Here is a 57,044-nt window from a genome sequence, read left to right on the forward strand (position 1 = left end):
GCGCCCCTGCCGTTGACAGCATTGACGCCGAAGCGAGTTGCACGGAAGCTGTCGGGGGTGGCGGCGGGAGGCGCGACCCTTCCGGTCACTGTCTCCAACATCGGTGACCTTCCGCCGGCGGTGAATCGACCCGACGGCACCGACGCCGACGAAGCGCACATGCGGCCCTTTGAACCGGGTATGAAGAAGAGCACACTCGAGGGAATGGGTGGTCAACTGTTGCTGGTCTCCGGGCGGGACCGGGACAAGATCTTCATCCGGATCTCGGCCTATCTGCTCGGCCAGTCAAATACGAAAGACGATCTACGCAAGACGATCTCGAGTACGTTCGCCGAATTTGGCCTGGACCCGCAGATCGACTGGTAGTCGCGACTCCTTCACTGAGCGGCCGTGTTTGGTCCCGCCGCAGCTGTGACGACAGCCGGACCCGGGCAGGGCAGTGGGAGGGTGCGTCCTGCGGCCACTCGTAGATACACCGTTTTCATGACGTGCAGGTATCGCGATATGGATTCATAAGCGACCGGATTGCTGGGAAACGAGGCGGTCACCGTGGTTTCTTCATGGAACTTGTTGACCCACAGGCACACTCGTGCCGCGAGCCGGCCGTCGCTGAAAGCCTGGGTATTCGTCCGGCCAAGTTGATTCGCAATCACCGCTGACAGCGGGGGAACGCCGCCGTCGAGGAACGACAGCATGGGAAAGCCGCCTACGGCAGGAGGTTTTCGCAGCCGCGGCGACAGTTCCAGGACCCGCTCGAATGGCACGTCGGCCAGGTGTGCGCTGGAGTCGAACGCATCCTGTGCGCCGCGTGCGGTTTCCCCGAAGGACGCGGCCACCGGCACCGCGAAGGGAACGTGCCCGATGAACCAGCCGGTGGTCATGAACTCGGCGGGCGTGCGACGGGTGCCGACCGGCGTGAGGGCGTAGTACGTTCTCGAACCGGTGATCGCGAACTCGGTCAGCGCGGTGGCGGCGAATACACCGCCGCTGAACCGGGCACCTGCGGCGGTACATGCGGCTTCGAACCGCATGGTTTGATCGGCGTCCAGCAGCCGCAGCGATAGCAGCTCACCGCCGGTTGACAGCGAACTATCACCAAGCGGCAGCGGGAAGGAGGGCAGCGATCCGTCGTTCTCCTCGAAGATCTCGATCCATCGGCGGATTTCCGGGGAATTCAGCGTCAGCTTCGATGTGAAGTCGCGCTCGCGCAGGCAATAGTCGGCATAGCTGCCCGCCGGGGAAAGCGCGATGGGTCCCTCACCGTCCATCAACGCGTTGTACATCGCCTGAATCTCCGAATAGACGCTGCCGATGTACATCGGGTCGACGTGCAGATGATCAACGCAGATGCAGACGGTGAAATGATCACCGCGTTGGATGATTGCGAACCTGAAGCATTCCCAGTCCAGTGGGCCGGGTGTCGCCAGGAGGTGGTCCTGCCACTGCTTCGCCGTCATGTCGCCCCGCGGGGTCGCGACTAGTTCGATGTCGGCGGGATCGGACATGGTGTGCCGGACGATCTGCCCGCCATCGACGAACTCGAACCAGCTGTGATAGGTGTCGTGCCGGCGCAGGTGCGCGTTGAAGATGTAGGTCATCGCGCGAATGTCGCACTGGCCGGGGATATCGAAGGCGATCACCAGCAACCGCGAAATGTCGCGTCCGCCAAGCTGCTGTTCGCGGAAGCCGCGCAGATGACGGGTCTGAATGTAACTCGGCGGCACCGCACTGATCGGTGCCTGCCGCGACTTCTGCAGCGAGGCCGGTGTGGCCCGCCACAACCAGGTCGAACCCGGGGCGGGGACCCAGTCGCCGAGCTTCCCGAGGCCCAGATGGCCCACAACGACCATGATCGCTCCTCGCAGTCAGTGCGGCGACACTCCACCAGGGTATTTCGCGGCCGCGATTCGCCCGGACATTGGCGCCGGAGCGTCGTGGACCTGTGTGAGTTTGTCGCACAGCCTGTTTGCCAAATCCCGCACCGTGGTGATGTCGGTAGTGCCCAGCCGAATTCCGGTTTCGGTCTCGAGCCGGGTGCGCAGTTCCAGGTTGCCAAGGGAATCGAGGCCGTAGTCTGATAGCGACCGGTCCGGGTCGACGCTGCGCCGCAGAATGGTGCCGACCTGTTCGGACACCAGTCGTCTTAGCTGACTTGGCCATTCGTCTTGCGGCTGCTGAGCCAACTTATCGCCAAAGGCCGCAATACCATTGTCGCGCCGGCTATTCGGGCCCTCGGAGCGAAACGCCTCGCCGAACGGGGCTCGTTCGGCCAGCCGGTCCAGCCAAGGCGATCCCACGATGGGGAGGTAACCGGAATAGCAACGGGTATGCCGCAGCAGGGCATCGAACGCGTGGGCACCCTCGTCGGGCGCGATCATCGTGATATCGCAGGTGTCGGCCAGGCCTGCGCCTCGGCCTAGTTCTGCCCAAGGGCCCCATGCGATCGCGGTTGCCGGTCGACCCTGAGACCGTCGCCAGTGGGTGAAGCCGTCCAGCCAGCTGTTGGCCGCCGCGTACGCTCCCTGTCCAGGCGAACCCAACAGTGCTGCCGCGGACGAAAACGAGCAGAACCAGTCCAGGTTCGCGGCCTCGGTCGCCTGGTGAAGATTCCAGGCGCCGTGCACTTTCGGCACCCAATCCCGTTGCAGCACCTGGTCGGTGATGTTGGGCAAGGTAGCGTCCTCGACAACTGCGGCCGCGTGCAGCACGCCACGAAGCTGCAGTCCGGTGGCGGTCGCGGCGGCCACCAGCCGGTCCGCGGTGTCGGCTAGGGCAATATCGCCGCATTCCACCACCAGATCGGCGCCGGTCGCCCGGACGAGTTCGATTGTCTCCAAAGTTCTTTGATTTGGCGCCGACCGAGAATTGAGCACGATGCGCCCGGCGCCTGCGGCGGCCATGTGTTCGGCGAGGAATAGCCCGAGTCCGCCGAGGCCACCGGTGACGATGTAGGAACCGTCGGCCCGGAACGCGGCAACCTGTTCGGGCGGCAGCACCGCGGTGCTGCGGGCAGCGCGAGGGATGTCGAGCAGGAGCTTCCCGACGTGAGATGCGTTGCTCACGGCCCGAATCGCGTCGGTTGCATCGTGCAGGCGGTAGTGGGTGCAAGGCGGGCACGGCAGGACACCGGCAGCGGCGCGCTGGTACACCTCTCGCAGCAATGCCCCCACTCGCTGGGGATGAGTGACCGCCATCAACGCCAGGTCCATGGCGTGTAGCGAGAGGTTGCGGCGGAACGCGAATAGGCCCAGCTTGGAGTCGCTGTAGATGTCGCGCTTGCCTATTTCTACGAAGCGGCCACCGAAGGCGAGCACGTCGATCCCGGCCTGCTGGGCGGCGCCGGTCAGCGAGTTGAGCACGATATCGACGCCGTAACCGTTGGTGTCGCGACGGATCTGCTCCTCGAAATGAGTGTTTCGTGAGTCATAGATGTATTGAATACCCATGTCTTGGAGCAGTTTTCGGCGCTGCGGGCTGCCCGCGGTGGTGAAGATCTCCGCGCCGAAACTCGAGGCGATGGCGATGGCGGCCTGGCCGACGCCACCGGTGCCGGAATGGATCAGCACCTTATCGCCGGGCTGGATCCGGGCGAGTTCGTGCAGCCCGTACCACGCAGTGACCGCGGTGGTAGTGATCGCAGCCGCGTGGGCATCTGACAGGCTCGGTGGAAGCGGCGCGGTGAGCGCAGCGTCACACGTGACGAATGTGCCCCAGCATCCGCCCGGTGAGATGCCCCCCACCCGGTCGCCGACGCGGTAGTTCGGGACATCGCAGCCGACGGCGGTCACCACTCCGACGAAATCGAGGCCCAACTGGGTCCGCTGTCCGTCGAAAGAGGGGTATCGGCCGAATGCCGCGAGTACGTCGGCGAAATTGACGCTGGAAACGCTAACCGCGATCTCGATTTGGCCGGGACCCGGAGTCTGCCGCTTGATGCTGACCGCCTCGATGGTCGCCAAGTCACCGGGCGCCCGGATCGCTAGGCGGACACCATCGCGCCGGTGGTCAGCGGTGATGATCGTCCGCTCGTCGGGGCGCAGCGGAGCCGGGCGCAGGCGTGCGGTCAACCAGGCGTTGTCGCGCCATGCGGTCTCATCCTCAGCTGAGCCCGAAAGCAGTTGCGTCACAACGTTGTCGGCGGTCGTCATTGCGTCAATGTCGATATGGGTGGTTCGTAGGTAGGGGTGCTCGGCGCCGACCACCCGCAGCAGTCCGCGTACCCCGGCGTGCGCAAGGTTGATCTGCTCGCCGCTGCGCACGCCCTGGCCGTGCCGGGTCAACACGTACAGCCTGGGTGTCTCGCCGCTCAACTCGGGCAATTCGCGGGCGACGTGGATCAGGTTGTGGACGGTATCGGTACCTCGCGGGTCGGCACTCCCGGGGTCCCCGGCGCACACGACGACACCGCTGACTCCGGTGAGTGCGGTATGCAGGGTCGTAGGGGTCGCCGGCCAGCACATGGTGTTGACGGTCGCGCCGCGGTGCCGCAGGGCTTCGGCCAATGCGGACACCAACGTGTCGCCGGGAAAGTCGATCAACAGCCAGCTCCCCGGGTCCGCGGTGGCCTCGGGTACCTCGCGGGGCTGCCACTCGATATCCACCAGGCGGTGATTGAGCAAGCGGTCACGGTCGGCGCTATCGGAGAAGCCCGTGCCCATCACCAGGCCACGCACCACCAGCAGCGCCCTGCCGCGCTCGTCGAGCACATCGATGTCGGCCTCGAAGTTGCTGCCGCACGCGGTGACTCTGGTGTGGCAGTAGCGCGCGGCCCCCGTCGGGCCGTAGCGGCGCAGGCGGCGCACACTCAGCGGCAGTAGCATGCCGCCGTTGGCAACACCGCGGACGGCGGGATGTGCCGCGACAGATTGAAAACAGGCGTCCAGCAGGGCTGGGTGTATTGAATACCGAGACTGCTGGTTGCGCAGCGCTCTCGGCAACGCTATCTCGCCAACGACGGTGCCTACCGTTCCATCGGCGATCCAGGCGACGGTCAGGCCGGCGAAAGCGGGGCCGAACTGTATCCCTCGCTCGCGGAACCACTTTCGGATCTGCACGCCGTCGAGGTGGCGGGGATGGGCGGCCAACAGCGCGTCGGTGTCTTGAACAGGCATTGCGTCTAGGCCGGCCGGCTGCAGGACGGCCACCGCTCGCCGCACCTGGTCACCCGTCTGGACGACGAAGGTGGCAGCTCCGGATGGCGATAGTGCTGCTGTAGCTCCGACGGGCGCTTTTTCGTCCAACAGCAGCATCTCTTCGAACCGCAGGTCTCGGACCTCGGACGATTCGGCGAGCACGATATCGGCTGCGGACAATGCCATCTCGCAATACGCCGCACCCGGAAGCGCTGCTACGCCGTTGATTTGGTGATCACCCGCCCAGGGCAGTGCCGCCGTGCCGAGAGCGGACTGCCAAGCGTGCCGCTGCGGCTCTTCCATCAGTCGCACGTGGACACCCAGCAAGGGATGAGAGCCCACGCCATCGGTGTTCCGAGCGGCCTGCTCCGGGGCAAGCATCAGCTGGCGGTTGGCCCACACCGGCAGGGGTGCGTCCACCAGACGGCCAGCCGGATACAGCGCGGCGAAATCAGTGGCAGCGCCGGCGTTGTGGATCTCGGCGTGTAGTGGTGTCACCCCGTGCGGTACCGGCTGTCCGCGCCGCAGGGCGGGGATCGCAGCGACCGGCATGTCCAATGCACCGGCGGTCTGCTCGATGGCCCGGGTCAGCAACGGATGCGGGGAAAGCTCGACGAATACGCGATGCCCGTCTTCGAGCGCGGCCTTGGTCGCAGCGGAGAACCGCACCGCGTGGCGCAGATTGTCCACCCAGTAGCGGGCGTCGCACTTGGGCGCGTCGCGGGGATCGAACAGGGTCGCTGAATAGTAGGCAAGACGCGGAGTCCGTGGTGTTATCTCGCCCAACAGGCCGGCCAGCTCGTCGAGGATCGGGTCGACCTGTGGGGTATGAGATGCGACGTCCACGGCGACCTCGCTGGCCAGAATGTCGCGTTCCTTCCACGCCGCTACCAGTTGACGGACTTGCTCGGTCTTGCCGCCGATCACGGTTGATTGCGGGGACGCAATGACGGCGATCACCACGTCGGTGATGCTTCGCTGGGCCAGCTCTTCGCGGACCGCTCGAGCGGGGAGCTCGATCGCCGCCATCGCGCCGGCACCGACGAGCTGGGTGCACAAACGCGACCGGCGGCAGATGACCCGCACCCCGTCGGCGAGGGAGAGGACGCCGGCGACAACGGCAGCCGACACCTCGCCAAGGGAATGCCCGATCACCGCGGCGGGCCGCGCGCCGGAGGACTCGAGCGCGGCGGCGAGGGCGACCTGAAAGATGAACAGCGTCGGTTGAATCCGGTCGATGCTGGCGAGTGTTTGCGGGGTGCTCAAGGCTTCGGTCACCGAGAATCCGGACTCCCTGGCGATGAGCGGTTCGGCGGCGGCCACCGTGGCAGCAAACGCCGCCTCGTTGGCCAGCAGGTCGGCACCCATGGCCGGCCACTGCGAGCCTTGCCCGGAGAACACCCACACCGGTCCTCGGTCGTCGAGACCGACGGCACTTTGCAGCGGTAGTCCGCCGTCGGCGAACTCGCGTAGTCGTTCGATTAATTCGGGATTGTTGTCCGCGACGATCGCGCTGCGCACCGGTCGGTGGCCGCGCCGCCGAGCCAGGGTGTAGCCAAGATCGGCCGGGTTCACCTCGTGCCCGCCGACCCAGTCCGACAGCCGACTCGCCGTCCGCCGCAGCGCCTCGGCGGAGGTGGCCGACATGACAAACAACTTTGCCGAGCCGGTGTTCCGCTGTACCGCGACCGGGGGTGCTTGCTCGACGATGGCGTGCGCATTGGTTCCCGACATTCCGTACGACGACACCGCCGCTCGTCGCGGCGTGGCTGCATCGCCCGCGGGCCAACTCGTAATAGCTTGCGGCACAAATAATCCGGTGTCGATAGCGGCTAATTGGTCGGGCAGTCGGGTGAAGTGGGCCATCGGCGGCACCGCCGCGTGCTGCAGCGACAGGATCGCCTTGACCAGCCCGACCGCGCCCGCGGCCGCCTCGGTGTGACCGATATTGCTCTTGGCCGAGCCGAGGGCGCAGGGCCGGCCATTTGCACCGTAAACTTCTGCCAGACTGCGAAATTCGATGGGATCACCCACCGGGGTACCGGTGCCGTGCGCTTCCACCATGCCGACGGTGTCGGGGTGCACGCCGGCGGCTGCCAACGCCGCCTGATACGCCGCTACCTGCGCACCCGACGAGGGCGTCGTAATGGTGTCGGTGCGGCCGTCCTGATTCGTAGCGGTGCCCCGTACGACGGCCAGAATCCGGTCGCCGTCGCGCAGCGCATCGGGCAGGCGCTTCAACAACACCATGGCGCAGGCCTCCGACCGCACGAATCCGTCGGCGGCTGTATCGAAGGGCCGACACCGTCCGGTGGGTGACAACATGCCCTGTCCCGACGCCGATGCGTAGAGCTGCGGTTCCAGCATGACCATGCAGCCCCCGGCCAGGGCCAGGTTGCTCTCCTGATCGTGCAGGCTGCGGCAGGCCAGGTGCACCGCTACCAGGCTCGATGAACACGCGGTGTCCACCGTCAACGCCGGGCCGCGCAGGCCCAGGGCATACGACACCCGCCCGGACGCCATGCTCAGCGCGGTCCCGGTGAAGCCGTACGCATCACCCAATGCGCCCGCGGCATTCGTGACATGGGTGTAGTCGTCGTGGCACATGCCGACGAAGACACCGGTCAGCGAGTCGGCCAGCGAGGCGGGCGGGAGCCCGGCGTGCTCCACTGCCTCCCACGAAACCTCCATCAACAGGCGGTGTTGCGGATCAATCGCCGCCGCCTCCCGCTCGTTGATGCCGAAGAATTCCGGATCGAACCCCACGACGTCGGTCAGGAAGCCACCCCAGCGGGATACCGACCGGCCAGGTTGACCCGGCTCTGGGTCGTAGTAGTCGTCGGCGTTCCAGCGCTCGGCGGGTACCTCAGTGATTGGGTCAGCGCCGCGTAGCAGTGCATTCCAGAACGCCTCGGGGGAATCGATTCCGCCGGGCAGGCGGCATGCCATGCCGATGACCGCCACCGGAGTGCCATGCAACTGATCCACCGTCGACTCACCTCGTCGCTCGCTCAAGCTGCCCGTCATCCTTCCGCCAAGCGCCAGCGGATCCGGGATCAACTCGCCGGTGTTTGCCCACGGTTTTGTAGTTGAGCGATACACAGCCCGAAGGCCGGCTGACGGGAGGTAATGTGCGAAACCCCTGGAGTTCATTCGATTCGCTTGTGCGATAAGCGGGGAGGGCATGCAGCATGACCCAAGCCAATGAGCCGTCCCGGATACCCCTGTTGCCCGTCGACGAGGCCAAAGCCGCCGCCGACGAAGCCGGCGTACCGGACTACATGGCCGAATTGAGCATTTTCCAGGCGCTGCTGAACCATCCGCGACTGGCGGGCGTCTTCAACGATCTGCTCGCCTCGATGCTGTGGCATGGCGCCCTTGACCGGAGGCTGCGCGAACTGGCGATCATGCGCATCGGCTGGCTGACCGGCTGCGACTACGAGTGGACCCAGCACTGGCGGGTGGCCTCGCGCCTGGGCGTATCGGCCGAAGATCTGGTCGGCGTGCGGGACTGGCAGGCGCACAACGGGTTCGGTGCCACCGAACGGGCGGTGCTGGCCGCCACCGACGACATCGTGCGCGACGGCGCGGTGAGCGATGCGAGCTGGGCGGCGTGTGAGCGGGAATTCAGCAGTGACACAACCGTTCTCATCGAGCTGGTCACCGCGATCGGGGCATGGCGGATGGTCGCTTCAATCCTGCGGAGCCTGAAGGTTCCGTTGGAGGAGGGCGTGGCCAGCTGGCCACCGGACGGCGTTTCCCCACCGTCCTAGCGTCGCCGCCCGACGTGCGCCTTCGGCCCATGAATCGCGCAGTTCGCCTACCTCAGACCCACTCTGGATGAACCGTCAGCGTGACGGCGTAGCGTCGGCGGCATGCGAACCAGGGTGGCCGAAATGCTCGGCGTCGAATTTCCAATCTGCGCGTTCAGTCATTGCCGTGATGTGGTCGCCGCGGTGACCAATGCGGGTGGTTTCGGGATTCTCGGGGCCACCGCACACAGCCCTCGGCGCCTCGAGAGCGAGCTGACCTGGATCGAGGAGCAGACCGGCGGCAAGCCGTACGGGGTGGACCTGCTGCTGCCGCCGAAGTATGTCGGCGCCGAGGAAGGCGGCATCAACTCCCGGCAGGCGCAAGACCTGCTCCCCGAGGAACACCGCGCGTTCGTCGACGAGCTGTTGACCCGCTACGGGGTCGCCGCACAGGTCACCGATGAAGAGCCGATCCGCGGCGGCCTGAACATCTCGCCGAAGGGCTACGAACCGCTGCTGGAGGTGGCGTTCTCGCACGGCATCCGACTGATCGCCAGCGCGCTCGGGCCCCCGCCGCACGACCTGGTGGAACGGGCGCACAGCCAGGACGTGCTGGTGGCCGCGCTGGCCGGCACTACCCAGCACGCGCGCCGGCACGCGGCCGCCGGAGTGGACCTGATCGTCGCGCAGGGCACCGAGGCGGGCGGGCACACCGGCGAGGTGGCGACCATGGTGCTGGTTCCCGAGGTGGTCGACGCCGTCGCGCCCACGCCGGTGCTGGCCGCCGGCGGCATCGCCCGCGGCCGCCAGATCGCGGCGGCCCTGGCCCTGGGCGCCGAGGGCGTGTGGTGTGGATCGGTGTGGCTTACCACCGAGGAAGCCGAAACCGCCCCGGTGGTCAAGGACAAATTCCTGGCCGCCACGTCCTCGGACACGGTGCGGTCCCGGTCGATGACCGGCAAACCGGCACGCATGCTGCGCACGGCCTGGACCGACGAGTGGGAACGGCCCGACACCCCGAATCCGCTGGGCATGCCGCTGCAGACCGCGCTCGTCACCGATTCGCAGATCCGCATCAACCAGGCGGCGGCACATCCCGGCGCCAAGGCGCGCGAACTCGCCACCTACTTCGTCGGCCAGGTGGTCGGCTCGCTTGATCGGGTCCGACCCACCCGGGCGGTGGTGCTGGAGATGGTCGAGGAGTACATCGAGACAATCGGGCGGCTCGAGGGTCTGTCCGCCGAATTGTGACCTTAACCACATTGCGCATTATCACAGCGTTTGCCCAGCTCAGGGCTGCTACTGCTGGGCGGACGCTGTGGTTGTGCAGCGGGACGGCGTAAAGATCGGGAATCTGCGGGATGGCGCGTTGACCGAGTCGGGCCGGTGGTGCATTATCGGTCAGGCAAGCACCTCGTTAGGTGAGGCGGCTACACGAACATAGGCCACTGACCCCGAACGTCGAAAGACGCCCCGGGTCAGGACAGCTCCTCCCGGATTAAGGGTTGAGCCCAGGTGGCTTCCGGTTTACCGGACACGTCGGGTAGTGCCGAAGCTCTGACGAGAGGGGTGCGGATTTTCCGGCGGGAATGCCGGGATTCTGTTCTCCTTGCTGTGTTGCACAGACCGCGCGGTTGCCGCGTGGGTCGTGACCGAGAGGAGGTGAGGGACGCATGAGTTCCAGTGGTAGTCCGGGTCGATATCCGGATGTTTCGTCCCTGACCGGTCTCCGGCACGACGTCCTCGGCTGAGTCGTCACACACCCTCCATGCTCGGAACCGTTACGGGACGGGACTCTTCAAGATTCTTTTGAGGTCCACCTGTCACCGTTGGTTTTCCCGCTAGGAGGCGATCATGACCGCTGCTCTGTACGACGAAGTAGTAACCATCCCCGCCGCGCCGCAGCTGCACGTGGTGCGCGAGGTACCCGTAGCCGACGTGCCGGCGAAGGCGCCCACGAAGGGGGCGCGTCGCATCGACGAGGCGCTCGGTGCCGGAAGCGACCCCCTGGTTGACGGCGCCGCCCGGCTGCTCACCATCCCGCTGCGGCACCTGTACGCGGCGCTGTGGCGCGTCGGTGTGCTCGAGGTTCAGGCGTAAGGCCATGAATAGCGATCAACTCCGGACTCCGAGGGGCTAGCCGACCGCAGGGCGCCTGCGGCGGGCCAGCCCCTCGGGGTCCATCCATTAGACTCATCACATTGGCATCGATCCGGCCATCACCGGGGAGCCTTCGGAAGAACAGCCTCTGCGGCTCAGTAGAACCGAACGGGTAGGCCCGTGACAGCCGATCCAGAGCGGTCACGCGTCAGCGTGGCAAGCGGGGTGGTACCGCGGCGTTCGCGCACCAGCGCAGCGTCGTCCCCGTGCCTGAACTGCCGAGGCACCGGAGACAACGCGTGACGAATAACCTGGATAGCGAGGCCCACACCGCCTATCCCAAGCTGGCCAGCGGCGCACCCGACTTTCCCGCACTCGAGCTCGAGGTGCTCGACTACTGGTTCCGCGACGACACCTTCCGCGCCAGCATCGCCCGACGTGACGGGGCAGCCGAGTACGTGTTCTACGACGGGCCGCCGTTCGCCAACGGCCTGCCGCACTACGGGCACCTGCTGACCGGCTACGTCAAAGACATCGTGCCGCGGTATCGCACCATGCGCGGCGACAAAGTGGAGCGCCGATTCGGCTGGGACACACACGGTTTGCCGGCCGAACTCGAAGTCGAACGCCAACTGGGCATCACCGACAAGTCCCAGATCGACTCGATGGGCATCGCCGCTTTCAATGACGCCTGCCGCGCGTCGGTGTTGCGCTACACCGACGAGTGGCAGCAGTACGTTACCCGCCAGGCCCGCTGGGTCGATTTCGACAATGACTACAAGACCCTCGATCTCAGCTACATGGAGTCGGTGATCTGGGCGTTCAAGCAGCTGTGGGACAAGGGCCTGGCCTACGAGGGCTACCGGGTGCTGCCGTACTGCTGGCGAGACGAGACACCGTTGTCCAATCACGAGCTACGCATGGACGACGATGTCTACCAAAGCCGCCAGGACCCCGCTCTCACCGTCGGATTCAAGGTGGTGGGCGGTGACTCACAAAATGAACTGGCCGGTGCCTACTTGCTGATCTGGACGACGACGCCGTGGACCCTGCCGTCGAACCTTGCGGTAGCGGTGAACCCCGCCGTGAGCTATGTGGAAGTTCGGGCCGGGGATCGACGTTTTGTGCTCGCGGAGGCGCGCCTGGCCGCCTACGCGCGCGAGCTCGGCGAAGAGCCCGAGGTGTTGCGCGTCATCCCCGGCTCGGAGCTGCTGGGCACCCGGTATCTGCCGCCCTTCCCGTATTTCCTGGACGCGCACAACGCATTCCAAGTGTTGCCCGGCGAGTTCGTCACCACCGAGGACGGCACCGGACTGGTGCACATGGCGCCGGCCTACGGCGAGGACGACATGGCGACCACCGATCCGGTGGGCATCGTGCCGGTCACGCCCGTCGACGCCAAGGGCCGCTTCGACGCGACCGTGCCGGATTACCAGGGGCAGCACGTCTTCGACGCCAACCCGCAGATCATCCGCGATCTGAAGAATCAGAGCGGTCCGGCGGCTGCGAACGGGGCGGTGCTGCTGCGCCATGAAACCTACGAGCACCCGTACCCGCACTGCTGGCGCTGCCGGAACCCGCTGATCTACCGGGCGGTGTCGTCCTGGTTCGTGCGGGTGACCGAGTTCCGCGATCGCATGGTGGAGCTCAATCAGCAGATCACTTGGTATCCCGAGCACGTCAGGGACGGGCAGTTCGGCAAGTGGCTGCAGGGCGCCCGTGACTGGTCGATCTCGCGCAACCGGTACTGGGGCACTCCCATTCCGGTCTGGAAGTCTGACGATCCGGCGTTCCCCAGGATCGACGTGTACGGCAGCCTGGACGAGCTGGAACGCGACTTCGGCGTGCGCCCGGACAACCTGCATCGGCCCTACATCGACGAACTCACCAGGCCCAATCCCGACGACCCCACCGGCAACAGCACGATGCGCCGCATCACCGATGTGCTCGATGTGTGGTTCGACTCCGGTTCGATGCCCTATGCCCAGGTGCATTACCCGTTCGAGAACGCGGACTGGTTCGACAGTCACTACCCGGGTGACTTCATCGTCGAGTACATCGGCCAGACCCGGGGCTGGTTCTACACGCTGCATGTGCTGGCCACCGCGTTGTTCGACCGGCCGTCGTTCAAAACGTGTGTGGCACACGGGATCGTGCTGGGGTCAGATGGCCAGAAGATGAGCAAGTCGCTGCGCAACTATCCCGATGTGACCGAGGTGTTCGACCGCGACGGCTCCGACGCCATGCGGTGGTTCCTGATGGCCTCGCCGATCCTGCGCGGCGGCAACCTGATCGTCACCGAACAGGGCATCCGCGATGGCGTGCGTCAGGTGTTGCTGCCGTTCTGGAACGCCTATAGCTTCCTGGCCCTGTACGCACCAAAGGTCGGTACCTGGCGCACAGATTCCGAGCATGTGCTGGATCGCTACATCCTGGCCAAGCTGGCGGTGCTGCGCGACGACCTGACCGCTGCGCTGGATGTGTGCGACATCTCCGGAGCCTGCGAGCAGCTGCGCCTGTTCACCGAGGCATTGACGAATTGGTATGTCCGACGGTCCCGTTCGAGATTCTGGGTGGAAGATGCCGACGCCATCGACACCCTGCACACCGTGCTGGAGGTGACCGCCCGGTTGGCCGCGCCGTTGTTGCCGTTGATCACCGAATTGATCTGGCGCGGCCTGACCGGTGGCCGCTCGGTGCATTTGACGGACTGGCCGCAGGCTTCAGAGCTGCCGGTGGACGCCGCCCTGGTCACCGCGATGGACCAGGTGCGCGAGGTGTGCTCGGCGGCATCCTCGCTGCGCAAGGCCAAGAAGCTGCGGGTACGGCTGCCATTGCCGAAACTGACCGTGGCGGTGGAGGATCCGGAGCGGTTGCGGCCGTTCACCGACCTGATCGGCGACGAGCTCAACGTTAAGCAGGTCGAGCTCACCGATGCGATCGACACCTACGGTCGCTTCGAGCTGACCGTCAACGCCCGGGTCGCCGGACCGCGGTTGGGAAAGGATGTGCAGGCGGCGATCAAGGCCGTCAAGGCCGGTGAAGGCGTTGTCAACCCGGACGGCACTTTGACCGCAGGCCCGGCGGTGCTGCAACCCGAGGAATACAGCTCCCGGCTGGTGGCCGCCGACCCTGAGTTCACCGCGGCCCTGCCCGGGGGAGCGGGCCTGGTGGTACTGGACGGCACGGTGACTCCCGAGCTGGAAGCCGAGGGCTGGGCCAAGGACCGCATCCGCGAGCTGCAGGAGCTGCGTAAGTCGACCGGGTTGGAAGTGTCCGACCGGATCAGCGTGGTGGTCGCGGTGCCGTCCGAACGCGAGGAGTGGGCGCGCACCCACCAAGACCTGATCGCGGGCGAGATCCTGGCTACGTCCTTTGAATTCGGCGACCCGTCCGACGGCGTCGAGATCGGCGACGGGGTGCGGGTGGCGATCTCCCGGGTGCCCGCGTAGGGCGGTGCCGGGTCGATTACAGGTCGACGGCCGGGACGACCGGCACCGCCGCAACCAGTGAAATCGGCTGTGGGGGTGCGCCGATGGCTTCGGCGAGCCGCTGAGGTAGATGCAGCAGCAGCCCCGGCAGGATCCCGCCGGTGGGCGTGCCGCCGAGCGGTAGCGACAACAGCGGGAAGCCGGTGGCCGGACCGATATTCGCGGTTACGGTCGACAAGGGTGTGAGCAGCCCGCCGACGGGTAAACCTGCCGTCGCCGGCACACTGAGTGTCCCGACGCCACCGGCGAGCGGCAGGTCTAGCGCGGGTAGGGACAGGCCCAGCATGACCTGGCCGTTCAGGAAACCGTTGGTGACGACGGCGGGCGCGGTCAGCACGGCCACCGCGGCGCCGAACAGGTCGCCGCGTTGCATGGCGCTGCCGAAGGCCGTCGCGCTGGACATGAACGCATCGAAGGTGGTAATCGGCGAACCAATCGCGTTGATGCCCATGGCTATCGGTAGACCGAAGAAGGCCGCTCCGGTGGCCACCGGGTCGAGTTGTGCTCCGATGGAGTAGGAGAAGTCGGTCACTGTTCTAAGCAAGTTGAACGCGTTCTGCCCGATCTGGCCCGGGATGGAGAAGATGGGCATGACATCGTTGAGGACCTGGGCGGCGTCCGCGCCGGCCTGCAGGCTAGCCCCGGCATTGGCCAGCGACGTGGAGATGATCTCGCCGTAGTGGGCCTGGTTGGCGAGGAATTGCCGCAAGAACGGGAACGGGTTGGACTGCAGGCCGTTGCCGAGGCTCTGCAGGTTCGCGATCGTGTTGTTGACGAGGGCTTCATACGGCCTGGTGAACGCAGTCCAATCGGGCGCAGTGGCGCCGGGGCCGAACAGTCCGGGTAGCAGCTCGGGCAGGGCCGGGAGGCCGGGCAGGGCCGGGCCGCCGGGAAGACCGGGCAGGGTCGGAGCACCAGGCATGGCTGGCAGGGCAGGGATAGCCGGCAGACCGCCGGTGCCGCCCGGGACCAGTGCAGAGGACGCGGAATTGGCTACCACCTGCACGGCATTCGCTGACTCCGTGCCCACATATGCGCCGGCGGTGGAGCCCAGCAGGTCGACGATCCCGGCGTGAAAGGCCCGAGTCTGCGCACTGATGGTTTGGAATTCCTCGCCGAACTCTCCGAATACGCGGGCGATCGCGGCCGAGATTTCGTCCGCGGCCGCGGGAGCTATGGCCGTGGTGGAGGCGGCGATCGACTCCGATACCTCGGTTAAAGCCGACCGTATGCCTGCCAATTCTTGGGCGGCGGACTCGATCCATTCGGGAGCAACAACGAGTGACATAGCCATCTCCTTTGACCAGTGCCAATAGCCGATCGCGCGCGATCAACGTGGTAATGGCCAGGAAAACGGCTATTAAACATGCGTGTAACGCAATATTTTCGCTCGCGTAAAGAAATTGGTTCCGATATCGGATTGGCGTTTCGGAAAATGGTCCGCAACGCGCCGAATGTCCAGGCGGTCAAGGGGTTTCGAGTGTATCGCCCGCGTGCGCTCGAGCGTGCGGGCTATGGCGCTGCGCCCCTGCTTTCCTGCGCCATAAGGCCCACGGTCGGCCGGTTAGCGCACACAGCCAAATAGCATCGACACCTGTGGAGTCCCGTTGGGTGCTGCACCTGGACATGGACGCGTTCTTCGCCTCCGTCGAACAACTAACCCGGCCGACTCTGCGGGGGCGTCCGGTGCTGGTTGGCGGCTTGGGCGGGCGGGGCGTGGTGGCCGGGGCCAGTTACGAGGCGCGGGTGTTCGGCGCCCATTCGGCCATGCCGATGCATCAGGCCCGCCGGCTGGTCGGAGTCTCGGCGGTGGTGTTGCCCCCGCGCGGCGTGGTGTACGGGGTCGCGAGCCGGCGCGTCTTCGAGACGGTGCGCCACCTGGTGCCGGTCCTGGAGCAGCTGTCCTTCGACGAAGCATTCGGCGAACCCGCGCAGCTCGCCGGGGCGTCGGCGGCCGATGCCGAAGCGTTCTGCGGCGAACTGCGGCGACGGGTCCGCGAGGAGACCGGCCTGATCGCCTCGGTAGGTGCCGGCTCGGGCAAGCAGATCGCCAAGATCGCCTCCGGTCTGGCCAAACCCGACGGCATCCGGGTCGTGGACCGCGCCGAGGAACGAGCGCTGCTGGCCGGCTTACCGGTGCGGCGGCTGTGGGGGATCGGTCCGGTTGCCGAGGACAAATTGCATCGGCTCGGCATCGAGACCATCGGGCAGCTGGCGGCCCTCAGCGACGCGGAAGTGGCCAACATTCTCGGGGCCACGGTCGGGCCGGCGTTGCATCGGCTGGCCCGCGGCATCGATGACCGCCCGGTCGCCGAACGCGCCGAAGCCAAGCAGATCAGCGCCGAGTCCACCTTCGCCACCGACCTGACCACCCTCGATCAGCTGCGGGACGCGATCGAACCCATCGCCGAACACGCGCACCGCCGCCTACTGAAAGACGGCCGCGGCGCGCGGACGGTCACGGTGAAGCTGAAGAAATCCGACATGAGCACGCTTACCCGCTCGGCGACCCTGCCGTACGCGACGGTCGAAGCGGGCGCGTTGGTGGCCTTAGCTCGCAGGCTGCTGCTCGACCCCGTGCAGATCGGGCCGATTCGCCTTCTGGGCGTTGGGTTTTCGGGTCTCAGCGACGTCCGCCAGGAGTCGCTGTTTCCCGATCTGGAGCTGGCGCAGGAATCAGCCTTGCCAACGGGGTTGGAAACGGCGCCGGAATCGCATCAGGATTTCGAGACGATGCGAGCGGCGCTGCTCACCGGTCAGGACGGGGCGTCATGGCGGGTGGGCGACGACGTGGTACACCCCGAGTTCGGGCACGGGTGGGTCCAGGGGGCGGGTCATGGCGTGGTCACCGTGCGATTCGAGACCCGCAGTTCTGGCCCCGGCCAGGCCCGGACCTTCCCGGTCAAGACCCCCGATCTCGCCGCCGCCAACCCGGTCGACAGCCTGGACTGGCCCGACTACGTCGGTGATCTGCGCGAGCGGGACTCCTCAGCCCCACCGATCGAGGACGTCGGCGAGGGGTAGGCCCGCGGCCAGTGCCGCCATCAACAGGACGCGGGCCTGCGGCGGACCTAGTCGCGGCACTAGTAGCGCGCCCGCGCGGGCCAGGTCGTCGCCCGGTCCGTAACCGGCGCTCACCCGACCGCTGGGCACCCGGGTGGATACCACGACCGTCACGCCGGCGCGGGACAGGCGTCGCACCCCGTCAACGACGGCGACCCCGGCGTTGCCGGAACCCAAAGCCTCCAACACCACCGCACGGGCGCCGGCCGCCGCGAAAGCGTCCAGCGCGACCGCGTCACTGCCCAGATACGCCACGGCGATATCGACCCGTGGCGCCCCGACTGACCCCCACATCACCGACGAACGGTCGGACCTTGGCCCCCGTCAACGACACAACGCCATCGGCGGTACCGAGCAGTTGCCCGGCGAACCCACTGAGGTCCTGGGTTGCGGCTTTGCGCAATCCCAGCGGTTGCAGCACCCGGCCGGCGAAACACACCAGCACGCCCAGACCACGGGCCGCCGGGTGGGCCCCCACCGCCACCGCGGCCCGCAGGTTGGCGGGCCCGTCCGCGTCGGGCGCGTCGGCGCTGCGCATCGCACCGGTCAGCACCACGGGAACGTCACCCGAGTAGGTCAACTCCAGCCACAGGGCGCTCTCCTCCATGGTGTCGGTGCCGTGCGCGATCACGATCCCGTCCGCGCCGTCGGTGATCGCGGTGTGCACCGCGTCGCGCATCCGGTCCCAGTCCGGTGGTGTCAGTTCGGAGCTGTCGACGGCCATCAGGTCGATGACGTCGACGTCGAGCCCTTCAGTGAGGTCGGCGCCCGAGTGTGCGGGCCGGCGCACGCCGTCGGCGCCGGTGCTCGTCGAAATCGTCCCTCCGGTGGTGATCACGGTGACGCGGCCCATCAGGGGATCATCCCGCACCCCCGGCGGCTTAGTGGATGATGGTGGGGTGCCTGACGAACCAACAGGGTCCGCCGATCCGCTGACATCAGCCGGTGACGCCGTGGCAGCCCATGAGCCCGAGGCAGCCCCGCCGCCCCGGCGGCTGCGTTTGCTGTTGGCGGTTGCGGCGGTGGTGCTTTCGCTGGACATCGTGACCAAGGTGTTGGCGGTCAAACTGCTGCCCCCGGGGCAGCCGGTGTCGATCATCGGCGACACCGTGACCTGGACGCTGGTCCGCAATTCGGGGGCCGCGTTCTCGATGGCCACCGGCTACACCTGGGTGCTGACGCTGATCGCGACCGGCGTGGTGGTCGGCATCTTCTGGATGGGCCGTCGACTGGTCTCACCGTGGTGGGCGGTGGGGCTAGGGATGATCCTGGGCGGCGCGATGGGGAACCTGGTCGACCGTTTCTTCAGGGCACCCGGGCCGCTGCGGGGCCACGTAGTGGACTTTTTATCGGTCGGGTGGTGGCCGGTGTTCAACGTCGCCGACCCGTCCGTGGTGGGCGGGGCCATCCTGCTCGTCGTGCTGTCCATCTTCGGCTTCGACTTCGACACCGTGGGTCGGCGCAACACCGAGTCGAAGGAATGACCGACCGCTCTATGCCGGTCCCGGAGGGACTGGCGGGCATGCGCGTGGATGCCGGGTTGGCGCGCCTGCTGGGGCTGTCCCGCAGCGCCGCAGCCGCCATCGCCGAGAACGGCGGCGTCGAACTGGACGGTGTGACGGCAGGGAAGTCCGATCGTTTGAATTCGGGTGCCTGGCTGCAGGTTCGGTTGCCGGAGCCGCCGAAGCCGCCGGAGAACACGCCCGTCGACATCGAGGGCATGACGATCCTGTACTCCGACGACGACATCGTCGCCGTCGACAAGCCCGCGGCGGTGGCTGCGCACGCGTCGGTGGGCTGGACCGGTCCGACGGTGCTGGGCGGCCTGGCCGCCGCGGGCTACCGGATCACCACCTCCGGTGTGCATGAGCGCCAAGGCATCGTGCATCGTCTGGACGTCGGCACGTCCGGGGTGATGGTGGTGGCGATCTCCGAACGGGGCTACACGGTACTCAAGCGGGCGTTCAAGCAACGCACCGTAGACAAGCGTTACCACGCGCTGGTGCAAGGACATCCGGATCCGTCCAGCGGGACCATCGATGCTCCGATCGGCCGGCACCCCGGCCCGGAATGGAAGTTCGCGGTCAAACGGGACGGCCGGCACAGCATCACCCACTACGACACCGTGGAGGCGTTCGTCGCCGCCAGCCTGCTCGACGTGCACCTGGAGACCGGCCGGACCCACCAGATCCGGGTGCACTTCGCCGCTCTACATCACCCCTGCTGCGGTGACCTGGTCTACGGCGCGGATCCCAAACTGGCGAAAAGGCTTGGCCTGGAACGGCAATGGCTGCATGCGCGGTCGCTGGCGTTTGCCCATCCGGCCGACGGCCGCCGGATCGAGATCGAGGCCCCTTACCCGGCCGACCTGGTGCACGCGCTGGACGTGCTACGCGCCGAGGAGTGACGGTTTGCGTGCCTCGACGAGGACACGCGCGGCATGAGCGACGAACGGTCCCCTTTGTTGGATGCGTTCGTGCAGTTCGCGTAACCGCTCGCGATAGCGTTCGACGCTGAAATCGGGCACCGTCCAGATCACCTTACGCAGGAAGTGAACGACGGCGCCGACGTCGAAGAATTCCTGCCGCAGCCGCTCGGACCGCATGTCCACGATCTGCAGGCCGGCCGCTTCCGCCTGTGCCCGCTCGTGATCCGGATGACGACGTGCCCACGCTTGGGGCTGCGGACCGATGAAGTATTCGACCAACTCCGAGACGGTGGCCGGGCCGATGTGCTGGGCGAGGTAGCTGCCGCCGGGCCGCAGCACCCGCGCAATCTCGTTCCACCACACCGTGTTCGGATGCCGACTGGTCACCAGGTCGAACGCCGCGTCGGCAAACGGCAGCGGCGACTCGGCGGGCGTGGCCACCACTACCACGCCCCGCGGATGCAACCGCTTGGTCGCCAGCGCCGCGTTGGGCGACCAGGACTCCACCGCCGCCATGGTCGGCGGAAACCGCTGCGCCCCAGCCAGCACCTCGCCGCCACCTGTCTGAATGTCCAGCGCCGCAGAAACTTCCGCAAGACGGCTGCTCATCAGCCGTTGATAACCCCAGGACGGTCGTTCCTCGGTGGCGCGGCCGTCGAACCACGAGAAGTCCCATCCGTCGAGCGCGGCTGACTCGGCTTCGGCCACCAGGTCTTCGAAGCTGCGGGAGGCGTTCACCTTGTGCGGCAGACGAATTTGGTGCCGCTGAGGTCCAATGTCACCTCGCCCTGGTGTTCCCAGTATTCCGACCCCGCACGGCCGTACCGGGCGCCGCTACCTGAGGGCTGGATGAACAGGATGACGCGGTTGCCCTTCCAATCCAGCACCGCCGTCTTCGGATCGAGCTGGTTGTAGAACTGGGCGGTCAGGGTGCCGGCGTCCGGCGGGCAGTCGTAGGCGACGACCGGCGGAGCCGCGGTTGCCGGGTCCGCGATGATCAGCTCGACCAGCCGCGTCTGATAGGCCTCCACGACACAGGTTCGCATGTCGGTGCGGTCAGCGCAGCCGTCCCTGGTGGTGGCGAAGGCGGTTTGCGCGCTCGTCACCGCGGGTTGGTCAGCCCCCGGACGTGACAGGGCTTGGTGGTAGGCGCTCTGCACACGGTGATCGAGATCGCTCAATTGCGGTTCGCTACATACCATTTGCTGCGCTTTGTTCGCCGGCTTAGCGCAGTCGAACGTCCCAGCGGGGGGCGGGGGCAACGCCGTGGTGGTCGGGGGGACAGCGGAGGTCTGGCTGGGCGGGGCGTGGCCGCCGCACGCGGTGACAATGAACGCGGCGACCAGGCAGGCGGCGAACAGTTTCACACCATCGACTATCCCGCACCGCGCGCAGTTCGTCCGCACGGCGCTCAGTCTGTCGTGGTGCTGCCTTCCGCGGAAGCGATGTCGGAGGCCAGCGGCGCTACGACGCCCACTATTTCGGCGATCGTGCCCGCCGGTATCCCGGCCGCTGCCAGCGCGTCGCCGAGGTGCCCGGCGACCAGACCGAAGTGGTGCATGGTGATGCCGCGCCCCTGATGCACTTGCTTCATCGGTGCACCGGTGTAGAGATCGGGACCGCCGAGAGCGGCCGCGAAGAACTCCACCTGCCGGCCTTTGAGCCGGTTCATGTTGGTCCCGGTGAAGAACCCGACCAGCTCCTCGTCGGCGAGTACGCGGTCGTAGAAGTCGTCGACGACAGTCTCGATCGCCTCGTAGCCGCCGATCCTGTCGTAGATGCTGACAACTTTGCGCGGCCGGAGAAGTTTCGGTAGCGGCATCGACCCAGCTGACCATCTGTGGGTTGCTGGTCGGTTAGTCCGCCGTCACCGCCGGATTATCCGGTGTTACAAGACGATTGTTTACATAGGGGCAATCTGTATAAATTGACCGGCCGATGTCCTAGGTTGGCTTTATGACCTGTGTCACACCATCCACACCGCCATCAGGAGCAACTGTCAATGAATCTTGGTGACCTCACGAATCTGGTCGAAAAGCCGTTCGCGGCCGTGTCGAACCTGATCAACACGCCGAACTCCGCGGGTCGGTACCGGCCCTTCTATTGGCGCAACCTGCGCGACGCGGTGCAGGGCCGCAAGCTCGAGGATGCGGTGGAGGGCAGGATCGCGCTGATCACCGGCGGCTCCTCGGGCATCGGCGAGGCCGCCGCGCACAAGATCGCCGAGGCGGGCGGCACCGTGGTTCTGGTCGCTCGGACCTTGGAGAACCTGGAAAAGGTCGCCGACGACATCCGCGGCAACGGGGGCACCGCCCATGTTTACCCGTGCGACCTGTCCGACATGGACGCGATCGCCGAGATGGCCGACAAGGTGCTCGAAGACCTCGGTGGGGTGGACATTCTGATCAATAACGCGGGACGTTCGATCCGCCGTTCGCTCGCGCTGTCCTACGACCGCATCCACGACTACCAGCGGACCATTCAGCTGAACTACCTGGGTGCGGTGCAGCTGATCCTCAAATTCATCCCGGGTATGCGGGAACGCGGCTTCGGCCACATCGTCAACGTTTCTTCGGTGGGCGTGCAGACCCGCGCACCGCGGTTCGGCGCCTACATCGCCAGCAAGGCCGCGCTGGACAGCTTGTGCGATGCGCTGCAGGCCGAAACCGTCAGTGACAATGTGCGATTCACCACCGTGCACATGGCGCTGGTGCGCACGCCGATGATCAGCCCGACCACCATGTACGACAAGTTCCCGACGCTGACCCCGGATCAGGCCGCGGGTGTGATCACCGACGCGTTGATCCACCGGCCGCGGCGGGCCAGCTCGCCGTTCGGACAGTTCGCCGCCGTCGCCGATGCCGTCAATCCCGCCGTCATGGACCGGGTGCGTAACCGCGCCTTCAGCATGTTCGACGATTCCTCGGCGGCCAAGGGCGCCGACGACAAAGGTGAGCAAAAGGATCTCGATCGCCGCAGCGAAACGTTCCTGCAGGCGACCCGAGGGATTCACTGGTGATCGCATGAGCCTTCCCAAACCGAACAAGAACGCCACCGTCGTCATCACCGGCGCCTCCTCGGGCATCGGTACCGAGCTGGCCAAGGGCCTGGCCGGCCGCGGCTTTCCCCTGATCCTCGTCGCGCGCCGACGCGAACGCCTCGACGAGCTCGCCGAGGAGTTGCGCGCCTCCAACAAGGTCGACGTGGAGGTGCTGCCACTTGACCTGTCCGACACGGCATCCCGCGGGAAGCTGGTCGACCGCCTGCGCACCGATCCGATCGGCGGGCTGTGCAACAGTGCCGGCTTCGGCACCAGCGGCAAGTTCTGGGAGTTGCCGTTCGAAAGGGAAAGTGAGGAGGTCACGCTCAATGCGCTGGCCCTGACCGAGCTGACACACGCGGCCCTGCCCGGCATGGTCGAGCGCGGGGCCGGCGCGGTGTTGAACATCGCCTCGATCGCCGGTTTCCAGCCGATCCCGTACATGGCCGTCTACTCCGCCACCAAGGCGTTTGTGCTGACCTTCTCCGAGGCCGTGCAGGAGGAGCTGCACGGTACCGGGGTGTCAGTCACCGCGTTGTGTCCCGGTCCGGTGCCCACGGAGTGGGCGCAGATCGCCGATGCCGAACGGTTCAGCCTCCCGGTGTTCCAAACCACGCCGCAGGAGGTTGCCGAGCAGGCGATCAAGGGGATGCTGGCCGGTAAGCGCACGGTGGTGCCCGGCACGGTGCCCAAGGTGGTGAGCACCAGCGGCCGGCTCATTCCACGCAGCCTCCTGCTGCCGGGGATTCGGATCGGCAACGCGCTGCGCGGCGGGCCCGGGCGTTAACTGTCCGGCGGAATCTTCAACACCCGGCCGGGCTGAATGAGCTTGTTGGACCTGTCCGAAACAGCTGATGTCAGGACGTAGAGGTTGTTCGTGGAGTCGAACGCTACGTCGTAGCTGTTCGCGGCCAGGGGCACCTTGACGACGCTGCCGCCGTCCGACGGCCATTCGTAAAAACCTCGGCCGAAGCCGTCGGCGATGAAGATGTTTCCGGCGCTGTCGAACGCGACGTGCCTGGGCTCGATCAGGTCGGGGATCGGCAGCGTGGTCGGGGTCGTGGCGCCGGCCGCCAATTTGAGTATGCGGCCATGGCCGGTGCCCTTGACGCCGGCGCAGATGTAGATGTTGCCGGCGCTGTCCACCGCCATGCCCCGAGGCAGGAAGATGTCACCGAAAGCCAGGTCGGTGGGCCGGTTTTCGCCGGGCGCCAGCTTTTTGGCGCCGTACTTCAGCGCCATGTCGCCAGTCAGCAGACCGCCAACCGCGTAGACGTTGCCTGCCCTGTCGACCGCGATGGCCTGGATCGACGAGAACCCCCGGAACGGCAATCGGATCGCAGTGGACTTTCCGGCCTCGATGAACCAGACCTGGGCGCCCACGCTGACGTAGATGTTGCCTGCCTGATCGACAGTGACATCCGACGCCGAACGCAGATCCACTCCGTTGAACTCGAGCGTGGTGGGCCCGCTTCCCCCGGGCGTCAGCTTGAACAGTTGCGCGGGGGTCGAATCGAACATGCCGGCATCGGGAGGTGGCGCGATTGAAGCCAGCACGTAGACGTTACCGGCGCCGTCCAGCCCCAAACTCCTCGTCGGATGCATGCCCGGGAAGGGCAGCTCGATCGGTTGGCCGGCGTAGGTGCGCCGGGGTTCGGGGGTCGCCGTCGACGTGGTCGGCGCGGCCGGAGCGGACCCGCTGTGATGAACGAGTCGCGGAATGGCGATGGCCCCGGCCACTACCGCGCCGAAGATGACGACGACGGCTAGTACCGGCGCGATGCGGCGCCGGCGCCGCGGCGCTGGTGGCGGCGGTAATGGGATAGGGCGGGAATGCGGATACGACACCGTGGGCGACCGTCCGTAGCCGGGATCCCATTGCGGTGGCGGGGGATTGGGGTTCGGCGGCGGTGGCGGCAGCTCGATGGTGCGGGTTGCGGCCTCCGACGGGTTCGACGGCGGGGGCGGTTTCGTGGCGAGGGCACGCTGGGCGGCGGTCGCCAGATCCGTGGCGCTGCGGTAGCGGTCGTCGGGATTGGGTGCCAATCCCTTGGCGACGACGTCCTCCAGCGCTGCGGGGATGCCGGCGCGCTGCTGGCCGGGACGCGGGACCGGCGCACCGGGACCGGCGGGCGGTGGTGCGTGTCCGACCAGGCACTCATACAGCACGGCCGCCAGCGCGTAGACGTCGGCGCGGTAGGTGGCCTCGGTATTGGTGACCAGGGAGCGGGTGCGCTCAGTGGACGGCGTGGGCCCACCGCTGTCGGAAAGCAACACCGAATCGTCGCCGGCTAAGTGGATGGTGTCCGTGCTGACGTCACGATGAACGGTTTGACTCGCGTGAGCGGCGTCGATCGCTGACGCAACCCGGCGCACCACGTCGACCGCGCGCGCGGGATCAAGCGAGCCATTTTGTGCCAGAAGGCTTTTCAGGCTCCGATCGGCCATCAGTTGCCACCGACCTTGAGCAGCCGGGTGTTTTCGGTCAGGTAGATGTTGCCTGCACCGTCGATTGCCAGGCCGCCAAATGACTGGTTCTCTGGCGCGAATTGCAGGGTGGATGTGGTGGCGCCCACCGGGAGTTTCAGCAACCGGCCCCTGTTGTCGGCGTTGTCGATGACGTAGATGTTGCCTTGGCCGTCGATCGCGGCACCCTGTGCCCGGCCGAGCTGCCCGAACGGTAGTTGGGTCGGGTTGGCGTCGCCCGGAGCGAGTTTGAGTACTCGTCCGGACTGCAGGGCATAGACGTTGCCGGGGGCATCCACGGCGATCCCTTCGAACCCTCCGCTTCCGAACGGCAGCACGGACGGAGTGGTGGACCCCGCCTCGAGTCGAAGTACTCGATCGTTCGCGGCGACGAACACGGTTCCGCCGGCGTCGGCCGCCACGCCGTTGGGAAACAACCGGCCGAACGGCAACTCGACCGGGTCGGCGGCGCCGGGGGCAAGCTTCCACACCTTTCCGGCGTTGTCGCCCTTGGGGAAGTCAGTCACGTAGATACCGCCGGCGCCGTCCACACTGACCTGCTTGGGTCGGGTGAGGCCGCGAAACGGCACTTCGACGGGAGCTGCGGAATTGGCGGCGAATCGATAGACGCGGGCAGTGCTGGTGTCGACGACGAAGATGTCCCCGCCCGGGCCGATCGCCACCCCACCGAGCTCCCCATACCCGATGATCGGCAGGCGGGTGGCGTTCAACGGCGGGGCGGCGCTGGTGACCGGCGCGGCGCCGCTCGGGCTCGCGGTCGTGCTGGTGCTGGGAGTGGCGTGCTGGGTGGGTTCGGGTGCCGCGACGACCGCGATGACGGCGGCCGTGACGGCCACCACTGCGATGGCCGCGACCGCCAGCATCAGCCCGCGACGGGACTTGCGACGCAACGGCATTGGTGCATGAAAGGGGGGCGCGGGTGGTGCCTGTGGTGTCCAAGGCCGAGTGGTGCCGGCTTCCTGGGGTGCCCAATCGCGCTGCGGTACCGGAGTATTCAGGGCGCGTTGCGCGGCGGCGGCCAAGTCGCCGGCCGTGCGGAAGCGCTGCTCGGGCTCCTTGGCCATCCCGCGGGCGATGACCTCGTCGAACCCGACCTGGATACCCGGATGGTGCTGGGTCGGCCGAGGCGGCGGAGAGGTCAGATGGGCGGCGACCAACGCAGGGATCTCGGTACGACCTTCATAGGGCGCGGATCCGGTCAGGCATTCGAACAACACGCACGCCAACGCGTAGATGTCAGCGCCCGGCGTGACTTCACCGGAGGCGAGGCGTTCCGGCGCCAGATAGGCGAACGAGCCGATCGTGGTGCCTTCACTGGTGAGCTTGGTGTCGGTGGCGGCGTTGGCCAGTCCGAAGTCGACGAGACAGGCGAAGTCGTCATTGCCGAGCAGGATGTTGGCCGGTTTCACGTCGCGGTGGATCACGGTCTCGGCGTGCGCGGCGTCCAGCGCCGCGGCGATTTGGCGCACGATGTTGACGGCTCGCGGCGGGGACAGAGCGCCCTCGCGGTCCAGGGTGCTCTGCAGGTCGGTGCCGTCGATGAGCCGCATGTCGATGTAAAGCTGCCCGTCGATCTCGCCGCAGCCGTGGATGGGCACTACGTGCGGGTCATGCAGTCGCCCGGCCGTGCGAGCCTCTCGGAAGAGGCGTTCCCGAAACGCGGGATTGTGCGAGTAGCTGCTGGACAGCAGCTTCAGCGCCACCACGCGGTTCATCGCGGTGTCCTCGGCCTCGTAGACCTCGCCGAACCCGCCGGTGCCAAGCAGCCGTCGCAAGACGTAGGGCCCGAACCGGGATCCCACCCGAGAGCTGGAAGTCACTGCGCAGCACCTATTTCCAGCACCTTGCCGGTGGCACATTCGTCGCTGCGATGGCAGTCGGCGACGTAGAGGTTGCCGTCCTTGTCAACCGTTAGCCCGAACGGATAGTTCAGGCCGGGAAAGGCCACCGGGGTGGCACTAGTCGCACCGGGAGCCAGCTTGTAGATCCCACGTCCTTCGACGTCGGAGACGAAGACGTTGCCCTTGTTGTCCACCGCCACACCGTAAGGCTGCTGGAGCCCGGCGAACGGCAGCTCGGTGGGGGCATCGGCGCCGGGGGGCAGTTTCAGCACGTGCCGGTCCTCGCCGTCGGCGATGTAGAGATTGCCGTCGTTGTCGGCGGCGACGCCCGCCGGTGCGTTCAGCAGTGTCGTCGGCATCAGCACCGTGGCGCTCGTCGCACCGGGAGCCAGCCGCAGTACCTGCCGCGCGGCCGTGTCCGCAACGTAGACGCTGCCATCCTTGCCGACGGCCACGCCTTCCGGCCGGATGAGGTGTCCGAACGGCGCCAGGGATGGCCCGCGGGCACCCGGTGACAGCTTCCACACGCCCGGAGCGTGTAGGTCGGCGACATACACATTGCCGGCCGGGTCCACCGCCAGGCCCGTCGGGACCAATTCTCCGAAAGTCAGCTCGGTGGCCGACGTTTGACCGGCCGGCAGTCTCAGTACCCGGCCCTCGGGTGCGCGGGCGCCGACCTCGGTGGCGTAGACGGTCCCGGCCTCGTCGACGGCGATGCCGCGGGTATTCACCAGCGCCGGGAACTTCAGCACGATCGGGGCGCTCGACGACGGCCGCGGCGCGCTGGGTGCCGCCGGCTGCGACGATGCGGGGCGGCGCACGATCGCGATGATCGCCACCACTGCCGCGACGGTGACGAGGGCAACCGCGGCGACGGCGATCACCTTGCGGCGCCGCGATTTCCGGTTCGGTGGCCGGGCCCAGTCCGGCAGCGGCTGGGGCGGTCGGACCCCGGGAAGTGGCGGCGCAGGGGGAGCGGCGGTCCACTCGCGGGTGGTCGCCGCGGGATTAAGAGCCTGCATGGCGGCCGCGGCGAACTCGCCCGCCGTGCCATAGCGGGCGTCGGGGTCCTTGGCCATGCCACGTGCGATGACCGCGTCCAATTCGGCTGGGATGCCTGCACGTTGCTCGCTGACCCGCGGGATCGGCGCGGTCAGCTGCGCATGCATCAGCGCGGCAATTTCCCGGTGCTCGGCGTAGGGCGGCGAGCCGGTAAGCAGTTCGTACAGCACGCAGGCCAACGCATAAACGTCGCAACGGTGGTCGACCGCGCCCCCGGAGAGTCTTTCTGGGGCGACGTAGTCGAAGGTGCCGACGGCCTTGCCCGGCTTCGTGAGCCGGGCGTCGCCGGCCGCGTTGGCCAGCCCGAAGTCGACGAGGCTCGCGAAATCGTCGCCGGACAGCAGGATGTTGGCGGGCTTGACGTCGCGGTGGATCACGTGTTCGGCGTGTGCAGCATCCAGGGCGGCGGCGGTCTGGCGGATCAAGTTCACCGCCCGCGCCGGATCGAGCGGGCCGTCCCGCTTCAGCACCGTCTCGAGGTCCACGCCGCGCACCAGCCGCATGTCGATGTAGAGCTGGCCGTCGATCTCGCCGCAGCCGTGGATCGGCAATACGTGGGGTTCGCGCAGCCGGCCTGCGGTGTGCGCCTCCCGGAAGAGGCGTTCGCGGAACACCGGATCCTGGGAGTAGGCGCCGGTGAGCAACTTCAGCGCCACGGCGCGGTGCATGGTGGTGTCCTCGGCTTCATACACCTCGCCGAACCCGCCGCTGCCCAACAGACGGATCAGCCGGTACGGCCCGAACCGCGAACCCGTCCGATCCTCGACCACTAACCCTCCCTCCGCTCGGCCGACTCCGGCAGCTACGCCGCCGAGCGTAACCGCGCTGCCGTTACGCTCGCGACATGGCTTCTGTCGAGGTGACCTCTGATGTACCCATGAGTCCGCAGGACATGTGGGAGCGCGTGTCGGATCTGTCCCAGTTGAGCGAATGGCTCGTCATGCACGAGGGCTGGCGCAGTGAGGTGCCCGAGGAGATCAGCGAAGGCACCCAGGTCGTCGGCGTGGCCCGCTCCAAGGGGCTGCGCAACCGGGTGACGTGGACGGTGACGAAATGGGACCCGCCGCACGAGGTCGCGATGTCCGGCGACGGCAAAGGCGGAGCAAAGTACGGCGTGCGGGTCACCGTGACGCCCCACGACGACGGTTCCACCATGGGCCTGCGCCTTGAGCTGGGCGGGCGCGCGCTGTTCGGCCCGGTGGGCAAAGCGGCCGCCCGCGCCGTCAAGGGTGACGTAGAAAAGTCGCTGAAGAATTTCGTCGAGCTGTACGCCTAAAAGCCGTCAAGACACACTCCGCGACACGCCGGTGATGTGTCGGTGCCCGGTCATAGACTGGCGTCCCTATGAACCAGTCGAGCTTCGTGCACCTGCACAACCACACCGAGTATTCGATGCTGGACGGTGCCGCGAAGATCAGCCCGATGCTGGCCGAAGTCGAGCGGCTGGGGATGCCCGCCATCGGCATGACCGACCACGGAAACATGTTCGGCGCCAGCGAGTTCTACAACACCGCCACCAAGGCCGGGATCAAGCCGATCATCGGCGTGGAGGCCTATATCGCGCCGGCTTCGCGCTTCGACACCCGCCGCATCACCTGGGGGGATCCCAGCCAGAAGTCAGACGACGTATCCGGCAGCGGCTCCTACACGCACCTGACGATGGTGGCCGAGAATGCGACCGGCCTGCGCAACCTGTTCAAGCTGTCGTCGCTGGCCTCCTTCGAGGGTCAGCTGGGCAAATGGTCGCGCATGGATGCCGAACTCGTCGCCGAACACGCCGAGGGCATCATCGCTACCACCGGCTGCCCGTCCGGGGAGGTGCAGACCCGGCTGCGGCTTGGGCACGATCGCGAGGCATTGGAGTCGGCGGCGAAGTGGCGCGAGATCTTCGGGCCGGACAACTACTTCCTCGAACTGATGGACCATGGGCTGTCGATCGAGCAGCGGGTCCGGGAGGGCCTGCTGGAGATCGGCCGCAAGCTCGACATCCCGCCGCTGGCCACCAACGACTGCCACTACGTCACCCGCGACGCCGCCCACAACCACGAGGCGCTGCTGTGCGTACAGACCGGCAAGACGCTGTCGGACCCCAACCGGTTCAAGTTCGACGGTGACGGCTACTACCTCAAGTCGGCCGCCGAGATGCGCCAGCTGTGGGACGGCCAGGTGCCTGGTGCGTGCGACTCCACGCTGCTGATCGCCGAGCGGGTGCAGTCCTACGCCGATGTGTGGACGCCGCGCGACCGGATGCCGGTGTTCCCGGTGCCCGAGGGGCACGATCAGGCGTCCTGGCTGCACCACGAGGTGATGGCCGGCCTGCGGCGCCGGTTCCCCGACGGCGTCGGCCAGGACTACATCGACCGGGCCGAGTACGAAATCAAGGTCATCTGCGACAAGGGCTTCCCTGCGTACTTCCTGATCGTGGCGGACCTGATCAACTATGCGCGCTCGGTCGACATCCGGGTGGGGCCTGGCCGTGGCTCGGCCGCGGGGTCGCTGGTGGCTTACGCGATGGGTATCACCAACATCGACCCCATCCCGCACGGGTTGCTGTTCGAGCGGTTCCTCAACCCGGAGCGCCCGTCGGCCCCGGATATCGACATCGACTTCGACGACCGCCGCCGCGGCGAGATGGTGCGCTACGCGGCCGACAAATGGGGCCACGACCGCGTTGCACAGGTCATCACCTTCGGCACCATCAAAACCAAAGCGGCGCTGAAGGACTCGGCGCGGATTCACTACGGCCAGCCCGGCTTTGCGATCGCCGACCGGATCACCAAGGCGCTGCCGCCGCCGATCATGGCCAAAGACATTCCGCTGTCGGGCATCACCGACCCCAACCACGAGCGGTTCAAGGAAGCGGCCGAGGTCCGCAGTCTGATCGAGACCGATCCGGACGTGCGCACCATCTACCAGACGGCGCGCGGTCTGGAGGGCCTGATCCGCAACGCGGGTGTGCACGCGTGTGCGGTGATCATGAGCAGCGAGCCGCTCACCGAGGCGATCCCGCTGTGGAAGCGGCCGCAGGACGGCGCGATCATCACCGGCTGGGACTACCCGTCCTGCGAGGCCATCGGCCTGTTGAAGATGGACTTCCTGGGCCTGCGCAACCTGACGATCATCGGCGACGCGATCGAGAACATCAAGGCCAACAGGGGCATCGAGCTCGACCTGGAGTCGGTGCCGTTGGACGACGGGCCGACCTACGAGTTGCTGGGCCGCGGCGACACCCTGGGGGTGTTCCAGCTCGACGGCGGGCCGATGCGCGACCTGCTGCGCCGCATGCAGCCCACCGAGTTCAACGACATCGTTGCCGTCCTGGCGCTGTACCGGCCCGGCCCGATGGGGATGAACGCCCACAACGACTACGCCGACCGCAAGAACGGCCGCCAGCCCATCAAGCCGATCCACCCCGAGCTCGAGGAACCGCTGCGCGAGATCCTTTCGGAGACTTACGGTCTCATCGTTTACCAAGAGCAGATCATGTTCATTGCTCAGAAGGTCGCCTCCTACACCATGGGTAAGGCCGATGCGCTGCGCAAGGCGATGGGCAAGAAGAAGCTCGAGGTGCTCGAGGCGGAGTACAAGGGCTTCTACGAGGGCATGACCAACAACGGTTTCTCCGAAAAAGCGGTGAAAGCGTTGTGGGACACCATCCTTCCGTTCGCCGGGTATGCCTTTAACAAGTCGCACGCCGCCGGCTACGGCCTGGTGTCCTACTGGACCGCCTACCTGAAGGCGAACTATCCGGCCGAGTACATGGCGGGTCTGCTCACCTCCGTCGGCGACGATAAGGACAAAGCGGCGGTCTACCTGGCGGACTGCCGCAAGCTCGGCATCACCGTGCTGCCGCCGGACGTCAACGAGTCCCTGGTCAACTTCGCCTCGGTCGGCAAGGACATCCGCTTCGGGCTGGGAGCGGTACGCAACGTCGGCGCCAACGTGGTGGGCTCGCTGATCAAGACCCGCAGCGAGAAGGGCAAGTTCACCGACTTCTCGGATTACCTCAACAAGATCGACATTTCGGCGTGCAACAAGAAAGTCACCGAGTCGTTGATCAAGGCGGGCGCGTTCGACTCGCTCAACCACCCGCGCAAGGGTCTTTTCCTGGTGCATACCGATGCCGTGGATTCGGTGCTGGGCACCAAGAAGGCCGAGGCGATGGGGCAGTTCGATCTGTTCGGCGGCTCCGACGGCGACGGGGACGCCGTGTTCACCATCAAGGTGCCCGAGGACGAGTGGGAGGACAAGCACAAACTCGCGCTGGAACGCGAGATGCTGGGCCTGTACGTGTCCGGGCACCCGCTCAACGGGGTGGCGCACCTACTGGCCACCCAGGTCGACACCGCCATCCCGGCGATCCTGGACGGCGACGTGCCCAACGACACCCAGGTGCGCGTCGGCGGCATCCTGGCCGCGGTCAACCGGCGCGTCAACAAGAACGGGATGCCCTGGGCCTCAGCGCAATTGGAAGACCTGACCGGTGGCATCGAAGTGATGTTCTTCCCGCACACCTACTCCAGCTACGGCGCCGACATCGCTGATGACGCCGTGGTGCTGGTCAACGCCAAGGTCGCGATCCGCGACGACCGGATCAGCCTGATCGCCAACGAGCTTGTGGTGCCCGATTTCTCCAACGCCCAGCCGAACCGGCCGCTGGCCGTCAGTCTGCCCACCCGGCAGTGCACCATCGACAAAGTCAGCGCCCTCAAGCAGGTGCTGACCCGGCACCCCGGCACGTCCCAGGTGCACCTGCGGTTGATCAGCGGAGACCGGATCACCACGCTGGAACTCGATCAGTCGCTGCGGGTGACCCCGTCGCCGGCCTTGATGGGCGATCTGAAGGAGCTGCTCGGCCCGGGTTGCCTCGGCGCCTGAGTGCGGAACGCTCGACTTCGTTTTCTACGATCGGAGTGAAGAGGCTGAGGCGCCAGACCGCTGGTCAGTCCAGGACCACCCGCACAATCGCGCTGTCCGGCCAAAGCCCGCGGTCAAGCGCCCGCCGCAGCTTCTCCCGCAGCGGCAGGTCACGGTGCACGTTGGTTACGCCCGGAATCTTGAGTAACGGAACGATGTTCCACTGCCAGCCGTAGCGCCGGTGCAGGATGCGGTTCGCGCGTTCGGCGTCGGCGCCGGCCAGGATCGAGGCCCGGCCGGTTATCTCCGCCGTGCCGGGTTGCACCCGGCCGCGATAGTCGCAGACGGCGAGTCGCACGTCAGGTCGCGCGGCCAACCGTTTGGTCTTCGGTCCCACCTTGGTGCGGAACAGCAGAGCGTCGCCGTCGAAGGCGAACCAGATCGGGGTGTCGACGGCGGTGCCGTCGCGGCGGAAGGAGCGTAGGCGGGCGTAGCGGGCGGTGGCCAGCTCGGTGTAAGTGGTGGTGTGCATGGGGCCAGTGAACAACTTAGAGTTGACTCGAAGTCAAGCTTGGAAGGTCCGGATGCAACTGACCATCGGAGACGTGGCCCGCGACGCCGGTATCGCGGCGACCACCCTGCGTTACTACGAGCAGATCGGGCTGGTGCCGGCGCCGGCGCGACGGGGCGGGCAGCGCCGCTATGACGACTCGATCCTCGACCGGCTCGAGGTGATCCGCCTCTGCAAGTCGGCCGGCTTCTCGCTGGAGGAGATCCAGCTACTGTTCGCCGACGACGCGCCCGGACGCCCGGCCTCTCGCGCGCTCGCCGAGCGAAAACTCATCGAAATCGACGCTCAGATAGCGTCATTGGTCCGCGCGCGGGAGGTCATCGAGTGGGGGATGCGGTGCACCTGCCCGTCCATTGATGCCTGCAGCTGTGGCGTCCACCCCTGCTGATAGGCGCCTGTCCTCCCTCCGTCACGCTATCGTGACGCTCGCCGTCGAACGCCACGCCAGCGTGACGCTCGCAGGACGTAGGCTCAGCAATGTGATCTGGGGCGAGCAAGGAGAACGGTGATGACCACAGCCGAGCGTCCGACCACCCTGTGCGCGGCCTTCCAGCGCACCGCCGCGATTGACCCAGACGCTGTCGCACTGCGTACACCCGGCGGATCCCAGACCCTGACCTGGCGGGAATACGCCGACCAGGTTCGTAAGGTCGCCGCCGGCCTGGCGGGTCTGGGCGTCCGGCGCGGTGACACCGTGTCGCTGATGATGTCCAACCGCGTCGAGTTCTACCCGCTGGAGGTGGGCGCGCAACACGTTGGGGCAACGTCGTTTTCGGTGTACAACACCCTGGCCGCCGAACAGCTGACCTACGTCTTCGCCAACGCGGACACCAAGGTGGTGATCTGCGAAGAACAGCACGTGGACCGGATCCTGGCCAGCGGCACAGCGATCGAGCACATCGTCTGCATCGACGGCAACCCCGCCGGAACGATGACGCTGGACGACCTTTACGCGGCCGCGCCGGCTGACTTCGACTTCGAGGCGACCTGGCGCGCGGTGCAGCCCGACGACGTCGTCACCCTGATCTACACCTCCGGGACGACCGGCCACCCCAAGGGCGTGGAGATGACCCACGCCAACCTGCTGTTCGAGGGCTACGCCATCAGCGCGATCCTCGACATCGAGTTCGGCGACCGGGGCACGTCGTATCTGCCGACGGCCCACATCGCCGACCGGATGTGCAATCTCTACCTGCAGGAGATGTTCGGCACCCAGGTCACCACAATCTCCGACCCGCGCGCGATCGCGGCAGCACTGCCGGACGTACGGCCCACGATCTGGGGTGCCGTCCCGCGAATCTGGGAAAAGCTCAAGGCCGGAATCGAATTCGTCGTGGCAAACGAAACCGACGAGGTGAAGCAGGCCGGACTGCAGTGGGCCATGTCGGTGGCCGGCAAGCGGGCGGCTGCACTGCTGGCGGGCCAGCCCGTGCCGGAAGAACTAGCGGCGGAGTGGAACAAGGCCGACGAGTTGGTGCTGTCGAAACTGCGGGAGAAGCTCGGATTCGGTGAACTCCGGTGGGCTATCTCGGGCGCGGCGCCGATCCCCAAGGAGACGCTGGGATTCTTCGCCGGTATCGGAATCCCCATCGCCGAGGTGTGGGGGATGTCCGAGCTCAGCTGCGCCGCCACCGGGTGCCATCCCCGCGTCGCGCGTCTGGGCACCGTCGGCAGACTGCTGCCCGGGCTGGAAGGCAAGATCGCCGACGACGGCGAGTTCCTGGTTCGGGGGCCGTTGGTGATGAAGGGCTACCGCAAGGAGCCGGCCAAGACCGCCGAAGCGATCGACCCCGACGGATGGCTACATACCGGAGACATCGTCGAGATCGACGCCGACGGATACCTGCGGGTGGTGGACCGCAAGAAAGAACTGATCATCAATGCCGCCGGAAAGAACATGTCGCCGGCCAACATTGAGAACACGATCGTGGCGGCCTGCCCGATGGTTGGCGTGATGATCGCCATCGGCGACGGTCGGCCCTACAACACCGCGCTTATGGTTTTCGACGCGGATTCGGTGGGACCGTACGCGGCCCAGCGCGGTCTGGAGCCGACACCGCAGGCGCTGGCCGCCGACCCCGAGGTGATCGCGCAGATCGCGGCCGGGGTCGCCGAAGGCAATCAGAAGCTGTCCCGGGTCGAGCAGATCAAGCGCTTCCGTGTCCTGCCGACGCTGTGGGAGCCCGGTGGTGACGAGATCACTTTGACGATGAAGCTCAAACGCAAACCCATCCACGCCAAGTACGCCGCCGAGATCGAGGAGTTGTACTCCGACGAGCCCGGCGACCAGGTACACCAGCCCGCTGTCGCCGCAGCGGCACAACCGGCATGAGGGGGACGAGGTGAGTGCACGCGAGGTCGGTCGCAGCGGTGTGCGAAAGCTGCTGCAGCGCACCGGATTTGTCGACGAATCCACGACCGCACTGCCCACCGACCCGGAGGCGGTGACTCAGCTGCTGGGCGCCCGATGGTTCGGTGAACGATTGGATGCACTGGCCGAGGAGCTCGGTCGCGATCCCGCGAGTGTGCGGGTGGAAGCAGCGGGCTACCTGCGGGAGGTCGCGGCGTCGCTGGACGAGCGGGCCGTGCAAGCCTGGCGGGGGTTCAGCCGCTGGTTGATGCGTGCCTATGACGTGCTGGTCGACGAGGATCAGATCGCCCAGCTGCGCCGCCTGGATCGCAAGGCCACACTGGCCTTCGCCTTCTCCCACCGCTCCTACTTGGACGGCATGCTGCTGCCGGAGGCGATTGCCGCCAACCGGCTGTCGTCGGCCTTCACGTTCGGCGGGGCCAACCTGAACTTCTTCCCGATGGGCGGCTTCGCCAAGCGCACCGGCACCATCTTCATCCGTCGCCAGACCAAGGACATCCCGGTGTACCGCTTCGTGCTGCGGGCCTACACCGCGCAGCTGGTGCAGAACCACGTCAACCTCACCTGGTCGATCGAGGGCGGGCGAACCAGAACCGGCAAGCTGCGGCCGCCGGTGTTCGGCATCCTGCGCTACCTCACCGACGCCGTCGACGAAATCGATGGCCCCGAAGTGTATTTGGTGCCGACGTCGATCGTGTACGACCAGCTGCACGAGGTCGAGGCGATGACCACCGAGGCCTACGGCGCGACCAAGCGGCCCGAAGACTTCCGGTTCCTGGTCCGGCTTTCCCGTCAGCAGGGCGAGCGGCTGGGTCGTGCGTACCTCGACTTCGGCGAGCCGCTGCCATTGCGCAAGCGCCTAGAAGAACTGCGCGCCGATCCCTCGGGCACCGAGACCGTTGTCGAGCGCATCGCGCTCGATGTGGAACACCGGATCAACCGCGCCACGCCGGTGACCCCGACCGCGGTGGTCAGCCTGGCGCTGCTGGGCGCCGACCGGTCGCTGTCCATCAGCGAGGTGCTGGCCACGGTAAGGCCGTTGGCCAGCTACATCGCGGCCCGCAACTGGGTGGTTGCGGGGGCGGCCGATTTGACGAACAAGTCGACGATTCGCTGGACCCTGCACCAGATGGTGGATTCCGGCGTGGTCAGCGTTTACGACGCCGGCACCGAGCCGGTGTGGGGGATCGGCGCCGACCAGCATCTGGTCGCGGCGTTCTACCGCAACACCGCCATCCACATTCTGGTCGACCGTGCCATCGCCGAGCTGGCCCTGCTGGCTGCGTCGGAAAACTCGGCTGACGGGACGGTGTCGCCGGCGTCCGTGCGCGACGAAGCGCTGAGCCTGCGCGAGCTGCTGAAGTTCGAGTTCCTGTTCTCCGGGCGGGCGCAGTTCGAGATGGAACTCGCCGACGAGGTCCGGCTCATCGGGCCGGTCGAGGACACCACTAAGGACGCCACCGCCGAGGAAGTGGGCAACCTGTTGGAGTCGGCGGATGTGCTGCTGGCGCATCTGGTGTTGCGTCCGTTCCTGGACGCCTACCACATCGTCGCTGACCGGCTGGCCGCTCTCGAGGACGAATCGCTGGATGAGGACACGTTCCTGACCGAGTGTCTCGAGGTGGGCAAGCAGTGGGAGCTGCAGCGCAGGATCGCCAACGCAGAGTCCCGGTCGATGGAATTGTTTAAGACCGCGCTGCGGCTGGCCCGGCATCGTGAGCTGGTCGACGGTGCTGATCAGGCCGACATCGCCAAGCGGCGGCAGGAGTTCGCCGACGAGATTGCGACTGCGACGCGCAGGGTCAACGTGATTGCCGAAATGGCCAGGAGAAGGGTCAGCCTCGCAGGTCCGTAGCGACCTTGAGCAGCAAACCGACCGCAATACCGACACCGGCGCCGCTCAGCACTGCGGGTGCGGCGCTGGCCGTCACGGCCCCGACCAGCAGCAGCGTGAGAAGCCCCGCAATGACCGCGAACAGCTTGTGCCGCGGCCACGGCACACCCGCGACCAGCACATCGGTCCTGCTCAAGGCGGGTTGGGTCATGAAATTGAGTATAGGCAGCAGATTAGATTTCGGCTAATCGAAACATTCGATGCGGCCGATCTGCGACATAGAGTGGTCGTATGCCACTAGAAGGTGAGTACGCACCCAGCCCATTCGACTGGTCCAGGGAGCAAGCCGAGAAGTATGTGCAATCCGGTGGCTCCGAGGCCGCGGAGCTCAAGGGCAAGCCGATCATTGTGCTGACCACCGTCGGCGCCAAGACCGGCAAATTGCGCCGCACTCCGCTGATGCGCGTCGAGCACGACGGCCAGTACGCGGTGGTCGCGTCGCTGGGCGGCGCGCCAAAGCACCCGGTCTGGTACCACAACGTCGTCAAGAACCCGCGCGTCGAACTGCAGGACGGCAGCGTCACCCGCGAATACGACGCCCGCGAGGTGTTCGGCGATGAAAAGGCCGTCTGGTGGGAACGGGCTGTCGCGGCGTGGCCGGACTATGCGGACTACCAAACGAAGACCGACCGGCAGATTCCGGTATTCGTCTTGACCCCGGTGAGCTGATACGGCCCGCCGTGGCCATGGCACCATTGACCGGTGTCCGCCGAACTGAGCCAGCACCCGAGTAGGTCGCCGCTGTCCGCGGTTGATATCGACCGTGCGGCGCAGCGAATTGCTCCGGTGGTGACGCCGACTCCGTTGCAGCTCAGCGAGCGGCTCTCCGAGATCACCGGCGCGACGGTGTACCTCAAGCGGGAAGACCTGCAGGTGGTGCGCTCCTACAAACTTCGCGGCGCTTACAACCTGCTGGTGCAGCTGTCCGAGGAGGAGCTGGCCGCCGGGGTGGTGTGCTCGTCGGCGGGTAACCACGCTCAGGGCTTTGCGTTCGCGTGCCGGTCCCTCGGCGTCCACGGCCGGGTGTACGTGCCCGCCAAGACGCCCAAGCAGAAGCGGGACCGGATCCGCTACCACGGCGGTCAGTTCATCGAACTGATTGTGGGCGGAACGACCTACGACATGGCCGCCGCGGCCGCCCGCGCCGACGTCGAACGCACCGGCGCCACCTTGGTCCCGCCGTACGACGACCTACGGACCATGGCCGGCCAGGGCACGATTGCTGTCGAAATACTTGCCGAGCTGGGCGGGGAGCCGGACCTGGTCATCGTGCCGGTGGGCGGCGGCGGATGTATCGCCGGCATCACGACTTACCTGGCCGAGCGGACCGTCAACACCGCGGTGCTGGGGATCGAACCGGCCGGCGCCGCCGCGATGATGGCCGCCCTGGCCGCCGGGGGACCGGTGACGCTGGAGCACGTGGACCAGTTCGTCGACGGCGCCGCTGTGGCCTGCGCGGGTGCGCTGCCCTACGCCGCGCTGGCTGCTGCCGGTGACATGGTGTCGATCACCACCGTCGACGAAGGCGCGGTATGCACCGCAATGCTGGACCTCTACCAGAACGAAGGGATCATCGCCGAGCCGGCGGGAGCGCTTTCGGTTGCCGGCCTACTGGAGGCGCAGGTCGAGCCGGGTTCGACGGTGGTGTGTCTGATCTCGGGCGGCAACAACGACGTGTCCCGCTACGGGGAGGTGCTGGAACGCTCGCTGGTGCACCTCGGCCTCAAGCACTACTTCCTGGTGGACTTCCCGCAGGAGCCCGGCGCGTTGCGGCGGTTCCTCGACGAGGTGCTCGGCCCCAACGACGACATCACCCTGTTCGAGTACGTCAAGCGCAATAACCGGGAGACGGGCGAGGCGCTGGTCGGCGTGCAGCTGGGATCGGCCGCCGACCTCGATGGGCTGCTGGCGCGGATGCGGGCGACGGAAATTCACGTCGAGACACTGCTGCCGGGGTCGCCGGCATATCGCTACCTGTTGCTCTGAGGCTGACGCCCCTTCCTCCGCGCTGCCCTTCCGCGGCCGCCTTCCTCCGCGAAGGTGCGCAGATGTCCGCCTCTTGCGGCGTGTTGTTGGCACGCTGCGCACCCTCGCGGCGGGGATGGTCCTTGCGACGGGCCGCCCGCCTGGCGAAGGTGCGCAGATGTCCGCTTTTTGCGGCGTGTTGTTGGCACGCTGCGCACCCTCGCGGCGGGGATGGTGCTGGCGACGGGCTGCCCGCCTGGCGAAGGTGAGCGTGCGACGCGTCAGCGCAGGTAGGACGGCACCGGGGTAGCGGGATCGAGATCGTCGGCAGGCTGGGCCGCTCCGGCGGCCACCGAGATAGGCACCACACCAGCCCAGTACGGCAGGCTCAGGTCTTCCTCGTCGTCGGACACCCCGCCGAGGCGCAGCTTCGCCGAGACCTCGAGCAGATCAACGGCCAGCACCGCGGTCGCGGCCAGTTCGCGGGCATTCGGCGGCCGGCAGTCGGCGGCCCGGCCCGGCCGGATGTGCTCGATCAGCGCGTCCAGCGCCCGCCGCTTCTCGTCAAGATCGTCGACCAGGCGGGCGGTGCCGACCACGACCACTGAGCGGTAGTTGAGTGAGTGGTGCATCGCCGAGCGTGCCAGCACCAGGCCGTCGACCAGAGTCGCGGTGATGCAGACGGGCATCCCGGACCACCGCGCCGCCAGCATCGGACCGCTGCCCGACGAGCCGTGCAGATAAAGGACCTCGCCAAGCCGGGCGTGGGTGGTCGGCAGCACCACCGGTTGCCCGTCGTTGACGTACCCGAGGTGGCAGATCAGCGCTTCGTCCAGGATGCGGTGGACGGTGTCGCGGTCATAGCGCGCGCGATCCCGGTAACGCGTCGGTGTGGTGCGGGGGGTGGGTCGGTAATCGGCGGCCACAGCAATAGACCCCTTGCTATCTAGTTTGTTCTAGTACATACTGTTGATTATGCCAGTACGATACAGCATATCCGGAACCGGCGCAGAGTCGATAGCCGCCAGCGTTGAAGAGGGCATCTCCGACGGCGCCCTGGCGCCCGGCGATGCGCTGCCGTCGATCCGCGAGGTCGCGGCCCAGCTCGGGGTGAACGCCAACACCGTCGCCGCCGCCTACCGTCTGCTGCGCGAACGCGGGGCGGTCGAGACCGCCGGACGGCGCGGCACCCGGGTGCGGGACCGGCCGGCTACCACGCCGCGCTCCCTGCTCGGCCTCGCGGTGCCCGCGGGCGCCCGCGACCTGTCGACCGGCAATCCGGACCCGGAGCTGCTGCCCATCGCCACCGCACAGCTTGCCCGCCCGAACGCCGGCAAGCCGCTGCTGTCCGGGCAGTCGGCGATGTCGGCCGAGCTGGTGAAGTTCGCGCGCAAGGATCTGGGCGCCGACCGCGTGCCGGCCGATTATCTGACGGTGACCAGCGGTGCACTGGACGGCATAGAACGGGTACTGGCTGCGCATCTGCGTCCCGGCGACCGGGTCGCGGTCGAGGACCCGGGCTGGGCCAACATGCTCGATCTTGTTGCAGCGCTTGGACTTTCCCCTGAACCCGTCAAGGTCGACGACGAGGGGCCGGTAGTGCTGAGCATGGCGCGGGCACTGCGCCGCGGAGCACGGGCGGTCATCGTCACTACCCGGGCGCAGAACCCGACCGGCGCCGCGCTGTCCAAGGAACGCGCCGCCGCGCTGCGCAGCCTGTTGGCCGCCAAGACCGGTGATGTGCTGGTGGTCGAGGACGACCACTGCGCCAGGATCTCCGGTGCCCCGTTGCATCCGCTGGCGGGCGCTACCCGCCGCTGGGCGTTCGTCCGTTCGGTGTCCAAGGCCTACGGCCCCGATCTGCGGCTCGCTGTGCTGGCCGGAGATCGCCGCACCGTCGAGCGGGTGCACGGCCGGTTGCGGCTCGGTCCCGGCTGGGTGAGCCGCCTGCTGCAGGACCTCGCGGTCCGCATGTGGACGGACGAGGCCGCGACGGAGATGGTGCACACGGCCCAGGTGCGCTACACCAAGAATCGCGAGGCGCTGCGGGCGGCGCTGGCCGAGCGTGACATCACCGCGCACGGCAAATCGGGGCTCAACGTGTGGATCCCGGTGCCCGACGAGACTGTCGCGATCACCAGGTTGCTCAGTGCGGGCTGGGGTGCGGCCCCGGGCACCCGCTTCCGGATGGACACGCCGCCCGGCATGCGCATTACCATCGCGGACCTCAAAGACGACGAGATCGACCCGTTGGCCGACGCCATCGCCGACGCTGTGCACGGTACGGGGCCTGCCAGTGTGTGAGCTCAGGCCAGCAGCCAGACGAACAGTGCGACGTAGCCGAGGAGGTGCGCCACCGACAATGCCAGCCCTGCGATCGCCATGGCGCGGCCTTCGCGGTTCGTCGGCTCGCAGCGCTGCATCGCGTTCAGCGCGAGCGGGATGGTGATCAATGACGTCGGGACGAAGAAGAGCAGGTATTGCAGGACGCCGACCGTGAGGCTGAGCAGGGCCAAGCCGTTGACCGCGCGCCGCTGCGGGGCGAAGACGGGGAACGCGAATGCCGGGCTGATCGTCGTCATGTCACAAGACCCTCGGGCACGGCACTTGCCGGATTCTTGGCGGATCCTTGACGTTAGCCGCTGCGCAGTATGGCGAAGGAGTGCCCGGGCAGCTCGGTGGCGCTGTCACCGATGTCGGGTGGGTCCCAGGCCAGCACCAGCTCACCGGTGACCGGCACCCGCACCGGCTCGGCACCCAGGTTGCAAGCCACGTGCAGCGTATTGCGCCGCAGCACGATCCAGCGCTGTTCTTCGTCATAGTCGACCGTCAGATGATCAAGCCACGGGTCGGCGAAGTCGGGCTCGCCGTGCCGCAGCGCGATCAGGTCGCGATAGGTGCGCAGCAGCCGGGCGTGTTCGCCGGAGTCCACCTCGTCCCAGATCAGCTTGGACCGCTGGAACGTCTGCGGGTCCTGCGGGTCGGGGATCTCGTCGGCGTCCCAGCCGTGTTCGGCGAACTCGGCTTTGCGTCCGTCCCTGGTGGCCTGCGCCAGTTCCGGTTCGGGATGTGAGCTGAAAAATTGGAACGGACTGGACGCACCCCACTCCTCTCCCATGAAAAGCATTGCCGTGTAGGGCGACCCGAGCACCAGTGCGGCTTTGACGGCGAGCTGGCCACCGGTCAGGTTCTGCGAGGGCCGATCCCCGAGTGCGCGATTGCCGACCTGGTCGTGCGTGCAAGTGTAGGCCAGCAGTCGGGTGGCCGGGATTCCAGATTCCTCGGTGGTGTCCAGCGGCCGTCCGTGCCGCCGTCGCCGGAACGACGAATAGGTGCCGGCGTGGAAGAAGCCGTGGCGCAGCGTCTGCGCCAGCGTGGCCAGCGAGCCGAAATCGGCGTAGTAACCCTGTCGTTCGCCGGACACCGCGGTGTGGATGGCATGGTGGATGTCGTCGGCCCACTGCGCGGTGATCCCGTAGCCGCCCCGATCCCGCGGGGTGATCATCCGCGGGTCATTCAAGTCACTTTCGGCGACGAGTGACAATGGACGGCCCAATTGCCTTGAAAGCCAGTCTGTTTCGGTCGACAGCTCCTCCAGGATGTGTACAGCGGTGGTGTCTACCAGCGCGTGTACGGCATCCAGGCGCAGCCCGTCGGCGTGGAAGTCGCGCATCCAGCGCAACGCACACCCGATGATGTAGCGGCGCACCTCATCGGAGTCAGCGTCGGCGATGTTGATGCCCTCACCCCACGGGTTGCTGGCCGAGGACAGGTACGGCCCGAACTTTGGCAGGTAGTTACCGGACGGCCCCAGGTGATTGAACACCGCGTCGATCAGCACACCCAGCCCGCGCGCGTGGCACGCGTCGACCAGCCTCACCAGTCCGTCGGGTCCGCCGTACGGTTCGTGCACGCTGTACCAGAGCACACCGTCGTAGCCCCAACCATGGGTGCCGGCAAACGAATTCACCGGCATCAGCTCCACGAAGTCCACCCCGAGCTCGACCAGATAGTCCAGCTTGGCGATGGCGGAATCGAAGGTGCCCTCCGGAGTGAAAGTGCCCACGTGCAACTCGTAGATCACCGCACCCTCGACCGACCGGCCGGGCCAGTCGCCGTCGGTCCAGGCGGCGGCATCGGCATCCCACAACTGCGAGCGCTCGTGTACCCCGTCGGGCTGGCGGGCCGACCGGGGGTCGGGCAGCACGGTGGTGTCATCGTCGAGCAGGAAGCCGTACCGGGCGTCCGACGGCGCGTCGACGGTCGCGTGCCACCAGCCGTCGTCGGATCGAGTCATCTCGTGCACGGCACCCTCGACGTCAAGGCGCACTCGCTCGGGCTTGGGCGCCCACACCCGGAAGTCAGGCATGGCTGCGCTCCAACAGGACGACCGGCAGGTCGGCGAACAACTGGGCGGCCGAGGTGGGTCCGCTGGACATGGCCCCGGTCAGCCGGTCGGTCCACGAGCCCTCCGGCAGGGGCAGCACCGTATCGCCCCAGCCGAGCTCGGCCAGCCGCACCGTCCAGCGGGTGACCGCGACCAAGATGTCGGGTCCGCGGCGGAATGCCACGACGTGGTCACTGGCCTGACCGGCGGCGAGGACGGGGACGTAGTCACTGTGCAGGAAGCAGTCCGGGCGCGAGCGCCGCAGCCGCAGTGCGGTGGTGACGACACGAATCTTCGGATGCTGCAGGTCGTTCAGCGCGGCCCGGCGGACGGCATAGTCGACTTCGCGGCGGTTGTCCGGGTCGACCAGGCTGTCGTCCCACAACTCGGTGCCCTGGTACACGTCGGGGATGCCGGGGACGGTCAGCGCGAGCAGCTTTTGGCCGAGCGCGTCGCTTGCGGCATGGGGATTGAGCTGACCGACGAGCTCGGTCAACGCGCCGGCCACCGGCCCATCCAGCACGGTGTCCAGCCAGCGGTGGACACCGTCCTCGAAGTCGGCATTCGGATCGTTCCATGTCGTGTGCACCGCGGCTTCGCGGATCGCCTTTTCGGCGTAGCCGTGCAGCCGCTCGCGCAGCGAATCGGTGATTTCGCCGCTGACCGGCCAGACGCCGAAGATGTTCTGCCACAGGAATTGTCCGGTCGCCGGGTCGGGGGAGGGAGCCTGAATCTCCCAGCGCCCGACAAACTCCGCCCACAACGACGGGACCTGGGAAAGCACGCCGATCCGGGCGCGGACATCCTCGCCTCGCTTGGTGTCGTGGGTGGTGAGCGTGGTCATCGCCTGCGGCCACAGGCGGGCGCGGGTCACCGCACTCTGGTGGAACTCGGCGGCGCCGACGCCGAAACGGTGCGGTTCGCCGCCGACCTCGTTGAGCGAGACCAGGCGTGCGTCGCGGTAGAAGAGGCAGTCCTCGACGGATTTGGCGGTGACCGCGCCGCACAGTTGCTGCAGCCGGGTCGCCGGCTCACCCCCGTTGGCCAGCGCGGCGGCCAGCACTTGCAGCGCGGGACCGTATTCCGGTTGCGCTGCTTGCGTTTCGGCCAACGCCGTGGGCAGTGTCGCCGCCAGCCCCTGGTAGTCGCAACGGTAGACGTCGATGTGGGTGAGCAGCGCTGCTATCGCATCCGGCAGTAGCGGATCGTCGGCCTTGGCGGTCGCCACGATGCTGCGTCGCAGCCGGGCGAGCTCACTGCCGAGGGTTTCCGTCGCTGCCTGGATCTTCAATTCGGCCAACTGCTGCGGCATTTCGTCGTAGTCCACCCCGGCGGATTCGACCAGCGCGGTGAGCGCCGGCGCCCCACTGGGGTCGATGAACAGACCGCCCACCTCCCGCAGCACGTCGTAGCCGGTAGTGCCGGCCACCGGCAGCGTCGGCTCCAGGGCTTCGTCGACGGCCAGGATCTTCTCGATCACGATCCAGGCGTCCGGCCCCAGTAACTCCCGTAACCACGTCAAATAGCCTGCAGGATCGGATAAACCGTCGGGGTGGTCGATCCGCACACCGTCCACCAGGCCCTCGTCAACCCAGCGCTTGACCTCCGCGTGGCTGGCGTCGAAAACCTTGCGATCCTCCTGGCGCAACCCGGCCAGCGAGGTGATCGAGAAGAAGCGGCGATATCCCACCACCCCGCTCTTCCAGCCCACCAGCCGGTAGTGCTGGCGGTCATGCACCTCCGGCCCGGTCCCGCTCCCAGTGCCCGGCGCGATCGGAAACGCCAGATCACCCAGTCGCAGTAGGTCGCCGTCAACGGTCAGATCCGCGACGTCGCCGTCAGATCCCAACACCGGCAGGATGATTCGCCCCGATTCGTCCAGGGTCCAGTCGATGTCGAAGAACGACGCATACTCGGAGTCCCGGCCGTGCCGCAGCACATCCCACCACCATGCGTTCTGCTCGGGTTTGTCGACACCGACGTGATTGGGTACGACGTCGACGATCAATCCCATACCGCGGGCGCGTGCCGCGTCAGCCAGCCGGGCCAGGCCCTCCGGCCCGCCGAGGTCGGCGGACACGGTCTCCGGGTTGGTGACGTCATAGCCGTGCGACGAGCCGCTAACCGCGGTCAGGATCGGCGACAGGTACAGATGCGACACCCCGAGTTCATCGAGGTAGTCGAGCAAATTCTCGGCGTCGGCAAGGGTGAACGCGAAACCGCTAGACGCGCCGCGCAACTGCAACCGATAGGTTGCTGAGACTGGAAAAGGCATGTGTCACAACGTCTTACGTAGAATCAGCACGGAACGGCCGGCCAGCGAGACTTCCTCGCCGTTCCTGACGACCCGCTCGGCCGCGCCGGTCGGGCTGGTGGTGTCTAGCTCCACCGTCCACTGCCGCGCATAGTCACCGTGGGGCATGACGAAGGTGACCTCCTGGTCGTAGGCATTGAAGCAGAGCAGGAACGAGTCGTCGACGATGCGCTCGCCACGCCGATTGGGTTCGGGTAAGGCCTGACCGTTGAGAAACACCGCGATGCTTTTGCCGAAGTCGTTGTCCCAATCCTGCTCGGTCATCTCCTCGCCGGTCGGGGTCAGCCAGGCGATGTCGTGCACTTCGGCGCCAGTGCGCAAGGGCCCGCCCTTGAGGAATCGGCGGCGGCGGAACACCGGGTGTTTCCTGCGCAGCCTCGTGACCCGTTTGGCGAACATCAGCTGGTCGGCGTTCTTCTCCGCCAACGACCAGTCCATCCAGGACAACTCAGAGTCCTGGCAGTACACGTTGTTGTTGCCCTGCTGTGTGCGGCCGAACTCATCGCCGTGGGAGATCATCGGCGTGCCCTGGCTCACCATGAGGGTGGCCCAGAAGTTGCGCATCTGCTGGCAGCGCAGCTCGACGATGTCGGGATCGTCGGTCGGGCCTTCCACGCCACAGTTCCACGACCGGTTGTGGCTTTCGCCGTCGCGGTTGTCTTCGCCGTTGGCCTCGTTGTGTTTTTCGTTGTAAGACACCAGGTCGTGCAGGGTGAATCCGTCGTGGGCGGTGACGAAGTTGATGCTGGCGCTGGGGCGCCGCCCGGTCGCCTCGTAGAGGTCCGACGACCCGGTCAGCCGGGAAGCGAACTCGCCAAGGGTTGCGGGTTCGCCCCGCCAGTAGTCGCGCACAGTGTCGCGGTATTTCCCGTTCCATTCGGTCCACAAACCTGGGAAATTCCCGACTTGATAACCGCCTTCACCGATGTCCCACGGCTCGGCGATCAGTTTGACCTGGCTGACCACCGGATCCTGCTGCACCAGGTCGAAAAACGCTGACAGGCGGTCGACGTCGTAGAACTCGCGCGCCAGCGTGGCGGCCAGATCGAAGCGGAATCCGTCGACGTGCATCTCGAGCACCCAGTACCGCAACGAGTCCATGATCAGCTGCAACGTGTGCGGGTGCCGGACGTTGAGGCTGTTTCCGGTGCCGGTGAAGTCCTTGTAATGCCGCAGATCCCCGTCGACGAGGCGGTAATAGGCGGCGTTGTCGATGCCGCGGAAGTTGATGGTCGGGCCGAGATGGTTGCCCTCGGCGGTGTGGTTGTAGACGACGTCGAGAATGACCTCGATGCCCGCTTCGTGGAACGTGCGCACCATCGACTTGAACTCCGCCACCGCGCCACCGGGCTTGCGGGCGGCCGCGTACTGGTAGTGCGGGGCAAAGAAGCCAAAGGTGTTGTAACCCCAGTAGTTTCGCAGGCCTAAGTCCAGCAGCCGGTGGTCGTGCATGAACTGATGAACGGGCATCAGTTCGATGGCGGTGACACTGAGTGACTTCAGATGGTCGATGATCGCCGGGTGCGACAACCCGGCATAGGTGCCGCGCAGTTCGTGCGGGATGGCGGGATGGGTCTGGGTCATGCCTTTGACGTGCGCCTCGTAGATCACCGTCTCGTGGTACGGCGTGCACGGCGCGCGGTCCGATGCCCAGTCGAAGAACGGGTTGATCACCACGGAGGTCATGGTGTGGCCCAATGAATCGACCATCGGGGGAGTGCCGGTCTCCGACGGGTTCTCGGCTGCGACCGCCAGGTCGTAGGAGTACAGCGCCTGGCTGAACTCGAAGTCACCGACAAACGATTTGCCGTACGGGTCGAGCAGCAGCTTGCTGGGGTCACACCGCAGCCCGGCATCCGGGTCGAACGGGCCGTGCACCCGGAATCCGTACCGCTGGCCGGGGGTGATGTTCGGTAGGTAACAGTGCCAGATGTAACCGTCGACCTCGTCGAGATTGATCCGGGTCTCGGTGCCGTTCTTGGCGATCAGGCACAGCTCGACCCGGTCGGCCACCTCGGAAAACAACGAAAAGTTGGTGCCGGCACCGTCATACGTGGCGCCGAGGGGGAAAGGCGCGCCCGGCCAAACCGTCGCCAGAGCGGGCGACGTGTCGGCCTCGTCAAAAGGACTTTCGTTCTTTCGCTCGGTCGAAGCCATTACTCGACCTTAATCGTGAGGCGTCGCGACCGGAGGTTGTCGTCACCACCAGCCGGTGATTGCCGCGATCTGCCGGCCTAGCTCAGGCGCCAACGTGCGCATGTAGGTCGCCGTCAGGTGATGAGGATCACGGTAAATCAGCACGTTGCCCTCGACGGCGCGGCACAGGTCCGGACGGCAGATCGCGTCGGACAGATCCAGCGGCTTCAGCAGCGGGAACTGCCCGACGAAATCCAGGGTGCCGTTGCGATCGGAGAGCAGCTCGCTGCGCTTGATCCCGCAGGACGTCGAGTTGCCGGCCTTGGCCAGGCAGTCGGCCGGGTTGAACGGTTGGCCGTTCTTGACCAGCCACGGGGTGTCCCGGACCGCCAGAACCGGAATGTTGTTGTCGGAGAACGTTTGCCAGATCCCGATGTAGGTGGCGGGCATGACGTCGCCGGGCTTGATGTTCCACGGCCGGGTCGAGGTGGTGAACACATAGTCGGGGCGGTCGCTGACCAGTTTGGCCATCGTCGTCTCCACCCATTCCCGGCACTGCGGGTAAGGAGCGTTGTTGCCCATGATCAGGGGCACCTGTTCGGTGGACAACGCGCAGCCCATCTTGAGATAGGTCACCACCCGGAAGTGATGCAGCCGGCCCAGCAGGTCCAGCGCGGGCAGCCAGTGTTCGGCGTGCGAGCCGCCGGCCAGGGCGATGGTCCGAGGAGCGTTGTCGTCGCCGTAGGTGCAGTTGACGACGGCCGGGTTGGCGAAGTCGCTGATGCAGCCGTCCCTGGTGGAGGCGGGCAGGTCCTCCTGGACCTCGAGCACGGTCGGCCGCATCCGCAGGGACGGCACCCGCACGTGGTTCACCAGCGCCCGTGCGCCGGGATAGTCGTTGGGGCTCAGGCCACTGAGCTCCTTGCCCGACGCACGCTCGATCACCAGGTGCTCGCGCCAGGTGAACGAGGTGGCGGTCAGTGTGACGCCTAACAGCGCCACGATCGATCCCAGCGCCATAGTGGGCCGGCGCAGTCGCTGCCGCCAGGCGACCGGCGCGGGGCGCGGCGCGTTGGCCCGGTAGCGCAGCGGGTCCTCGACGTGTCGGGTGGTCAGGTAGGCCAGCACACCGGATACCAGCAGCACCGCGGCGCCTTCGATGAAGTTGGCGTCCTTGTGGCCGGTGTAGGCGAGCCAGAAGATGAGCAGCGGCCAATGCCAGAGGTACAGCGAATAGGCCATCGCTCCGAGCGTGACCAGCGGACCGGCCGCCAGGATCCGGCTGGGCGCGGGCATCCGGTCGCGCGTGTCCGGGCGAGCCTGCATGTTCGCCCCCGCCAGGATCATCAGCATGGTGGCGCCCACCGGCACCAGCGCCCACGGACCCGGGAATTCTTGGACGCCGTCGATCAGCGCGCCGCAGGACAGGATCGCGGCCAGCGCCACCATGGCCACGGCCGTCCGCCACCACATGGGCCACCGAATGACGGGGACTACGGCGCCGACCAGCGCACCCAGCAACAGCTCCCAGCCCCGCGCAAAACTGTTGTAGTAGGCGACCGGTTGATATTCGTTATGGGCCATGATCGCGTAGACGAAAGAGGCCACCGTCAAAGCGGTCAACAGCACCACGAAGAAGGTCCGCAGGTGCTTGCCCAGCACTCCGCGAAGCAGGTATGCGCTCCCCGCCACCAAAATCAGAAAGGCCAAATAGAACTGGCCTTGAACCGACATCGACCAGATGTGCTGCAGCGGGCTCACGGCTTCGCCGGCGCGCAGGTAGTCCGCGGTCGAGTTGGCCAGCTCCCAGTTCTGGTAGTAGCCCAGGCTGGCCAGACTCTGGTCGGCGAACGTCTCCCATCGGGTCTGCGGCTGGATCAGGACAGTCAGGAGCGCGCACCCGGCGAGCACCACCACCAGGGCCGGGACCAGCCGGCGAATAAGCCGCACCACTTCGGTCACCGGCGACAGGGAGCCGGCGAGCGCGGACCGCAACACCTTGCCGCCGAAGAAGAATCCGGACAGGGCCAGGAAGACGTCCACGCCGCCAGACACGCGCCCGAACCAGACGTGGAAGGCCGCGACCAGCGCGATCGCGATCCCGCGCAGGCCGTCGAGGTCGTGCCGGTAGAAACCCGAAGACCGGGTCCCCATACCGCCCGGCTCCCCGCTGGTAGCCGGTCTGGAAGGCGGTGTCTGCGTCTGCATGATCACCGTTAACTTACCGAAAACCGCCACTCGCTCCTGAGCGCTCGTTCGGGCGAGGCGTTCATGCTCTCGCTGGACGGCGGTGCCGGCGGCGAGGGAGCGAGTGGCGGTGGTGCGGGGAGTTTCCGGCGGTTACCTGCCCGGGGCTGCTGGAACCGGCTGCACCGGCACCAGCTGCAACGGCGGCGTCGGGACCGGCTGCGCGGGTGCCTGCTGGGCGGGTACCTGCTGCAACGGCGCCTGCTGGCCGGGCAACTGCGCCGGCGCCTGCGGCGTGAGCGCCTGCTGTTGCAGTGGCGCCTGTTGGGTCGGCAGTTGCTGCACCGGCGGCTGCTGCAGCGGCGCCTGCTGACCGGGAAGCTGTTGCGCCGGAGCTTGCTGCGCCGGCGCTTGCAGCGCCGGGGCCTGCTGAGCCGGCAACTGCTGTCCTGGTAGCTGCTGGGCGGGTGCCTGTTGGCCCGGAACCGCCTGGGCCGGTGCCTGCTGTCCCGGAACCTGCTGCAGCGGCGCCTGCTGGGCCGGTGCTTGCTGCCCGGGAACCTGCTGGGCCGGCGCCTGCTGGACGGGTGCCTGCTGGGCGGGTGCTGGCGCCGCCGGTACCGTCTGTGCGCCCAGGATGCGGACCAGGTACGGCGTCATCCCGCTGCTGCGCACCGGCGAGACCTGGACCACATCGCCGACCTCGAGCATCTGACCGTTGCCGAGGTACATGGCGACGCTCTGGGTGCCTTCGGGACCGTAGAAGATCAGGTCAGCCTTGCGGGCCTGCTGGGGCAGCACCCTCTCGCCGATCCGGTACATCTGGCCCGACGACCGCGGCAGCTTGAGCCCGGCACCGGCATATGCGTACTGCATCAGGCCCGACGCGTCGAACCCGACGGTGTTGATGCCCGACCCGGTGCCGCGTGTGGGGCCCGTGACACCCCCGCCGGCCCAGGAGAACGGCACACCGCGCTGGGAGAGTCCGCGCGCGATGACGGTGTCGGCGAGCTGCTGATAGTCCGAGGCCCGGGTGTAGGGATCGGCTGCCGCCAGCCCGGTGGTGGTCACCATGGGTGCGGCCAGCATGGCCAAGCCGACCGCCAAGGCGTAGACGCGTTTCATGTCGTTCCCTCGTTTCCTGAGGCCTCGCGGCCCCTCTGTGCCTCAGCGCGTAGTCCGCGCATCCGCTGCCCTTCCAGACCGGCCGCCACGTCGGGGCCGAGCGCCGCTGGATGACACTTGGTGAGGTGAACGGCGCAGTCAGCCCGTTCTATTCACACCAGTCACTACAGACACTTTGGCAACAGAGATTAGCGACCGCCAGACGCGGCAAACATTCTTTGTCGTAACGTGACCGGACGGTGACTAGCAGGGCCAATTCCGTGACGGCGGTTGTGATTTCGGTCTCAAAGACGTTGCCGCCGCGTGATGCTTTCCGGGCTGCCTAATGCCAGTAGTTGCTGCTGAAATCGGTGAGGGCTCGACCGACCACTGAGGCCAAACTCAGGACACCGACCGAGACGATCGGCCAGAAGGACATGAACCAGCCCTTGACCAAGGAGACAATCGGGCCCAGCAAAGCTGCGGTTGCCGCTGCGCCGACCCCGCCCCACACCAGCGGATAGATGTAGTAGTCGACGCCGAAAGGCACCATTCCGCACTCTTCGCCTTGACAGACGGTCTCGGTGAAGGCGAACAGCCGCGTCGGCCAACTGGTCATGGTGACCGCCGTGATCAGCAGCGCCAGCAGGACCAACATGGTGATGACGTCCCAGGGAACCAACCGCAGCCTGATGATCCGGAGCTCGGATTTGTCCGCCGATTGCTCCGCCTCGGTGTGCGTGTCCGGGGTCTCTTCAGGCGCGGTCATGTCCTGCATGCTTCCCGATGAACCGCTTTTCTGCGAACCGATGGGGGGTCGGCGGGCCTTGCGGCTGCATTAGTCTCGGCTTCCATGGCAGCGGCCGGAACGCCCGGGTCCAAGCTGACGCCTGCGCAGATCAGCGCGATCGACGCCGCCCATCTGTGGCACCCCTACAGCACCATCGGGGCGGAAGCCGTCGCCCCCGTGGTCGCAGTGGGCGCGCACGGGACCCGGCTGACCCTCGTTCGGGAGGATGAGCGGGTCGAGGTGATCGACGCGATGAGCTCCTGGTGGACCGCCATCCACGGCCACGGCCACCCGGTGCTGGACGCGGCGATGACCGCGCAGTTGGCCACCATGAACCACGTCATGTTCGGTGGCCTCACCCACGAGCCCGCCGCCCGGCTGGCCCGGCTGTTGGTGCAGGTGACACCGGAGGGACTGGAGACGGTGTTCTTCAGCGACTCGGGGTCGGTGTCGGTGGAGGTGGCCGTGAAGATGGCGTTGCAGTACTGGCGCAGTCTTGGCCGCCCCGGCAAGCACCGGCTGATGACCTGGCGCGGCGGCTATCACGGCGACACGTTCACCCCGATGAGCGTCTGTGATCCCGACGGCGGCATGCACTCGCTGTGGACTGACGTGCTGGCCGAGCAGGTCTTCGCACCGCAGGTACCGCGCGAGTACGACCCGGATTACAGTGCCGCGTTCGAGGCGCAGCTGGCCCGGCACGCGGCCGAACTGGCCGCGGTGGTGGTCGAACCCGTCGTGCAGGGCGCGGGCGGGATGCGCTTCCATGACCCGCAATACCTGGCCGACCTACGCGACATCTGCCACCGGCACCAGGTGTTGCTGATCTTCGACGAGATCGCCACCGGCTTCGGGCGCACGGGCGAGTTGTTCGCCGCCGACCACGCCGACGTGAGCCCGGACATCATGTGCGTCGGCAAGGCGCTCACCGGCGGGTACCTCAGCCTGGCTGCGACCCTGTGCACCGCCGAGATCGCACACACCATCAGCGCCGGCGCGGCGGGTGCGCTTATGCACGGCCCGACATTCATGGCCAACCCGCTGGCGTGTGCGGTGTCGGTAGCCAGCGTGGAGCTGTTGTTGAGCCAGGACTGGCGGTCGCGGGTCGCCGAGATCGGCGGGGAACTGGTCGCGGGGCTGGAACCCGCCCGGGCTGTGCCCGGGGTTACCGACGTGCGGGTCTGCGGCGGCATCGGCGTCATCGAGTGCGACCGCCCGGTCGATCTGGCCGTCGTCACGCCCGCGGCCATCGACCGCGGCGTGTGGTTGCGGCCCTTCCGCAACCTGATCTATGTGATGCCGCCCTACATCTGTACGCCCGTCGAGATCGCGCAGATCACCTCGGCGATGGTGCAGGTCGCGCGCCTCGTAGGCTGAACCGCGATGGCACCGATCGAAACGACCTCCCCGCTGGCCTGGCTGGACGCGGTGGAGTCCCAGCGCCGCGAAGCCGGACTGCGCCGCTCCCTGCGGCCGCGTCCCGCCGTGGCCACCGAATTGGACCTCGCCTCCAACGACTACCTGGGACTTTCCCAGCATCCCGACGTCATAGAGGGCGGTGTGCAGGCGCTGCGCGTCTGGGGTGCCGGTGCCACCGGCTCGCGCCTGGTCACCGGCGACACCGAACTGCACCAGCAATTTGAGACCGAGCTTGCCGAATATGTCGGGGCGGCAACGGGTTTGGTGTTCTCCTCGGGTTACACCGCGAACCTCGGCGCGGTGGTGAGCCTGACCGGCGCGGGTTCGCTGCTGGTGTCCGATGCCTATTCGCACGCATCCCTGGTGGACGCCTGCCGGTTGTCCCGGGCGCGGGTGGTGGTGACGCCGAATCGCGACGTCGGCGCGGTGGAGACTGCCCTGGCGACGCGCGCCGAAGAGCGCGCGGTGGTCATCACGGACTCGGTGTTCAGCGCCGACGGCGCCCTGGCCCCGCTGCGGGAATTGCACGAAGTGTGCCGGCGGCACCGCGCCCTGCTCATTGTGGACGAGGCGCACGGCCTAGGCGTGCGGGGCGGTGGGCGCGGACTGCTGCACGAGGTGGGCCTGGCCGGTGCGCCCGACGTCGTGATGACGACGACCCTGTCCAAGGCGCTCGGCAGCCAGGGTGGGGTGGTGCTGGGGCCGCCGGCGGTGCGGGCGCACCTGATCGACGCCGCCCGGCCGTTCATCTTCGATACCGGCCTGGCCCCGGCCGCGCTCGGTGCCGCGTTGGCGGCGCTGCGGATCCTGCAGGCCGAACCCTGGCGGCCGGGTGCCGTGCTCCGGCATGCCCGCGAGCTGGCCCGGGCGTGCGACGTTGCCGAGGTCCCGCAGTCGGCGGTGGTGTCGGTGATCCTCGGCGATCCCGAGGTGGCGCTGGCGGCCGCTACAGCCTGTCTGGACGCCGGGGTGAAGGTGGGCTGCTTCCGGCCCCCGACGGTTCCCGTCGGGACATCCCGATTGCGGCTGACCGCGCGTGCCTCGCTGAGCGCCGACGAACTCGAACTTGCCCGCCGGGTGCTGACCGACGTTCTCGCCGAGGCCCGCCGCCCTTGACCGTCCTGGTCGTCACCGGGACCGACACGGGTGTCGGAAAGACAGTCGCCACCGCTGCGTTGGCATCCCACGCCCGGCAGGCCGGCATTGATGTGGCGGTGTGCAAACCTGTGCAGACCGGCACCCGCGACGGCGACGACGACCTCGCCGAGATCGCCCGCTTGTCCGGAGTCGCCGGGTTGGTCGGGTTGGCCCGGTATCCGCTGCCCATGGCCCCCGCCGCCGCCGCCGAGCTGGCTGGGACGCCGCTGCCCACCCACGACGAGCTGCTGCAGCTGGTCCGCGGTGTCGACGGGCCCGGGCGCTTGACCCTCGTCGAGGGCGCCGGGGGAGTGCTGGTCCAGCTTGCCGACGGCGGCTACACGTTGCGGGATCTCGCGGTGGACCTGGGCGCCGCGGCGCTGGTCGTGGTCGGCGCGGGGCTGGGCACCCTCAACCACACCGCGCTCACCCTGGAAGCCCTTGCGGCACGGCGCCTTTCGTGTGCGGGCCTGGTGATCGGCAGCTGGCCGGCGAAGCCCGGGCCGGTAGAGGCCTCAAACCGGGCGGAGCTGGACAGGCTGGCGCCGGTGCGCGCCGCGCTGCCCGAAGGGGCCGCGGCCGCCGGCGTGGACTTCGCCGCGCTGAGCGCGGTGGCGTTCGACCGCGACTGGGTCAGCACGTTGGTCCGCTGATGGCGCATTCGATCGAGCTGCTCTTCGACCCTGACACCGAGGCCGCACTACGGCGGATGTGGGACAAGCTGGCCGCCGCGGGCATACCCGCCCGAGTACCGCCCGGCCGGCCGCACGTGACGGTGGCGGTATCGCAGCGGATCAACGCCGACGTCGACGAGCTACTCGGCCCGGTGGTGCGGCGGCTGCCGCTGCGCTGCGCGGTCGGGGCGCCGCTGATATTCGGTCGTGGCAATGTCGTGTTGACCCGCCTGGTGCTGCCATCCAGACAGCTAATGGATCTGCATGCCGAGGTCCATCGGTTGTGCGGGCCGCATCTGCTGCCTGAGCCGATGGCCAACAGCCTGCCGGGGCAGTGGAGCGCGCATGTCACGCTGGCCCGCCGGCTCGACGGCGCCTTTCTGGGCCAGGCGGTGGAGGTCGCCGGGCGACCGGTCCAGCTCGACGGCCACTTCACCGGGTTGCGCCGGTGGGATGGTGACAAACGCGTCGAGTATCAGCTCGGCTGACGTTAACCGGATTGCCCGGGCGTGCCAACTGAACCGGAAATGCCGTCGGCGCCCACCTGCCCGTCGCTGCCGGCCAGACCTGTGGCAATCCCGCCGGTGCCGCCGGGGCCGCCCGTACCTGCTGGACCGCCACCTCCCGCAGCGCCGCCGTTACCCGCACCGCCGCCGCTTCCGAAGGCGCCCGCGTTGCCGAACAGTCCCGCGGCACCACCGGCGCCGCCGTTTCCGCCAATCCCGCCGTCGCCGCCGTCGCCGCCGTCGCCGCCGTTGCCGCCGTTGCCGCCGTTAGCGCCTTTGCCGCTGGTACCGCCGCCGATGCCACCGTTACCGCCGGTGCCACCCAGAGCGCCGTCG

At 67.2% G+C, this 57,044-nt stretch carries 40 protein-coding genes, 3 pseudogenes and 1 riboswitch (1 of these 44 only partly in view); of the genes and pseudogenes, 22 read left to right on the forward strand and 21 right to left on the reverse strand.

Features of this window, described 5'->3' with window-relative positions:
* Positions 1–366 carry the end of a type I polyketide synthase gene (locus BN972_RS28185; protein WP_080696757.1) on the forward strand. The gene continues 7,758 nt to the left of window position 1, outside the view, so 366 of the gene's 8,124 nt are visible here — the last part of the coding sequence; the start codon falls outside the window, past its left edge; the stop codon is at positions 364–366.
* 11 nt (positions 367–377) lie between these two features.
* Here the strand turns inward: BN972_RS28185 and BN972_RS09970 are convergent, their stop codons facing one another.
* Positions 378–1,850 (reverse strand): condensation domain-containing protein, encoded by a 1,473-nt coding sequence (locus BN972_RS09970; RefSeq protein WP_235192401.1) that lies wholly within the window; start codon positions 1,848–1,850, stop codon positions 378–380.
* Between the two features lie 15 nt (positions 1,851–1,865).
* A complete protein-coding gene (pks2, locus tag BN972_RS09975) occupies positions 1,866–8,159 on the reverse strand; it encodes a sulfolipid-1 biosynthesis phthioceranic/hydroxyphthioceranic acid synthase (RefSeq protein ID WP_051545198.1) in 6,294 nt (2,097 codons plus the stop codon).
* Positions 8,160–8,323: 164 nt separating this feature from the next.
* Here pks2 and BN972_RS09980 point away from each other — a divergent pair, with 164 nt between their 5' ends.
* The 4 genes from BN972_RS09980 (at position 8,324) to ileS (ending at position 14,436) form a co-directional block, all read left to right on the forward strand.
* Entirely contained in the window at positions 8,324–8,905 is a 582-nt protein-coding gene (locus BN972_RS09980; protein ID WP_036355782.1) for a carboxymuconolactone decarboxylase family protein, read from the forward strand.
* 102 nt (positions 8,906–9,007) lie between these two features.
* Positions 9,008–10,135, forward strand: coding sequence for an NAD(P)H-dependent flavin oxidoreductase (locus BN972_RS09985; protein WP_036355784.1), 1,128 nt, complete (start codon positions 9,008–9,010; stop codon positions 10,133–10,135).
* Between the two features lie 155 nt (positions 10,136–10,290).
* A riboswitch (M-box (ykoK) riboswitch) is annotated at positions 10,291–10,460 on the forward strand.
* A gap of 278 nt (positions 10,461–10,738) precedes the next feature.
* Positions 10,739–10,984 (forward strand): Rv1535 family protein, encoded by a 246-nt coding sequence (locus BN972_RS09990; RefSeq protein ID WP_036355787.1) that lies wholly within the window; start codon positions 10,739–10,741, stop codon positions 10,982–10,984.
* Positions 10,985–11,295: 311 nt separating this feature from the next.
* Positions 11,296–14,436, forward strand: a complete 3,141-nt coding sequence (gene ileS, locus BN972_RS09995; RefSeq protein WP_099051068.1) for an isoleucine--tRNA ligase — start codon at positions 11,296–11,298, stop codon at positions 14,434–14,436.
* Between the two features lie 16 nt (positions 14,437–14,452).
* Here ileS and BN972_RS27665 read toward each other — a convergent pair whose 3' ends face one another.
* Positions 14,453–15,763, reverse strand: coding sequence for a PE domain-containing protein (locus tag BN972_RS27665; RefSeq protein ID WP_051545200.1), 1,311 nt, complete (start codon positions 15,761–15,763; stop codon positions 14,453–14,455).
* 308 nt (positions 15,764–16,071) lie between these two features.
* On the opposite strand from BN972_RS27665, the gene BN972_RS10005 reads away from it, so the two are divergent.
* A complete protein-coding gene (locus BN972_RS10005; protein WP_455709856.1) occupies positions 16,072–17,499 on the forward strand; it encodes a DNA polymerase IV in 1,428 nt (475 codons plus the stop codon).
* Here the strand turns inward: BN972_RS10005 and BN972_RS10010 are convergent.
* Positions 17,464–18,391: pseudogene (locus BN972_RS10010) on the reverse strand (asparaginase). The gene BN972_RS10005 and the pseudogene BN972_RS10010 sit on opposite strands and share 36 nt — an antisense overlap.
* A 46-nt stretch (positions 18,392–18,437) precedes the next feature.
* Between BN972_RS10010 and lspA the strand changes: the two are divergent.
* Positions 18,438–19,022 (forward strand): signal peptidase II, encoded by a 585-nt coding sequence (lspA, locus tag BN972_RS10015; RefSeq protein WP_036355792.1) that lies wholly within the window; start codon positions 18,438–18,440, stop codon positions 19,020–19,022.
* Positions 19,019–19,945, forward strand: a complete 927-nt coding sequence (locus BN972_RS10020) for an RluA family pseudouridine synthase (protein WP_036355795.1) — start codon at positions 19,019–19,021, stop codon at positions 19,943–19,945. The genes lspA and BN972_RS10020 overlap by 4 nt, the downstream gene beginning before the upstream one ends.
* Here BN972_RS10020 and BN972_RS10025 read toward each other — a convergent pair.
* From BN972_RS10025 to BN972_RS10035, 3 genes are read right to left on the reverse strand one after another with little or no spacing between them, the layout of a single operon-like run.
* On the reverse strand, positions 19,928–20,704 hold the full coding sequence (locus BN972_RS10025; protein ID WP_036355798.1) for a class I SAM-dependent methyltransferase: 777 nt from the start codon (positions 20,702–20,704) through the stop codon (positions 19,928–19,930). The genes BN972_RS10020 and BN972_RS10025 overlap by 18 nt on opposite strands.
* Positions 20,701–21,327, reverse strand: coding sequence for an MliC family protein (locus BN972_RS10030; protein ID WP_036357211.1), 627 nt, complete (start codon positions 21,325–21,327; stop codon positions 20,701–20,703). The genes BN972_RS10025 and BN972_RS10030 overlap by 4 nt, the downstream gene beginning before the upstream one ends.
* Before the next feature lie 50 nt (positions 21,328–21,377).
* Positions 21,378–21,788 carry a group I truncated hemoglobin gene (locus tag BN972_RS10035; protein ID WP_036355800.1) on the reverse strand — a complete coding sequence of 137 codons (411 nt, stop codon included), beginning with the start codon at positions 21,786–21,788 and terminating at the stop codon, positions 21,378–21,380.
* Between the two features lie 180 nt (positions 21,789–21,968).
* Here BN972_RS10035 and BN972_RS10040 point away from each other — a divergent pair, with 180 nt between their 5' ends.
* Positions 21,969–22,985 carry an SDR family NAD(P)-dependent oxidoreductase gene (locus tag BN972_RS10040; protein WP_036357214.1) on the forward strand — a complete coding sequence of 339 codons (1,017 nt, stop codon included), beginning with the start codon at positions 21,969–21,971 and terminating at the stop codon, positions 22,983–22,985.
* A gap of 4 nt (positions 22,986–22,989) precedes the next feature.
* Positions 22,990–23,793, forward strand: coding sequence for an SDR family NAD(P)-dependent oxidoreductase (locus BN972_RS10045; RefSeq protein ID WP_036355804.1), 804 nt, complete (start codon positions 22,990–22,992; stop codon positions 23,791–23,793).
* Here the strand turns inward: BN972_RS10045 and BN972_RS10050 are convergent.
* The 3 genes from BN972_RS10050 to BN972_RS10060 are packed head-to-tail and all read right to left on the reverse strand — an operon-like array spanning position 23,790 to position 29,166.
* Positions 23,790–25,454 (reverse strand): hypothetical protein, encoded by a 1,665-nt coding sequence (locus BN972_RS10050; RefSeq protein ID WP_036355807.1) that lies wholly within the window; start codon positions 25,452–25,454, stop codon positions 23,790–23,792. The genes BN972_RS10045 and BN972_RS10050 overlap by 4 nt on opposite strands.
* Complete coding sequence (locus BN972_RS10055; protein ID WP_036355810.1) at positions 25,454–27,313, reverse strand: serine/threonine-protein kinase; 1,860 nt, start codon at positions 27,311–27,313, stop codon at positions 25,454–25,456. The genes BN972_RS10050 and BN972_RS10055 overlap by 1 nt, the downstream gene beginning before the upstream one ends.
* Entirely contained in the window at positions 27,310–29,166 is a 1,857-nt protein-coding gene (locus BN972_RS10060) for a serine/threonine-protein kinase (protein ID WP_036355813.1), read from the reverse strand. Before BN972_RS10060 ends, BN972_RS10055 begins: the two co-directional genes overlap by 4 nt.
* A gap of 74 nt (positions 29,167–29,240) precedes the next feature.
* Here BN972_RS10060 and BN972_RS10065 point away from each other — a divergent pair, with 74 nt between their 5' ends.
* A complete protein-coding gene (locus tag BN972_RS10065) occupies positions 29,241–29,672 on the forward strand; it encodes a type II toxin-antitoxin system Rv0910 family toxin (RefSeq protein WP_036355816.1) in 432 nt (143 codons plus the stop codon).
* 68 nt (positions 29,673–29,740) lie between these two features.
* A complete protein-coding gene (dnaE, locus tag BN972_RS10070) occupies positions 29,741–33,274 on the forward strand; it encodes a DNA polymerase III subunit alpha (RefSeq protein WP_036355819.1) in 3,534 nt (1,177 codons plus the stop codon).
* 64 nt (positions 33,275–33,338) lie between these two features.
* Here dnaE and BN972_RS10075 read toward each other — a convergent pair whose 3' ends face one another.
* Positions 33,339–33,785 (reverse strand): PPOX class F420-dependent oxidoreductase, encoded by a 447-nt coding sequence (locus tag BN972_RS10075; RefSeq protein WP_036355823.1) that lies wholly within the window; start codon positions 33,783–33,785, stop codon positions 33,339–33,341.
* Between the two features lie 52 nt (positions 33,786–33,837).
* Here BN972_RS10075 and BN972_RS10080 point away from each other — a divergent pair, with 52 nt between their 5' ends.
* From BN972_RS10080 to BN972_RS10090, 3 genes are all read left to right on the forward strand, one after another.
* On the forward strand, positions 33,838–34,212 hold the full coding sequence (locus tag BN972_RS10080) for a MerR family transcriptional regulator (RefSeq protein WP_036355826.1): 375 nt from the start codon (positions 33,838–33,840) through the stop codon (positions 34,210–34,212).
* A gap of 120 nt (positions 34,213–34,332) precedes the next feature.
* Entirely contained in the window at positions 34,333–36,156 is a 1,824-nt protein-coding gene (fadD11, locus tag BN972_RS10085) for a fatty acid--CoA ligase FadD11 (RefSeq protein WP_036355828.1), read from the forward strand.
* Between the two features lie 10 nt (positions 36,157–36,166).
* Entirely contained in the window at positions 36,167–38,050 is a 1,884-nt protein-coding gene (locus tag BN972_RS10090) for a lysophospholipid acyltransferase (protein WP_036355830.1), read from the forward strand.
* Here the strand turns inward: BN972_RS10090 and BN972_RS10095 are convergent.
* Complete coding sequence (locus BN972_RS10095; RefSeq protein ID WP_036355833.1) at positions 38,031–38,240, reverse strand: hypothetical protein; 210 nt, start codon at positions 38,238–38,240, stop codon at positions 38,031–38,033. The genes BN972_RS10090 and BN972_RS10095 overlap by 20 nt on opposite strands.
* Before the next feature lie 80 nt (positions 38,241–38,320).
* On the opposite strand from BN972_RS10095, the gene BN972_RS10100 reads away from it, so the two are divergent.
* Together BN972_RS10100 and ilvA are read left to right on the forward strand one after the other, a co-directional pair.
* Complete coding sequence (locus tag BN972_RS10100; RefSeq protein ID WP_036355836.1) at positions 38,321–38,758, forward strand: nitroreductase family deazaflavin-dependent oxidoreductase; 438 nt, start codon at positions 38,321–38,323, stop codon at positions 38,756–38,758.
* A 33-nt stretch (positions 38,759–38,791) separates the two neighbouring features.
* A complete protein-coding gene (gene ilvA / locus BN972_RS10105; protein WP_036355839.1) occupies positions 38,792–40,075 on the forward strand; it encodes a threonine ammonia-lyase in 1,284 nt (427 codons plus the stop codon).
* A 260-nt stretch (positions 40,076–40,335) separates the two neighbouring features.
* On the opposite strand, the gene BN972_RS10110 is transcribed toward ilvA, so the two are convergent.
* Positions 40,336–40,986: a pyridoxamine 5'-phosphate oxidase family protein gene (locus tag BN972_RS10110; protein ID WP_036355842.1), complete on the reverse strand. Its 651-nt coding sequence runs from the start codon at positions 40,984–40,986 to the stop codon at positions 40,336–40,338.
* Positions 40,987–41,029: 43 nt separating this feature from the next.
* Between BN972_RS10110 and BN972_RS10115 the strand changes: the two genes are divergently transcribed.
* Positions 41,030–42,358 (forward strand): aminotransferase class I/II-fold pyridoxal phosphate-dependent enzyme, encoded by a 1,329-nt coding sequence (locus tag BN972_RS10115; protein WP_036355846.1) that lies wholly within the window; start codon positions 41,030–41,032, stop codon positions 42,356–42,358.
* 2 nt (positions 42,359–42,360) lie between these two features.
* Here BN972_RS10115 and BN972_RS10120 read toward each other — a convergent pair whose 3' ends face one another.
* The 7 genes and pseudogenes from BN972_RS10120 to BN972_RS10150 all read right to left on the reverse strand — a co-directional run bounded on the left by BN972_RS10120 (position 42,361) and on the right by BN972_RS10150 (position 52,951).
* A complete protein-coding gene (locus BN972_RS10120; RefSeq protein WP_036355849.1) occupies positions 42,361–42,636 on the reverse strand; it encodes a DUF4190 domain-containing protein in 276 nt (91 codons plus the stop codon).
* A 53-nt stretch (positions 42,637–42,689) separates the two neighbouring features.
* On the reverse strand, positions 42,690–44,423 hold the full coding sequence (gene treZ / locus BN972_RS10125) for a malto-oligosyltrehalose trehalohydrolase (protein ID WP_036355852.1): 1,734 nt from the start codon (positions 44,421–44,423) through the stop codon (positions 42,690–42,692).
* Positions 44,416–46,716, reverse strand: coding sequence for a malto-oligosyltrehalose synthase (gene treY, locus BN972_RS10130; protein ID WP_036355853.1), 2,301 nt, complete (start codon positions 46,714–46,716; stop codon positions 44,416–44,418). Before treY ends, treZ begins: the two co-directional genes overlap by 8 nt.
* 3 nt (positions 46,717–46,719) lie before the next feature.
* Complete coding sequence (gene glgX / locus BN972_RS10135) at positions 46,720–48,912, reverse strand: glycogen debranching protein GlgX (protein ID WP_051545204.1); 2,193 nt, start codon at positions 48,910–48,912, stop codon at positions 46,720–46,722.
* A 42-nt stretch (positions 48,913–48,954) separates the two neighbouring features.
* Positions 48,955–51,099, reverse strand: a complete 2,145-nt coding sequence (locus BN972_RS10140) for an acyltransferase family protein (protein ID WP_036357218.1) — start codon at positions 51,097–51,099, stop codon at positions 48,955–48,957.
* 429 nt (positions 51,100–51,528) lie between these two features.
* Positions 51,529–52,203: pseudogene (gene ripD / locus BN972_RS10145) on the reverse strand (NlpC/P60 family peptidoglycan-binding protein RipD); the annotation flags it as partial.
* Between the two features lie 322 nt (positions 52,204–52,525).
* Entirely contained in the window at positions 52,526–52,951 is a 426-nt protein-coding gene (locus tag BN972_RS10150) for a hypothetical protein (RefSeq protein WP_036357222.1), read from the reverse strand.
* A gap of 84 nt (positions 52,952–53,035) precedes the next feature.
* On the opposite strand from BN972_RS10150, the gene BN972_RS10155 reads away from it, so the two are divergent.
* From BN972_RS10155 to BN972_RS10170, 4 genes are read left to right on the forward strand one after another with little or no spacing between them, the layout of a single operon-like run.
* Positions 53,036–54,349 carry an adenosylmethionine--8-amino-7-oxononanoate transaminase gene (locus BN972_RS10155; RefSeq protein ID WP_036355856.1) on the forward strand — a complete coding sequence of 438 codons (1,314 nt, stop codon included), beginning with the start codon at positions 53,036–53,038 and terminating at the stop codon, positions 54,347–54,349.
* Positions 54,350–54,355: 6 nt separating this feature from the next.
* On the forward strand, positions 54,356–55,507 hold the full coding sequence (locus BN972_RS10160) for an 8-amino-7-oxononanoate synthase (protein ID WP_036355860.1): 1,152 nt from the start codon (positions 54,356–54,358) through the stop codon (positions 55,505–55,507).
* Positions 55,504–56,181: a dethiobiotin synthase gene (bioD, locus tag BN972_RS10165; RefSeq protein WP_036355863.1), complete on the forward strand. Its 678-nt coding sequence runs from the start codon at positions 55,504–55,506 to the stop codon at positions 56,179–56,181. Before BN972_RS10160 ends, bioD begins: the two co-directional genes overlap by 4 nt.
* The gene (locus BN972_RS10170) at positions 56,181–56,690 is read left to right on the forward strand and encodes a 2'-5' RNA ligase family protein (protein WP_036355865.1); all 510 of its coding nucleotides are present in this window, start codon (positions 56,181–56,183) and stop codon (positions 56,688–56,690) included. Before bioD ends, BN972_RS10170 begins: the two co-directional genes overlap by 1 nt.
* Positions 56,691–56,692: 2 nt before the next feature.
* Here BN972_RS10170 and BN972_RS10175 read toward each other — a convergent pair.
* A pseudogene (locus BN972_RS10175) lies at positions 56,693–57,044 on the reverse strand (PE family protein); the annotation flags it as partial.

Source organism: Mycobacterium asiaticum DSM 44297 (assembly GCF_000613245.1).
GTDB lineage: Bacteria > Actinomycetota > Actinomycetes > Mycobacteriales > Mycobacteriaceae > Mycobacterium > Mycobacterium asiaticum.

What these genes read in the sequence shown, in the direction of transcription:
- fadD11 (WP_036355828.1), top strand. Translation starts at nt 34,333, where the DNA reads ATGACCACAGCCGAGCGTCCGACCACCCTGTGCGCGGCCTTCCAGCGC.
- BN972_RS09990 (WP_036355787.1), top strand. Translation starts at nt 10,739, where the DNA reads ATGACCGCTGCTCTGTACGACGAAGTAGTAACCATCCCCGCCGCGCCG.
- BN972_RS10155 (WP_036355856.1), top strand. Translation starts at nt 53,036, where the DNA reads ATGGCAGCGGCCGGAACGCCCGGGTCCAAGCTGACGCCTGCGCAGATC.
- pks2 (WP_051545198.1), bottom strand. Translation starts at nt 8,159, where the DNA reads ATGACGGGCAGCTTGAGCGAGCGACGAGGTGAGTCGACGGTGGATCAG.
- BN972_RS10075 (WP_036355823.1), bottom strand. Translation starts at nt 33,785, where the DNA reads ATGCACACCACCACTTACACCGAGCTGGCCACCGCCCGCTACGCCCGC.
- BN972_RS10120 (WP_036355849.1), bottom strand. Translation starts at nt 42,636, where the DNA reads ATGACGACGATCAGCCCGGCATTCGCGTTCCCCGTCTTCGCCCCGCAG.
- BN972_RS09970 (WP_235192401.1), bottom strand. Translation starts at nt 1,850, where the DNA reads ATGGTCGTTGTGGGCCATCTGGGCCTCGGGAAGCTCGGCGACTGGGTC.
- BN972_RS10045 (WP_036355804.1), top strand. Translation starts at nt 22,990, where the DNA reads ATGAGCCTTCCCAAACCGAACAAGAACGCCACCGTCGTCATCACCGGC.
- treZ (WP_036355852.1), bottom strand. Translation starts at nt 44,423, where the DNA reads ATGCCTGACTTCCGGGTGTGGGCGCCCAAGCCCGAGCGAGTGCGCCTT.
- BN972_RS10115 (WP_036355846.1), top strand. Translation starts at nt 41,030, where the DNA reads ATGCCAGTACGATACAGCATATCCGGAACCGGCGCAGAGTCGATAGCC.
- BN972_RS09985 (WP_036355784.1), top strand. Translation starts at nt 9,008, where the DNA reads ATGCGAACCAGGGTGGCCGAAATGCTCGGCGTCGAATTTCCAATCTGC.
- BN972_RS10065 (WP_036355816.1), top strand. Translation starts at nt 29,241, where the DNA reads ATGGCTTCTGTCGAGGTGACCTCTGATGTACCCATGAGTCCGCAGGAC.
- BN972_RS10160 (WP_036355860.1), top strand. Translation starts at nt 54,356, where the DNA reads ATGGCACCGATCGAAACGACCTCCCCGCTGGCCTGGCTGGACGCGGTG.
- BN972_RS10020 (WP_036355795.1), top strand. Translation starts at nt 19,019, where the DNA reads ATGACCGACCGCTCTATGCCGGTCCCGGAGGGACTGGCGGGCATGCGC.
- BN972_RS10095 (WP_036355833.1), bottom strand. Translation starts at nt 38,240, where the DNA reads ATGACCCAACCCGCCTTGAGCAGGACCGATGTGCTGGTCGCGGGTGTG.
- BN972_RS10080 (WP_036355826.1), top strand. Translation starts at nt 33,838, where the DNA reads ATGCAACTGACCATCGGAGACGTGGCCCGCGACGCCGGTATCGCGGCG.
- BN972_RS10150 (WP_036357222.1), bottom strand. Translation starts at nt 52,951, where the DNA reads ATGACCGCGCCTGAAGAGACCCCGGACACGCACACCGAGGCGGAGCAA.
- BN972_RS10050 (WP_036355807.1), bottom strand. Translation starts at nt 25,454, where the DNA reads ATGGCCGATCGGAGCCTGAAAAGCCTTCTGGCACAAAATGGCTCGCTT.
- BN972_RS09980 (WP_036355782.1), top strand. Translation starts at nt 8,324, where the DNA reads ATGACCCAAGCCAATGAGCCGTCCCGGATACCCCTGTTGCCCGTCGAC.
- glgX (WP_051545204.1), bottom strand. Translation starts at nt 48,912, where the DNA reads ATGGCTTCGACCGAGCGAAAGAACGAAAGTCCTTTTGACGAGGCCGAC.
- dnaE (WP_036355819.1), top strand. Translation starts at nt 29,741, where the DNA reads ATGAACCAGTCGAGCTTCGTGCACCTGCACAACCACACCGAGTATTCG.
- BN972_RS10040 (WP_036357214.1), top strand. Translation starts at nt 21,969, where the DNA reads ATGAATCTTGGTGACCTCACGAATCTGGTCGAAAAGCCGTTCGCGGCC.
- BN972_RS10100 (WP_036355836.1), top strand. Translation starts at nt 38,321, where the DNA reads ATGCCACTAGAAGGTGAGTACGCACCCAGCCCATTCGACTGGTCCAGG.
- BN972_RS27665 (WP_051545200.1), bottom strand. Translation starts at nt 15,763, where the DNA reads ATGTCACTCGTTGTTGCTCCCGAATGGATCGAGTCCGCCGCCCAAGAA.
- BN972_RS10140 (WP_036357218.1), bottom strand. Translation starts at nt 51,099, where the DNA reads ATGCAGACGCAGACACCGCCTTCCAGACCGGCTACCAGCGGGGAGCCG.
- treY (WP_036355853.1), bottom strand. Translation starts at nt 46,716, where the DNA reads ATGCCTTTTCCAGTCTCAGCAACCTATCGGTTGCAGTTGCGCGGCGCG.
- BN972_RS10035 (WP_036355800.1), bottom strand. Translation starts at nt 21,788, where the DNA reads ATGCCGCTACCGAAACTTCTCCGGCCGCGCAAAGTTGTCAGCATCTAC.
- BN972_RS10170 (WP_036355865.1), top strand. Translation starts at nt 56,181, where the DNA reads ATGGCGCATTCGATCGAGCTGCTCTTCGACCCTGACACCGAGGCCGCA.